General features: G+C 41.9%; 54 protein-coding genes, 1 tRNA gene and 1 riboswitch (1 of these 56 running past the window's edge). Of the genes, 15 read left to right on the forward strand and 40 right to left on the reverse strand.

From position 1 onward, the window contains the following. Positions 1-311: phosphoribosylaminoimidazolesuccinocarboxamide synthase (locus tag Q0A12_RS07835; RefSeq protein ID WP_291292097.1), on the reverse strand; the 311-nt coding region annotated here is incomplete at its 3' end. Between the two features lie 264 nt (positions 312-575). On the opposite strand from Q0A12_RS07835, the gene Q0A12_RS07840 reads away from it, so the two are divergent. The 3 genes from Q0A12_RS07840 to Q0A12_RS07850 all read left to right on the forward strand — a co-directional run bounded on the left by Q0A12_RS07840 (position 576) and on the right by Q0A12_RS07850 (position 3,720). After that, the gene (locus Q0A12_RS07840) at positions 576-962 is read left to right on the forward strand and encodes a hypothetical protein (protein ID WP_291292098.1); all 387 of its coding nucleotides are present in this window, start codon (positions 576-578) and stop codon (positions 960-962) included. Between the two features lie 89 nt (positions 963-1,051). Beyond that, the gene (locus Q0A12_RS07845; RefSeq protein WP_291292099.1) at positions 1,052-1,639 is read left to right on the forward strand and encodes a DUF1054 domain-containing protein; all 588 of its coding nucleotides are present in this window, start codon (positions 1,052-1,054) and stop codon (positions 1,637-1,639) included. 32 nt (positions 1,640-1,671) lie between these two features. Further along, positions 1,672-3,720, forward strand: a complete 2,049-nt coding sequence (locus Q0A12_RS07850) for a penicillin-binding transpeptidase domain-containing protein (protein WP_291292100.1) — start codon at positions 1,672-1,674, stop codon at positions 3,718-3,720. A 62-nt stretch (positions 3,721-3,782) separates the two neighbouring features. Here Q0A12_RS07850 and purB read toward each other — a convergent pair whose 3' ends face one another. The 9 genes from purB to Q0A12_RS07895 all read right to left on the reverse strand — a co-directional run bounded on the left by purB (position 3,783) and on the right by Q0A12_RS07895 (position 11,631). Continuing rightward, positions 3,783-5,081, reverse strand: a complete 1,299-nt coding sequence (purB, locus tag Q0A12_RS07855) for an adenylosuccinate lyase (protein ID WP_291292101.1) — start codon at positions 5,079-5,081, stop codon at positions 3,783-3,785. 14 nt (positions 5,082-5,095) lie between these two features. Next, on the reverse strand, positions 5,096-6,214 hold the full coding sequence (gene purK / locus Q0A12_RS07860; protein WP_291292150.1) for a 5-(carboxyamino)imidazole ribonucleotide synthase: 1,119 nt from the start codon (positions 6,212-6,214) through the stop codon (positions 5,096-5,098). After that, complete coding sequence (gene purE / locus Q0A12_RS07865) at positions 6,207-6,692, reverse strand: 5-(carboxyamino)imidazole ribonucleotide mutase (protein ID WP_291292102.1); 486 nt, start codon at positions 6,690-6,692, stop codon at positions 6,207-6,209. Before purE ends, purK begins: the two co-directional genes overlap by 8 nt. 159 nt (positions 6,693-6,851) lie before the next feature. After that, positions 6,852-8,156, reverse strand: a complete 1,305-nt coding sequence (locus Q0A12_RS07870; RefSeq protein ID WP_291292103.1) for a nucleobase:cation symporter-2 family protein — start codon at positions 8,154-8,156, stop codon at positions 6,852-6,854. Further along, entirely contained in the window at positions 8,156-8,737 is a 582-nt protein-coding gene (locus Q0A12_RS07875) for a xanthine phosphoribosyltransferase (protein ID WP_291292104.1), read from the reverse strand. Before Q0A12_RS07875 ends, Q0A12_RS07870 begins: the two co-directional genes overlap by 1 nt. A gap of 74 nt (positions 8,738-8,811) precedes the next feature. Further along, positions 8,812-8,909: riboswitch (purine riboswitch) on the reverse strand. A gap of 87 nt (positions 8,910-8,996) precedes the next feature. After that, positions 8,997-9,677 (reverse strand): hydrolase, encoded by a 681-nt coding sequence (locus tag Q0A12_RS07880; RefSeq protein WP_291292105.1) that lies wholly within the window; start codon positions 9,675-9,677, stop codon positions 8,997-8,999. Between the two features lie 20 nt (positions 9,678-9,697). Beyond that, positions 9,698-10,300 carry a glycoside hydrolase family 73 protein gene (locus Q0A12_RS07885; RefSeq protein ID WP_291292106.1) on the reverse strand — a complete coding sequence of 201 codons (603 nt, stop codon included), beginning with the start codon at positions 10,298-10,300 and terminating at the stop codon, positions 9,698-9,700. Beyond that, the gene (locus Q0A12_RS07890) at positions 10,293-11,114 is read right to left on the reverse strand and encodes a M15 family metallopeptidase (protein ID WP_291292107.1); all 822 of its coding nucleotides are present in this window, start codon (positions 11,112-11,114) and stop codon (positions 10,293-10,295) included. Before Q0A12_RS07890 ends, Q0A12_RS07885 begins: the two co-directional genes overlap by 8 nt. Positions 11,115-11,127: 13 nt before the next feature. Next, a complete protein-coding gene (locus Q0A12_RS07895) occupies positions 11,128-11,631 on the reverse strand; it encodes a hypothetical protein (protein ID WP_291292108.1) in 504 nt (167 codons plus the stop codon). Between the two features lie 125 nt (positions 11,632-11,756). Here Q0A12_RS07895 and Q0A12_RS07900 point away from each other — a divergent pair, with 125 nt between their 5' ends. Next, positions 11,757-12,713 carry a Gfo/Idh/MocA family oxidoreductase gene (locus Q0A12_RS07900; RefSeq protein ID WP_291292109.1) on the forward strand — a complete coding sequence of 319 codons (957 nt, stop codon included), beginning with the start codon at positions 11,757-11,759 and terminating at the stop codon, positions 12,711-12,713. Between the two features lie 49 nt (positions 12,714-12,762). Here Q0A12_RS07900 and Q0A12_RS07905 read toward each other — a convergent pair whose 3' ends face one another. Further along, positions 12,763-13,713 (reverse strand): aromatic acid exporter family protein, encoded by a 951-nt coding sequence (locus Q0A12_RS07905; protein WP_291292110.1) that lies wholly within the window; start codon positions 13,711-13,713, stop codon positions 12,763-12,765. Between the two features lie 96 nt (positions 13,714-13,809). On the opposite strand from Q0A12_RS07905, the gene Q0A12_RS07910 reads away from it, so the two are divergent. Next, positions 13,810-14,406: an aromatic acid exporter family protein gene (locus Q0A12_RS07910; protein WP_291292111.1), complete on the forward strand. Its 597-nt coding sequence runs from the start codon at positions 13,810-13,812 to the stop codon at positions 14,404-14,406. Between the two features lie 180 nt (positions 14,407-14,586). Here Q0A12_RS07910 and nagA read toward each other — a convergent pair whose 3' ends face one another. Together nagA and Q0A12_RS07920 are read right to left on the reverse strand one after the other, a co-directional pair. Then, positions 14,587-15,732: an N-acetylglucosamine-6-phosphate deacetylase gene (gene nagA / locus Q0A12_RS07915; RefSeq protein WP_291292112.1), complete on the reverse strand. Its 1,146-nt coding sequence runs from the start codon at positions 15,730-15,732 to the stop codon at positions 14,587-14,589. Between the two features lie 56 nt (positions 15,733-15,788). Beyond that, positions 15,789-16,646, reverse strand: coding sequence for a helix-turn-helix transcriptional regulator (locus Q0A12_RS07920; protein ID WP_291292113.1), 858 nt, complete (start codon positions 16,644-16,646; stop codon positions 15,789-15,791). Positions 16,647-16,785: 139 nt separating this feature from the next. Between Q0A12_RS07920 and Q0A12_RS07925 the strand changes: the two genes are divergently transcribed. After that, a complete protein-coding gene (locus tag Q0A12_RS07925; RefSeq protein WP_291292114.1) occupies positions 16,786-16,965 on the forward strand; it encodes a DUF2187 domain-containing protein in 180 nt (59 codons plus the stop codon). Positions 16,966-17,123: 158 nt separating this feature from the next. Here the strand turns inward: Q0A12_RS07925 and Q0A12_RS07930 are convergent, their stop codons facing one another. From Q0A12_RS07930 to Q0A12_RS07945, 4 genes are all read right to left on the reverse strand, one after another. Further along, complete coding sequence (locus tag Q0A12_RS07930; protein ID WP_291292115.1) at positions 17,124-18,341, reverse strand: pyridoxal phosphate-dependent aminotransferase; 1,218 nt, start codon at positions 18,339-18,341, stop codon at positions 17,124-17,126. A gap of 203 nt (positions 18,342-18,544) precedes the next feature. Then, positions 18,545-19,420 carry an ABC transporter ATP-binding protein gene (locus Q0A12_RS07935; protein ID WP_291292116.1) on the reverse strand — a complete coding sequence of 292 codons (876 nt, stop codon included), beginning with the start codon at positions 19,418-19,420 and terminating at the stop codon, positions 18,545-18,547. Positions 19,421-19,431: 11 nt separating this feature from the next. After that, on the reverse strand, positions 19,432-20,646 hold the full coding sequence (locus tag Q0A12_RS07940) for an ABC transporter permease subunit (RefSeq protein ID WP_291292117.1): 1,215 nt from the start codon (positions 20,644-20,646) through the stop codon (positions 19,432-19,434). Further along, the gene (locus tag Q0A12_RS07945; RefSeq protein ID WP_291292118.1) at positions 20,643-21,755 is read right to left on the reverse strand and encodes a hypothetical protein; all 1,113 of its coding nucleotides are present in this window, start codon (positions 21,753-21,755) and stop codon (positions 20,643-20,645) included. The genes Q0A12_RS07940 and Q0A12_RS07945 overlap by 4 nt, the downstream gene beginning before the upstream one ends. Positions 21,756-21,948: 193 nt before the next feature. Here Q0A12_RS07945 and Q0A12_RS07950 point away from each other — a divergent pair. Then, positions 21,949-22,030 (forward strand) — tRNA-Leu (locus tag Q0A12_RS07950). Between the two features lie 229 nt (positions 22,031-22,259). After that, the gene (locus Q0A12_RS07955; protein ID WP_291292119.1) at positions 22,260-22,484 is read left to right on the forward strand and encodes a hypothetical protein; all 225 of its coding nucleotides are present in this window, start codon (positions 22,260-22,262) and stop codon (positions 22,482-22,484) included. A 245-nt stretch (positions 22,485-22,729) separates the two neighbouring features. Here Q0A12_RS07955 and Q0A12_RS07960 read toward each other — a convergent pair whose 3' ends face one another. From Q0A12_RS07960 to Q0A12_RS08020, 13 genes are all read right to left on the reverse strand, one after another. Beyond that, positions 22,730-23,899 carry a hypothetical protein gene (locus Q0A12_RS07960; protein ID WP_291292120.1) on the reverse strand — a complete coding sequence of 390 codons (1,170 nt, stop codon included), beginning with the start codon at positions 23,897-23,899 and terminating at the stop codon, positions 22,730-22,732. Then, positions 23,889-24,527 (reverse strand): ATP-binding cassette domain-containing protein, encoded by a 639-nt coding sequence (locus tag Q0A12_RS07965; protein WP_291292121.1) that lies wholly within the window; start codon positions 24,525-24,527, stop codon positions 23,889-23,891. The genes Q0A12_RS07960 and Q0A12_RS07965 overlap by 11 nt, the downstream gene beginning before the upstream one ends. A 271-nt stretch (positions 24,528-24,798) precedes the next feature. Then, entirely contained in the window at positions 24,799-25,017 is a 219-nt protein-coding gene (locus Q0A12_RS07970; RefSeq protein WP_291292122.1) for a hypothetical protein, read from the reverse strand. A 102-nt stretch (positions 25,018-25,119) separates the two neighbouring features. Beyond that, positions 25,120-25,989 carry a VOC family protein gene (locus Q0A12_RS07975; RefSeq protein ID WP_291292123.1) on the reverse strand — a complete coding sequence of 290 codons (870 nt, stop codon included), beginning with the start codon at positions 25,987-25,989 and terminating at the stop codon, positions 25,120-25,122. 511 nt (positions 25,990-26,500) lie between these two features. Next, positions 26,501-28,000: an extracellular solute-binding protein gene (locus tag Q0A12_RS07980; RefSeq protein ID WP_291292124.1), complete on the reverse strand. Its 1,500-nt coding sequence runs from the start codon at positions 27,998-28,000 to the stop codon at positions 26,501-26,503. Positions 28,001-28,138: 138 nt separating this feature from the next. Then, positions 28,139-29,692: a glycoside hydrolase family 43 protein gene (locus tag Q0A12_RS07985; RefSeq protein WP_291292125.1), complete on the reverse strand. Its 1,554-nt coding sequence runs from the start codon at positions 29,690-29,692 to the stop codon at positions 28,139-28,141. 14 nt (positions 29,693-29,706) lie between these two features. Next, a complete protein-coding gene (locus Q0A12_RS07990) occupies positions 29,707-30,132 on the reverse strand; it encodes a DUF4064 domain-containing protein (protein ID WP_291292126.1) in 426 nt (141 codons plus the stop codon). Then, the gene (locus tag Q0A12_RS07995) at positions 30,116-31,042 is read right to left on the reverse strand and encodes a pectinesterase family protein (protein WP_291292127.1); all 927 of its coding nucleotides are present in this window, start codon (positions 31,040-31,042) and stop codon (positions 30,116-30,118) included. Before Q0A12_RS07995 ends, Q0A12_RS07990 begins: the two co-directional genes overlap by 17 nt. Then, a complete protein-coding gene (locus Q0A12_RS08000) occupies positions 30,994-31,896 on the reverse strand; it encodes an alpha/beta fold hydrolase (protein WP_291292128.1) in 903 nt (300 codons plus the stop codon). Before Q0A12_RS08000 ends, Q0A12_RS07995 begins: the two co-directional genes overlap by 49 nt. Beyond that, positions 31,893-33,161, reverse strand: coding sequence for a glycoside hydrolase family 28 protein (locus Q0A12_RS08005; protein WP_291292151.1), 1,269 nt, complete (start codon positions 33,159-33,161; stop codon positions 31,893-31,895). The genes Q0A12_RS08000 and Q0A12_RS08005 overlap by 4 nt, the downstream gene beginning before the upstream one ends. A 28-nt stretch (positions 33,162-33,189) precedes the next feature. Then, positions 33,190-34,323, reverse strand: a complete 1,134-nt coding sequence (locus Q0A12_RS08010) for a glycoside hydrolase family 88 protein (RefSeq protein WP_291292129.1) — start codon at positions 34,321-34,323, stop codon at positions 33,190-33,192. Between the two features lie 16 nt (positions 34,324-34,339). After that, positions 34,340-34,975, reverse strand: a complete 636-nt coding sequence (locus tag Q0A12_RS08015; protein WP_291292130.1) for a YesL family protein — start codon at positions 34,973-34,975, stop codon at positions 34,340-34,342. Positions 34,976-34,987: 12 nt separating this feature from the next. After that, positions 34,988-35,947, reverse strand: coding sequence for a sugar ABC transporter permease (locus tag Q0A12_RS08020; RefSeq protein ID WP_291292152.1), 960 nt, complete (start codon positions 35,945-35,947; stop codon positions 34,988-34,990). Positions 35,948-36,221: 274 nt separating this feature from the next. On the opposite strand from Q0A12_RS08020, the gene Q0A12_RS08025 reads away from it, so the two are divergent. Beyond that, positions 36,222-37,109, forward strand: coding sequence for a carbohydrate ABC transporter permease (locus Q0A12_RS08025; RefSeq protein ID WP_291292131.1), 888 nt, complete (start codon positions 36,222-36,224; stop codon positions 37,107-37,109). Positions 37,110-37,203: 94 nt separating this feature from the next. Here the strand turns inward: Q0A12_RS08025 and Q0A12_RS08030 are convergent, their stop codons facing one another. Further along, a complete protein-coding gene (locus tag Q0A12_RS08030; protein ID WP_291292132.1) occupies positions 37,204-39,417 on the reverse strand; it encodes a helix-turn-helix domain-containing protein in 2,214 nt (737 codons plus the stop codon). 177 nt (positions 39,418-39,594) lie between these two features. Here Q0A12_RS08030 and Q0A12_RS08035 point away from each other — a divergent pair, with 177 nt between their 5' ends. The 5 genes from Q0A12_RS08035 (at position 39,595) to Q0A12_RS08055 (ending at position 45,678) form a co-directional block, all read left to right on the forward strand. Next, complete coding sequence (locus Q0A12_RS08035) at positions 39,595-40,575, forward strand: LacI family DNA-binding transcriptional regulator (RefSeq protein ID WP_291292133.1); 981 nt, start codon at positions 39,595-39,597, stop codon at positions 40,573-40,575. 94 nt (positions 40,576-40,669) lie between these two features. Further along, entirely contained in the window at positions 40,670-42,085 is a 1,416-nt protein-coding gene (locus Q0A12_RS08040) for a tagaturonate reductase (RefSeq protein WP_291292134.1), read from the forward strand. Positions 42,086-42,087: 2 nt separating this feature from the next. Continuing rightward, positions 42,088-43,593, forward strand: a complete 1,506-nt coding sequence (locus Q0A12_RS08045; RefSeq protein ID WP_291292135.1) for an altronate dehydratase family protein — start codon at positions 42,088-42,090, stop codon at positions 43,591-43,593. A gap of 18 nt (positions 43,594-43,611) precedes the next feature. Further along, the gene (uxaC, locus tag Q0A12_RS08050; RefSeq protein ID WP_291292136.1) at positions 43,612-44,997 is read left to right on the forward strand and encodes a glucuronate isomerase; all 1,386 of its coding nucleotides are present in this window, start codon (positions 43,612-43,614) and stop codon (positions 44,995-44,997) included. Between the two features lie 9 nt (positions 44,998-45,006). Then, the gene (locus Q0A12_RS08055) at positions 45,007-45,678 is read left to right on the forward strand and encodes a rhamnogalacturonan acetylesterase (RefSeq protein ID WP_291292137.1); all 672 of its coding nucleotides are present in this window, start codon (positions 45,007-45,009) and stop codon (positions 45,676-45,678) included. 223 nt (positions 45,679-45,901) lie between these two features. Here the strand turns inward: Q0A12_RS08055 and Q0A12_RS08060 are convergent, their stop codons facing one another. The 6 genes from Q0A12_RS08060 to Q0A12_RS08085 all read right to left on the reverse strand — a co-directional run bounded on the left by Q0A12_RS08060 (position 45,902) and on the right by Q0A12_RS08085 (position 52,568). Next, positions 45,902-47,995 carry a hypothetical protein gene (locus Q0A12_RS08060; RefSeq protein WP_291292138.1) on the reverse strand — a complete coding sequence of 698 codons (2,094 nt, stop codon included), beginning with the start codon at positions 47,993-47,995 and terminating at the stop codon, positions 45,902-45,904. A gap of 380 nt (positions 47,996-48,375) precedes the next feature. Next, positions 48,376-49,182, reverse strand: coding sequence for a gluconate 5-dehydrogenase (locus Q0A12_RS08065; protein ID WP_291292139.1), 807 nt, complete (start codon positions 49,180-49,182; stop codon positions 48,376-48,378). Between the two features lie 21 nt (positions 49,183-49,203). Beyond that, positions 49,204-50,046, reverse strand: a complete 843-nt coding sequence (gene kduI, locus Q0A12_RS08070) for a 5-dehydro-4-deoxy-D-glucuronate isomerase (RefSeq protein WP_291292140.1) — start codon at positions 50,044-50,046, stop codon at positions 49,204-49,206. A gap of 11 nt (positions 50,047-50,057) precedes the next feature. After that, positions 50,058-51,059: a sugar kinase gene (locus Q0A12_RS08075; RefSeq protein WP_291292141.1), complete on the reverse strand. Its 1,002-nt coding sequence runs from the start codon at positions 51,057-51,059 to the stop codon at positions 50,058-50,060. Between the two features lies 1 nt (position 51,060). Continuing rightward, positions 51,061-51,708, reverse strand: a complete 648-nt coding sequence (locus Q0A12_RS08080; protein WP_291292142.1) for a bifunctional 4-hydroxy-2-oxoglutarate aldolase/2-dehydro-3-deoxy-phosphogluconate aldolase — start codon at positions 51,706-51,708, stop codon at positions 51,061-51,063. A 110-nt stretch (positions 51,709-51,818) separates the two neighbouring features. After that, entirely contained in the window at positions 51,819-52,568 is a 750-nt protein-coding gene (locus Q0A12_RS08085) for an IclR family transcriptional regulator (RefSeq protein ID WP_291292143.1), read from the reverse strand. A gap of 153 nt (positions 52,569-52,721) precedes the next feature. On the opposite strand from Q0A12_RS08085, the gene Q0A12_RS08090 reads away from it, so the two are divergent. Further along, the gene (locus Q0A12_RS08090; RefSeq protein WP_291292144.1) at positions 52,722-53,450 is read left to right on the forward strand and encodes a MurR/RpiR family transcriptional regulator; all 729 of its coding nucleotides are present in this window, start codon (positions 52,722-52,724) and stop codon (positions 53,448-53,450) included. A gap of 787 nt (positions 53,451-54,237) precedes the next feature. On the opposite strand, the gene Q0A12_RS08095 is transcribed toward Q0A12_RS08090, so the two are convergent. From Q0A12_RS08095 to Q0A12_RS08105, 3 genes are all read right to left on the reverse strand, one after another. Next, on the reverse strand, positions 54,238-55,620 hold the full coding sequence (locus Q0A12_RS08095) for an FGGY family carbohydrate kinase (protein WP_291292145.1): 1,383 nt from the start codon (positions 55,618-55,620) through the stop codon (positions 54,238-54,240). A 332-nt stretch (positions 55,621-55,952) separates the two neighbouring features. Continuing rightward, a complete protein-coding gene (locus tag Q0A12_RS08100) occupies positions 55,953-57,284 on the reverse strand; it encodes a 6-phospho-alpha-glucosidase (RefSeq protein WP_291292146.1) in 1,332 nt (443 codons plus the stop codon). After that, positions 57,284-57,671, reverse strand: the end of a protein-coding gene (locus tag Q0A12_RS08105) for a PTS transporter subunit EIIC (RefSeq protein ID WP_291292147.1). The gene runs 1,223 nt beyond the window's last position; the window shows 388 of its 1,611 coding nt (coding positions 1,224-1,611); the start codon falls outside the window, past its right edge — the gene reads right to left on this strand; its stop codon occupies positions 57,284-57,286. Before Q0A12_RS08105 ends, Q0A12_RS08100 begins: the two co-directional genes overlap by 1 nt.

Here is a 57,671-nt window from a genome sequence, read left to right on the forward strand (position 1 = left end):
CGCTTAGAAAAACTACCGGCAGCCGTATTGCGAACCACCACTTCCAATGGAATCATCTCAACTTCCCAAACTAATTGTTCGTGTTTAGACAACATTTTGATAAAATGACTGGAAATCCCCTGTTTCTTCAATTCTTGAAAAATTAGACTGGTTATTTGATTATTTAGAGCCCCTTTTCCCAAAACCGCATCTTTCTTCAATCCATTCAATGCTGTCGCCTGATCCAGATATTCTACCCGAAGTTCTTTATCTTTACCGGTTTTGAATAGTTTCTTTGCTTTTCCTTCGTAAATCAATTGTTCTTGCACCACCGAGCACCTCACTAAAGTTTGTTTTTTCACATATACATTTAAGCTCTTCTTGTTGGTTCCTATTCTAGCAATGCCAAGAAGAAGGGTCAATAAAATTATGGACATTATCTATAAACTTTCTTATCAACGTTCGTGTTTGACCCGAATATGTTCTTTAGATTCCTCAAGTTAGAATTTCCACTACCGCATAAAGCGTTTACATTTTTTTTTTTTCATGTTATAGTGTTTTTGTGAATATTGGTATCTCCAAGGAGGAATTGATTCATGGGGTCACTGACTAATCAAGCGCAACGCTTTATCGCTCATTTATCGGACACTGACAAAAAGCAGCTACACAACGAATTACTTGCCGTTCAACAAGTGTTGACAGTAAACCAAATGACATCTTTTTATTCATTCGGCCTCTTCAAAAAAAATACTCGCCCTCACTATTCAGAACACCGAAAGCGGGTACTCCAATATAAAAACGGATTAAACGAGGAATTGATCATTCATCAGATCCATCAGCAAACCTTCTTTAAACACACCTATTGCTTCCGGATCTATTTTAATATGGAAGAAATGCAAACTACTTTTTTGGATACATTGCTGAACTTGTTGAATGAAGAAAAAACCTTTTCACCTTTAAAACCACATTTTGTCAATAGTTAAACACACTCTTAAAAAACGCCTAAATTGCGTATTTAAGGGTGTTTTTTTGTTATACTATCTTTTAGAATACAAGAAAGGAAATTTTCTCTATGCTATTTTCTGATAAAAGTTTTGATGTCTTTCAAGCCGCTGGCTTAGAAGAGCGGATGCAAGCGATCCGAACAGAGATTCAACCGATTTTTCAGCAAGTTGGCGAAACGATCTGCCCTTTTTTTACCGAAGCGTTCGCTTCTCCTTATTACCTGCATGTCGCGCAGCATCGGCGACGCAGTGTCCACCCACCGGAAGAAACTTGGGCGGCCTTCGGACCCAACAAACGAGGCTACAAAATGGACGCTCATTTTCAAATTGGTATCAATCGCGAGTATGTCTTTGTCTGGTTAAGTGTGATTGATCAGCCGAAAAATCAACAGCAGATCGCTCGCTGTTGGTCAAAGCGCCCGGCATTGTTTGAAGATCTTCCACAAGATTTTGTCCTCTCTCTCGACCATACACACTATGGCTATCAACCAATCCAAGAATGGCCTGCTGCTTTGGAGCGGCTGTCTACAGTTAAAAAAAGCGAATTACAGATTGGTAGGATCTACCTCAAACAACAAATAGCTGATTTGACAATGGAGCAGCTATTAGCTGATTACCAATTATTGCTACCACTTTATCGTCATCGCGAAGAGTGACCAATACCTAATCAAGAAGGGAATTAAGAAAAATGGAACGACAACAGCGCCGCTCTCAAAAGCCAACACCGAAAAAAAATAAACCATTACTGATTATTCTTCCACTGCTTTTATTACTTGTGGTAGGCGGCTTTTTCGGCTATCGCTATTATGACAAACAGCAACGACAAAATCAGGCAGAAAAAGTCGTCCACTCTTTTATTGAGAATCTCTCAAAAAGTAAATTCGACCAATTGCCCGCATTGATCCTTTCTGACAGTGCAGAAAGAAATGGCTACACCAATGATCAAGTAGCCGAAAAATATCAAACAATTTTTAGCGGAATTGATGCCGCCAATATTAAGAGTTCCAAAATCACTTTAAGCGATGATGCAAAAGACGCAGATTACAAGTTTTCCTATCAGTTATCGCTCACGACTAGCTTGGGAGAAATCAAAGATCTGAAGTATTCTGGAACCATCAAATTTGAAAAAGATCAGCCAAAAATCGATTGGGCACCTGACTTGATTTTTCCAGACATGGCTGGACAAGACAAGGTAAGTATTTCTGTTGATGAAGCCACTCGTGGTGAAATCGTAGATCGCAACAAAACACCACTAGCTGCTAATGGGACGCTTTACCAACTTGGAGTGATTCCCGGAAAATTAGGAACTGGCGATGAAAAAGAGTCAAGAATCAAAGCGATCGCCAAAGAATTCGATTTGACCGAAAAAGCGATTCAACAAGCATTGGATCAATCTTGGGTGCAAGACGATTACTTTGTTCCTTTGAAAATCTTGGAACCCACAGCGGATCTCCCTACCGGTGCCAGCATTCAAGAAACTACTGGCAGAACCTATCCATTGGGTGAAGCCGCTGCCCAATTGATTGGCTACGTAGGAAACATTACGGCTGAAGACATTGAAAAAGATGATACTTTAGCCAGCAATGGAAAAATCGGCCGTTCCGGACTTGAAGCAACATTTGACAAAGATCTTCGAGGAAAAAACGGTGGTAAAATCGCCATTACCGATGAAAACGGTACGGAAAAAAAAGCCCTGATCGAAACCAAAAAATCCGATGGCAAAACGATTCAGCTAACGATTGACGCCAAAGCACAGAAAATCGCTTTTGATTCCCTAAAAGATCAAGCTGGGTCTACCGTTGTTACTGAACCAACTACCGGCGATCTGTTAGTTTTAGCAAGTTCACCAAGTTTTGATCCCAACAAAATGACCAATGGAATTTCGCAAAAAGACTATGATGCCTACCAAAACAACAAAGCTTTGCCCTTTATCAGCCGCTTTGCAACAGGTTACGCGCCGGGTTCAACCTTTAAGACAGTCACAGCAGCGATTGGCTTAGACAATGGGACGATCGATCCGGAAACGGTCCTTTCAATCAATGGCTTGAAATGGCAAAAAGATAGCTCTTGGGGCGATTACTTTGTGACTCGAGTCAGCGATGTGGCATCCGTTAACTTGCGTAACGCCCTTGTCTATTCGGATAATATCTATATGGCGCAACAAACATTGGCGATGGGGGAAGACAAATTCCGTGCTGGTTTGGATAAATTCATATTCGGTGAGGAATTGGACTTGCCAATTGCCATGAATCCTGCACAAATCAGCAATGACAAATCTTTCAATTCTGAGATTTTACTAGCAGACACAGGTTATGGTCAGGGAGAATTGTTGATCAATCCGATTCAACAAGCAGCCATGTACTCTATTTTTGCCAATCAGGGCACGCTGGTTTATCCACGATTACTAATAGATGCAGAAACAAAGACGAAAAAAGAGGTCATTTCGTCAGAGACGATTTCACAGATCAATGAGGATTTGAAAGCGGTGGTGACCGATGAGAACGGAACAGCCCATTCTCTAGCCACGCTTGGTTTGCCTTTAGCGGCCAAAACTGGTACTGCGGAAATCAAAGAAAAACAAGATGAAAAAGGCCAAGAAAATAGTTTCTTGTTTGCTTTCGATGCCCAAAATCAAAAGTATTTGATGGTGTCCATGCTTGAAGATCGGCAAGAAGATTCTTCTGCTACTGCGTTGGCTCCAGATCTTTTGACTTACCTTTCCGAAAATTACAACTAAACAAAATAACCTAAAAAGACACGCTGCTTCAACAAACAGCGTGCCTTTTTGGATTTCTTGACTTATTCCCCTAATCCTACCCGTGTAAAAATCGTATCCACTTGCTTCAAATGATGATGATAATCAAAGGCATCATCTAATTCTGCTTCACTCAATGTAGACATGATGGTTTCGTCAGCTTCTAACAATGGACGAAAATCTCGTTGTTCATCCCACGCTTGAGCCGTTTTCGGTTGAACAAGATCATAGGCTTGTTCCCGTGTCATGCCATGGTCGATCAGTTTCAACATGACCCGTTGACTATAAATCAAGCCAAAAGTAGCATTCATGTTGCGTTTCATATTTTCTGGAAAGACCGTCAGATTTTTGACGATGTTTCCGAAGCGATTGAGCATATAATCAAGCAAAATCGTCGTATCCGGGATAATGATCCGTTCAGCAGAAGAATGGGAGATGTCCCGTTCATGCCATAGGGAAACATTCTCATAGGCGGTTAACATATGACCGCGAATCACCCGTGCCAATCCTGCCATATTTTCCGAACCAATCGGATTGCGTTTATGCGGCATGGCAGAGGAGCCTTTTTGACCTTTCGCAAAGAATTCCTCCACTTCTCTCGTTTCTGATTTTTGCAAACCGCGAATTTCTGTCGCAAACTTTTCAATGCTGGTGGCAATCAATGCCATGGCAGCAAAATATTCGGCGTGGAGGTCTCTTGGCAACACTTGCGTCGAGATTTCTTGGGGACGAATCCCCAACTTGTTGCATACATACTCTTCAACAAATGGCGGAATATTGGCGAAGGTACCTACTGCACCGCTGATTTTTCCCGCTTCAACGCCAGCTGCTGCTCGTTCAAATCGCTCCATGTTGCGTTTCATTTCAGAGTACCACAATGCTAGTTTCAGACCAAATGTCGTTGGCTCCGCATGTACGCCATGGGTCCGCCCCATCATAACTGTATATTTGTGTTCTTTGGCTTTTTCGCCAATGATGGCTGTGAATGTTTCTAGATCTTTACGGATCAAGTCATTGGCTTGCTTCATCAAGTAGCCATAAGCGGTATCTACCACATCCGTTGAAGTCAACCCGTAATGGACCCACTTGCTTTCCTCACCAAGGGATTCAGAGACAGCCCGTGTGAATGCGACCACATCATGACGGGTCTGTGCTTCGATCTCTAAAATACGATCGATATCGAAAGTTGCTTTTTCTCTAATTTTTTGGACATCTTCTTTAGGAATCTCACCAAGTTCGGCCCATGCCTCATCGGCTAAGATTTCTACTTCTAACCATGCCTGATAACGATTTTGATCGGTCCAAATGTTGCCCATCTCTGGTCTTGTATAACGCTCTAACATGCTTTTAATCTCCTTTAATCCCAAATGTTCGTCTGATAGATTTCTTCCAACGTGTCAGATAAATCTTCAGTCAGTATTGTAATATGGCCCATTTTGCGGCCCTTCTTCGCTTCTTCTTTACCGTAATAATGGAATTGCCAGTCTGACTTATGGGCAATCAAATCATAGGTCTCAACGAGTTCATCGCCTAAAATATTCACCATAACGGCATCACTTAATAAGCTAACTTCTGCTAACGGCCAACCGCAAATGCCCCGGACATGGGCATCAAATTGACTCATCGAACAGGCTTCAATCGAGTAATGACCTGAATTATGTGGCCGAGGTGCCAATTCATTGACGTAAAGACCGCCACTTTTTGTTAGGAACAGCTCGATCGCCAAAACGCCACGTAGATCAAGAGCTTCCGCAATTACACGAGCAATCCGTTCAGCCTCTTGAGCCACATCAGAGTCAATGCGTGCCGGGGCAATTGTTTGATGCAAGATATTGTTGCGATGAACATTCTCCACCACAGGGAATGTCGTGATTTCCCGACCATTTCCTGCCACTAGGATCGAGAGTTCTTTATCGTAAGGGATCCATGCTTCTAGCTCACAGGTTCCTTCCCGCAAAAGATTCATCGAAGGGGCTAAGTCCGCCGTACTATACAATACATATTGTCCTTTGCCATCATACCCGCCACGAGTTGTTTTCAACACACAAGGATAGCCGATACTCTCGATGGCATCTTGAATATCGGTAGGACTAATAATCGTTGCATAAGGGGCGATCACAATATTATTGGCTTCTAAAAAAGATTTTTCTAACAAACGATCTTGAGTAATTGCCAGTAAATCCGTTCCTTGAGGGATATTGGCATAAGGTAAAATCGAATTCAGCGCCTCCACACTGACATTCTCAAATTCATACGTAATCACATCGGAACGCCGTGCCATTTCTTCAAGAGCAAAGACATCGTCATAAGCAGCGACAATATGCCAGTCAGCTACTTGTGCAGTCGGGCAATTGGCTGTTGGATCCAGCACACCGACACGAAACCCCATTTTTTTGGCACTCATTGCCATCATACGCCCCAATTGTCCGCCGCCAACGATTCCGATCGTTGCATTGGGCATCAAAGGTTTAATCAAGTTGATCACTACTTTCCACTACTTTTTCTTTCAACGTCTTTCTTCGTTGATCCAACTTTTCCGCTATTCCTAAATCATACATGGAAAGCATCTGAGCTGCAAGTAGTCCAGCGTTGATTGCACCAGCTTTTCCGATAGCCGTGGTGGCAACTGGAACCCCTCCAGGCATCTGTACGATGGAAAGCAGTGAATCCAAGCCATTCAATGTTCGTGATTGGACCGGCACCCCAATCACAGGCAATGTCGTTTTGGCAGCGACCATCCCCGGTAGATGAGCGGCACCCCCAGCGCCAGCAATAATGACTTTCAGTCCTTCTGCTCGTGCATTTTCGGCAAAAGAAAACATCAAATCTGGTGTCCGGTGAGCAGAGACAACCTTCTTGATATAAGGAATCTCCAGCTCCTCCAAAATCTCACAGCTGTGTTTCATCGTCTCCCAGTCAGATGTACTGCCCATAATGACTGCTACTTGTTCCATAAGACAACCTCCTTCGATTATTCATTTAAATACTAGCAAGTCGCCTCGGCAAAGTCAAAGAAAAATCGAACTATATCAAAATAAATTACTCTATCGTTCGCTTTTTATCGATTGCTTTTTAAATAAAAAAAAGCATCCTGCTCAGAATGCTTTCAGATATCAAACTTCGTTAAATTCTCCTGATTCGACTGCTTCTTTTTTGGGAAAGCCATTGAATAAAAGGTTTAAAATGATGGCCGTCATACTACTCATCACGATTCCGTTACCGGTAAACATTTGCAGGGTTTCAGGCAGACGGCTAAAGAGTGTAGGCATGATATTGAAGCCCAAGCCGAAGCCAAGAGAAATAGCGATGATCAGCAAGTTTTTATCATTTGTATAATCGACTTTCGACAACATTCTCATTCCTTGAACCGCCACCATACCAAACATCACTAACATCCCACCGCCTAGTACAGCTTCAGGGATGATTTGTGCCAGCGCGCCGACTTTCGGAAACAAACCTAAAATAATCAAAAAGATCGCAGAAAAATAAATCGGTTTACGGGTTTTGATCCCAGATAACTGAACCAGCCCCACGTTTTGAGAAAAGCCTGTATAAGGGAATGTATTGAAGATCCCGCCTAAGATCACGGCTAGCCCTTCTGCTCGATAACCTTTTTTGAGTGATTCTGCGGAAATCGGTTTTCCTGTGATATCCCCCAGTGCAAAATAGACACCCGTGGACTCCACCATACTAACGATTGAAATAATGATCATCAATAAAATCGACCAAATATCAAAGGTAGGTAATCCAAAATAAAAAGGCTGTGGCAGATGAAAGACTGGTGCGTGAGAAATCGCTGATAAATCAACTAAGCCTAAGACAGCTGCTAACAAAGTTCCCCCGATCAAACCGATCAAAACAGCAATTGATCGTAGAAATCCTTTAGCAAAAATCTGAATACCGATAATTAATGCAATCGTCACAAAGCCTAAAAGTAAATTGTCCGTTGCGCCAAAGGAAGCTGCGGCAGCATCTCCGCCACCGATTTTCGTGATGGCTACAGGAATCAACGTTAAGCCGATTACTGTGATGACAGTCCCTGTTACTAAAGGAGGAAACAAAACTTTGATTTTTGAAAAGAAACCGGAGATCAATACCACAAAAATACCTGAAGCAATAATAGCCCCATAAATGGCACCGATCCCTGATTTGGTTCCAATCAAAATCAATGGGGAAACGGCTTGGATGGCACAGCCTAAGACAACAGGTAATCCGATCCCAAAGAACCGAGTGACGGTCAATTGCAGCAATGTGGCTACCCCACACATAAAAATATCGATAGAAATCAAATAAGTCATTTGGGCTTCGTTAAATCCTAGACCAGTCCCAATCAATAACGGCACTGCCACAGCGCCGGCGTACATCGCTAATAAATGCTGTAATCCTAAAACAGCAGAACGTCCATTTTGTTCCTTCATCAAGCGTCACCCTCCAAGAAAGTTGCCTTGCCTTCAGATAAGGAAGCGATTCGAGCTAACGACACAACAGGAATCGACATTTCTTCAAGCAATGCCCGACCAGATTGGAAAGATTTTTCAATAACGATCCCGATACCAGCAACGGTTGCCCCTGCTTGCTGACACAATTCGATCAATCCTTTTGCCGCTTGGCCATTTGCTAAAAAGTCGTCAATGATCAATACATTGTCTTCCGCAGATAAAAATTTTCGAGAAATCGATACTTGACTCGTGACTTGCTTGGTAAAGGAATATACCGAAGCGGTCAATAATTCTTCATCCATCGTCAAGCTTTTGGCTTTACGGGCAAAGATCATTGGCACACCGAGGGTTTGCGCCGTAAACATCGCTGGTGCAATCCCTGAAGCCTCGATGGTGACAACTTTAGTGATATGCTCTGCTTGAAATCGTTTGGCGAATGTCATGCCGATTTCCTGCATCAATTCTGGATCCACTTGGTGAGTTAAAAAACTATCAACTTTCAGAACGCCATCACCTAAAACATTCCCATCTTTTTCGATCCGTTCGATCAACTTTTTCATCCTGTACCTCTTTCCTTTCCATTTAGGCCTATCGACAAAAAACACCTTTTTTGCTAAAGCAAAAAAGGTGCATCAACGGCACTTTTCTTACTTATAGTCCGATATTTACGGTATCGGGTAGAGACTGTCGACCATATTACGACGATATACAAGTGAATTTTTTATGAATGATAGGTTCGATTATGCCGAAAATTAATTAAAAAGGCAAGCTTAGAAAGCTCTTCCAAAATAAGAAAATTCTCATTTACTGGTTTAGGAATCACTCGTCCGCTTTTTCTATTTCGCGATAGTGCTGCATCTTTTTACTAAACAGCTCACCGTTGGAAGGAGGCGTATAGGTGATCGCATTGGCACCGGCTTCGATGGTCTCTATGATGCTTTCATCCGTTGGCCCCCCAGTAGCGATGATCGGCAACTCAGGGTAGCGTTCACGAAAATAGGCGACCGTCTCAGCTGTTTTTTTGCCAGCACTGATATTGATCACTTTTACACCTAATTTCAATTTCTCATCGATTTTAGTATATTTGCTGGTTACGGTACTGACCACCGGAATATCGATGACCTTACATACCTGCTCCACCGTTTTCAATGGTGTCGGGCCATTCAGCACGACACCGATGGATCCTTGCGCTTCTGCAAACATACTCATATAAGAAGAACGGAAACCTTGTGTCAAGCCGCCGCCTACCCCTGAAAATACGGGGATATCAGCTGCTTCGATAATTGCTTTCGTAATTGCTGGGTGCGGGGTGAAAGGATAGACAGCAATCACCGCATCCGCATTGGTGTTGCGAATGATCGCGATATCTGTGGTAAAAATGATTGAGCGGATTTGTTTGCCAAAAATTTGGATCCCGCTGGCTTGTCTGATCACTTTAGGAACTTTCACGATATCTTTTCGCAGTTCCGTTGTGATCTTTGGCATGTATTTTTCTTCCATAAGCACCCACTTCTTTCCGTCTATTGGTCGTATTGATTTAAATGATAGGTTTCGATCACTCGAATGATCTTGTCCGCATAATCGGGGTCTGTGGCATAGCCAGCCTCTTGTAATGCTTTGGCAGCTGTTTTGTAGTCGGTTGCCGACAAGACATTCACGTACAGCGCGGGATTCCAGTCTACTCCATTAACAAAGAGCATCGTATGGTCATCCATAGACTCTTCCCAGGAGTCATAAACGCGAAAATCCCCTTGAATCGTCACCCATTGTTCATTATAAAACTCTTGGGTGTCCAATGTCACTTTTTTACTATGACCAAATGCTTTGATGCCAAAAAGATTATTGTATTCACTTGCTAAAGTGCTTTTACCCCAGTCAGACTCCAAGATGGCTTGGCCTAAAATAATGCTAGGTAAAATTCCGTAGCCAGCTTGCAGCTCCTTCGCATGAGGCGCGATGCGATCAATAAACTCCTGCTGGGTCATTTCCTCACTTGTATCCTCTTGTTTGGGCAGCGGGTCAGCTAAACTCTTCATTGAAAAAATAAAAGCAAGTCCAATCAGGAGGATGCCCAAAAAGACAAAAGGCAATCGAGTATTGTTTTTTTTGCGTCGTTTACTCATTTTCTCTCTCCTGTTCTTTTACTTGCTCTAGAAATTCTTCCAGAGTCAGTTGATGTTTTTCGATATATGTAGCAGTTTCAACCCCAACATAGCGTAGATGCCAAGGTTCATAATCAATCTTGGTAATGGCCTGTTTTCCTTCGGGATAACGAATGATAAATCCATATTCCCGAGCGTGTTCTTGCAGCCATTTGCCGCCATCCGTCTCACCAAATTGATGATCTAATACGGTGTCCGGATACGAATTGTACCATTGTCGATCCACTACATCCAATGCTAGGCCCGTATGGTGTTCGCTGTAACCGGGTTCTGTCATGGTCCGCTTCGTTGTTTCGATGGCCTTTTCTTTGCTTTGTCCTTGATTCATCAGCATCGTGACATTCTGATCAAAAACAGCCTTTTGCGAAGCAATCGAACGAAAAGCAGAGATCATCACTAATGGATGACCCGCTTTTTCAGCGGCGGCTTTAAGTTTTTCATAGTCCGAAACGATTCGCTTGTCCACAAGATACCCGTTTGAAAGTTTGGCCAATCCCCCCGTCTCGATTTCGGATCCTTTATTCAAAGGGCCAACTAAAACCAGTGACCAATCCTCGGCGGTTACCTTAGGAAAATCCTTGATCTTGTGGGTAATTTGTTTTGGCTTGTTACTATGACTTGATCCTTCTGTTTGACTGCTTGTGGTTTCAGTCTTGGCGATTGTTTTACTAGTTTTTGTATTTATTGCGCTTTCTGCATGTTCCTGCTGCAAAGCGACTGCCAAAGTTATAAGCAGAAAGCCTGCAGCAGCAATGATCCCAAAATATTTATTCAAAAAAACCCTACCTTTAATTATATGTTTCTTCTAAATTCTCTTTGACCCAGGCCAACAACTCAATTTTTTCATTCTTGATTTGTTGTTGGACAAAAGCTGGCAGACGAAAATTTAAAATGTCGTCGTAGCCCCATTCATCATACGTAATGCTGACTCTTAAATCAAGGTATTGGGTACTTTCTTCAGATTGTGTTAATAATTCTACTTTTGCCAAATCATTAGCTAGCCATGTACGGGCAATCTGGGTCTTCATTTTCTTGAATTCAGCCACTGCGCTGGTTCTCTTTTCAGGATAGATCACTGTTTGACGAACGATTTTTTGAATCAGCATCCATTCGTAGTCAGAGAATAGCAATTTGATTTTCTGATTTTCCGCAGGAGACAGACTGGCTGTGCCGTTTTTCCAAGCCTCCCACTGTTCTTGATTGATTCCAAGCTGTGTTTCATAAAAACGAGCTTCTGTTGAATATTGCTCAATCACTGTACTTAAAATAATTGCAATAGACACGTTATGCATCCTACATCCCTCCTATTTCTATTTTACTGAAAGCTGGGCATAAATGGAACTTTTAACTTTGGCTTTGCAATATTTTTAAGATTCACAGAGATTTGCTATACTAAAGACGAAGGAGATGATCGAAAATGAACACCTATCGTTGGGGCATGATTGGCCTCGGAGATATCGCCACCCATTTTGCTGCTGGGTTTGCTAGCGATGCTAGCGAATTGTATGGAGTCAGCGCCCGTCGTTACCCAAAAGTTCAAGCATTTGCCAAACGTTTTTCGATTCCTCAGGCTTATGAATCCCCCGAGGCAATGTTGGCGGATCCCAAGATCGACATCGTCTATATTGCCGTCCCTAATCATATTCACTATCACTATATCATGGCCGCATTGCAAGCTGGAAAACACGTTCTCTGCGAAAAAGCGATCACTACAAGTAAAGATGAACTGGCTGACGCTCTGGCTTTAGCTAAAGAAAAAGAATTGATTTTAGAAGAAGCGATGACCATCTTCAACTTGCCCCTTTATCAGCAACTAAAAGAAATCATTGCTTCTGGTAAATTAGGAAAATTGAAAATGATCCAAGCGCCCTTTGGTAGTTACAAAGAACCTGATCCTGAAAACCGCTTTTTCAATCCTGATTTAGGCGGTGGTGCCTTATTGGATATTGGCACCTACGCTGTCTCTTTTGCCCGCTTTTTCATGAGTGAGGCACCCGAGGTTATATTCAGCAGCATGAAGCCTTTCGAGACCGGCGTAGATGAACAATCCGTGACGATTTTACGTAATCGTGCCGATGAGATGGCCAGTGTGACTTTGACTTTTCAAGCAACAATGCCCCAAACAGGAATCGTAGCTTTTGAAGAGGGCTATATTACAATTGATGACTATAATCGAGGGGACAAAGCGACAATCCACTACCGTGATGGCTCCCATGAGTTCATTGAAACTGGAGATACCAGCCAATCCTTAAATTATGAAGTCGCTAATATGATCAAAACCATCGAGGGTACCTCAACAGGTTCAATCCAGCTAACCAGTGATGTCATTGATGTCTTAGACCAGATGCAGCACTTTTGGCGGCAAGCAAACTAAAAAGAAACGACTGCTTAAGGCGATGCTTCCCTTGGCAGTCGTTTTTTTCTTAGCGGTACCTTTCCGCAAATTCGGCTTTGATTTCAATAAATCGTTTAAAGGACTGCAAAAATTGAAAGAGTTGCGCCCGATTTTCAAATTCTTCCCTTGACCGAGGTAAAGGCTTTTGTCGATAATCTTGATACAATTCTTCGATCCTTGCTAGAAGCTCCTCCCCGTCATTTGTTTCATCAAGTGTTTCTGCTGTATACAACAACAGAGCCCGAAATTTTTCCGTGTAAACTTCTTCCACCCAAATGACACGCAACAAATCAATCATTTCCGTTAGCAGACGAACCTGTGCGCGACGCATCGAAAAGTAGGCTTCGTAATAGCTGTTTTTCTGATTCCATTGGTTTTCTTGGTGAAGACGAGCTTTTTCTTGCCCTAAACGAATCTTTGTCAGCAATTCCTGACATTGCCCTTGCAAGGTCAATCGGGAAGGCTGGTTCAAATGTTCAGACATATCTTTTAAAAGTCTTTTAAAAGTCTTTTCCGTTTCCTGTTGCAACTTTTTGAGTTCTTTTTCTCCATCCGGCATATACAGATTAAAGACTAATGCGAATCCCACGCCCAAAATCATCAGCAAGAATTCATTGACGATCAAGCGCCAAGCAAAGGAAGCTTCCATTAAATAATGGGTTACTAGCACAGAGTTGACCACGATGCCATCGGTCAAAGAAAAACGGACAGCCATAGGGATGAACAAAAACAAAAAGAGCACAAAACCTAGTGGATGGTACCCCACCAACGTAAAGCTGATAAACGCCAAAAAGGTAGCCAGTGCCAATGAGACCAAGCGGCCAATCCCTGTATAAAGGGATGTTTTCTTTGTGTTGCCGACGCTCAAAATCGCAATGATCCCGGCAGCCGGCGCATATAATAACCCAATCGCCTGAGCTACTGCCATCGATAATCCCGACGCAATCGCGGTCTTGACTGTTCTCATACCAATTTTCATTCTGCACCTCCTTTCAAAGTATACTAAACAAAAAGGGATTTCACTAGAATTTATCGGTTAGTTTGGTTATGATTAAAGGAAAGGAGGAGAAGGATCATGCAATTTGGCCGCTTTCGATTAGGCATGCGAACGATAAAAACTGCACTGGCTGTCATGCTGTGTATCTTACTGTTTCGATTTTTGAATCGGGGACAGCCCTTGATCGCCGCCCTTTCCGCCGTTTTCTCATTACGACAAGATTTGACAACTACTCTTTCTTTTGGAAAGTCCCGTGTCTTAGGAAATTCGATTGGCGGTGCTACCGCCATCCTCTATTTCTTCCTAAAGCAGTATTTCCATAACGATTTTTTAATTGAATTACTGGTGTTGCCCGCTTTAGTCGCTTTTATTATCGTCCTTTCAGACGGCATCAATAACAATTCCGGTATTATTTCCGGTATTGCTACGATGCTGTTGATCACCCTCAGTGTTCCTCAAGGGGAATCGTTTATTTTTGCATTAGATCGTGTGTTGGACACGTTCATTGGAACATTGATCGCCATCTTCATCAACTTTGTTTTAAGACCTCCTGAAAAAGAAAAACAAGAAGAAATCAAAGAAGATCTCGTTGTGCTGCAGGAAAAAGAATCCGAATTAAAACATCTGCTGGAAGATGTACAAGAAGAAATCTCGAAACAGCAAGCCCCAAAATAGTCGTACTTCACAATGGCTTCTGATAGTCTTCACTAGTTGAAATGCGTGGGACTTCCCATGGTAATTGTTACTTTAAAAAAGAGTTCGTTTAAGCGGATGCCACGTCTTTGACCAAGGCAAGACTTTTAAACGTTTTTGCAAAAAAACACAGACCGCCGAAAGGTGATCTGTGTTTTTTCGTTAAGCTTCGTATCGGCAAACACCATCTAAATAGGTCGCCTGTAAATTCATTTCAGGGTCTAAAACGATGAAATCAGCTGCCCGACCTTTTTTGATCATGCCGCATTTGTCATCGATTTTACAGCTGATTGCTGGCACAAGACTCGCCATCATGATGGCTTCTTGTGGGGTTGCGATCTCCCATTCAACGACATTTTTGATTGCTTCTTTTAATTTTAAAATACTTCCAGCTAAATTGCCTTCTTTTAGACGGGCTGTGCCATCTTTTACAACGACAGGAAACTCGCCAAGAATATAATCACCATCCGGCATACCGCCAGCCATCATACAGTCAGTGATCAAAGCAACATGGTCATGGCCGGCTTTGTCCATTAGGATTTCCGCTGCTTGCGGATGCACATGATGACCATCGCAAATCAATTCGGAAAAGACTTCTTTTAAGGAAAGTAAAGCCCCGACCATCCCCGGTTCACGGTGATTCAATCCTCTCATGCCGTTATAGGCATGAACAAACACACTCGCCCCTGCTTCAACAGCAGCTTCAGCTTCCTGTAAAGTCCCATTGCTATGACCTAGTGCAACCACGACACCTTCTTCTGTTACTTGGGAAACAAAATCAGCAACCCCTTGTCGCTCTGGTGCTAAGGCAATTTTCTTGATGATGCCCCCAGAAGCTTCTTGCCATTCATGGAAGGTATCAATGTCTGGATCACCAAAGTAGATAGGGTTTTGGGCTCCTTTGTGTTCTTCCGTAAAGAAAGGTCCTTCAAAATAGATTCCTTGGATTTTCGCACCAGTTACAGAATCTTTGACTTGTCCGACGGTTTCGGCTACATCTCTTAGACGTTCTTTGCTGGAAGTTAATGTCGTGGGCAAGAAAGAAGTTACACCACAAGACAATAATCCTTCTGACATCGCTTTGATTCCTTCTGCATCATTGTCCATGACATCGTGGTTCATGAAACCATGGATATGGGTATCAACCAGTCCTGGTGCTATCCATTGGCCAGAGTAATCCTTTATTTCCGCATTTTCAGGCACTTCATTGACAATGTCGCCAAATTTGCCATCAATGATTTCTAAGTAACCTGCCCCATGCACAGCTGACTTCAAAAAGAATTTGTCCGCATAAATGTATGTTTTCATCTTGATCGCTCCTTATTTCTTTTCTTCCTTAAAATTACTCTTATTTGGGTAAGAAGTCAAGAAAGGTCTACACCATTTCTAGAAGATTTCCGAATATTGACCACTGCTTGGTAGAGTGCGAAACTTTCATCGGCTGCTTGCTGGTTGTCCAATGACTCGAAAACATGCCCTTTCAACTCAAATAATTCTTCTAAAAAATAGAAACTGTTTTTTTCCCTTGCAAGATCAATGCCCTCTTCGATAATTTGCAATGCGGCAGTAAATTCCTTCTGTTTTGCCAAAAAAATAGCATAATTATAGAACACCTTCGCGAGGGTCGTGATCATTCGTTCTGCTGGCAAAATATGCAGCCCATGGTAACTTTTTTCCAAATAAAACCGCGCTTCTTCCAGTTGCTGCATATCGCTATAGACGCGACCCATACAGCTTAGCAGGCGAATCTCCATGACAGAAATATTGGTTTTATCTTGCTGATACGAATAGGACAATCCTTTTTTAAGGTCTTCCAAAGCAGTTTCATAATCTTGAAATAAAAAGTATTCGCAACTGCCAAGATAATAGTAATACATTTGCATATCTGCATCTAGATAGAGATAGTCCATAATTGATTTATCTTGCAGCTTGGTCAATAACTCTTGGTATTCTTTATGAACAAAATGGTTTTCCATTTGTGCGAATACTTGGTTGGTACGATTGATCTCCTCTGAATGGAGCATCATTACTTGATCCAATGTAACACCTAGCCGCTGGCAGATTTGGTGCATGACTAATACATTTGGCAACTCTTCATTGTTTTCGATCCGACTCAGTACACTTTGCGAACAAATATCTTCTGCCAGCATCTTTTGTGTCATCTTACGCTTTTTACGAAACGTACGAATGATTTGTCCAAAGGATTCTTGTGAATTTGCCATGAGTTCCCTCCAACTTTCCCGACTTAAAAAATGCGAATTCGCATTTTTAATTTTCTTTATTTTAGCACATAATAGCAAAAAGGAAAGCAATTCCAACAATATGTTGGTATTTTTTAACATTTTAAAACGAGGTGATTCTATGACGATCAACAGCACCGTCACCTTCACTTGGGAAGGCAAAGTTTATGCCGGCAAGATCGAACGGGAATATGAAAATTCCGTTCTTGTGCAAGTGACAGACCCCAGCGAAGAAATGCTGGAAAAATTCAATGATCGAATGATCATCAGTAAAAAACAATGTCAGCAGACTGCTGAGTAAAGCATATGCCACAAAGTACATTGACTCAGAGAGACTCGATCAATCAAAAAAACATCGGTTCCTGCTCCTCCAAAAACCTATTTGCAAGGTTTCGGGAAAAGAGCGAACCGGTGTTTTTTGCGCTGCATCGTCTCACTTGTTTTTGTTATGACTTATTTCTACTTTTGTTGATAGGTCGCTAAAAATTCTCGCATCTTCTCTGTTGTTGCTTTCAAGTCGTCCATATTCGGCAAGTAAACGATCCGGAAATGATCTGGTTCTTGCCAATTAAATCCGCCTCCGTGCACTAATAACACGTGGTGCTTATGCAAGAAATCCAAGACAAATTGTTCATCATTGGTAATATTGAAACGCTTGGCATCAATTTTAGGAAAAATATAAAATGCCGCTTTAGGTTTCACAGCTGACAATCCTGGAATATCATTCAACGCTTGATAGATATATTCTCGTTGCTCATAGATCCTTCCTCCCGGAAGCAAGAGTTCATCAGAACTTTGATACCCCCCTAATGCCGTTTGAATAATTTGCTGAGAAAGAACGTTGGAACAAAGGCGCATCGAGGAAAGCATATTTAAGCCCTCAATATAATCTTTAACGTTTCTCTTATCCCCGCTGAGAACCATCCAGCCAACACGGAATCCGGCTACACGATGTGATTTAGACAATCCACCTAGGGTCACAACGAAACGGTCCGGAGCTAATGTAGCGATTGGCACATGAACATAGTCATCCATTACTAAGCGATCATAGATTTCATCAGAAAAGATGATCAAATCATGCTCGCGAGCCACATCAACGATTTGTTGCAATACTTCTTTGGGATAAACAGCCCCTGTAGGATTATTGGGATTGATAATCACGATGGCTTTCGTTTTACTAGTGATTTTTGAACGAATATCTTCAATGTCTGGATTCCAGTCGGATTGCTCATCGCAAATGTAATGGACTGGCTTTCCACCGGCTAAGGAGATGGATGCGGTCCATAGAGGGTAATCCGGCATTGGTACTAACACTTCGTCGCCGTTATTGCACAATCCTTGCATACACATCGTAATCAATTCCGACACGCCATTTCCTGTATAAATATCATTGATGGTCACGTTCGGAAATTTTTGTAGTTGATAATATTGCTCAATGGCTTTGCGGGCGGAAAAGATCCCTTTAGAATCAGAGTAACCCTCAGACTCCCGCACATTCATGATCAAGTCCCGGACAATCTCATTTGGGGCTTCAAAACCAAATGGAGCCGGATTCCCGGTATTAAGCTTCAAGATGCTAATGCCTTCTTCTTGCATCCGTTCTGCTTCTTCTAGAACTGGTCCTCGGACATCATAACTTACGCCTTCTAGCTTTGATGACTTTTCAAATTTTCTCATTCGAATTCTCCTTTGACAGTAGAATCAATGCAAATTACCTTGGTTCTAATGATATTCTTTTTTTAAAAGATTGCATTTATTATAGCAAAAAGTTAGAAAAAAAACTGGTCAAATTGACAGAACTTTACGACTTTTAAAAAAAGTCTCCACTAAAAGAAAAAGAACGAACGCGATTTTACCTTCTGCGTTCATTCTTCTTTGTTTTATCCCTTCTCTGGAAAATATTGCAAATAACGCTCCGCTAAGGCTAAATGGCCAATGGAAAATTCCGTAAAACCGGCTTCCATAAAGCGTTGCGGCAGTTTAGGATCAGTGAGTTCAATAAGATAGAGCTGTTCTTGAAGATCAATGGTCAATGTCGTTAACTCTGGAAAAGAAACCAAAAATTCCGAATTCCGAACTTTTAAATAGAGCGGCTCCGCTGCTAACGATTTTCTTCCCAGATACTCGTGGATGATTTTCCCTTCTTTCAAAAATAGGACGCGATCTGCATAACTATCCAAATTAGTCAAAATATGCGAAGCAATCAAGATTGCTTTCTCCTGTCCTCGCAATCCTTTTAAGACCTTTGAAATCAACTCAACATTGGTTGGATCCAGACCATTCATCACTTCATCCATCAACATATAAGGAGTGTCCGTCACGATCTGCATCGCAAAACACAATCGCTGCCGCATCCCCAACGAATAGGTCCCCACCGGTCGCTTGATATAGTCGGTCATTCGCAATTGATTGATGGTCTGATCAATCAACGCTTCCTCCGATTGCCACATTCGTTGATAAAGCTTTAAATGTTCCAATCCGCTGAGATCATTATACAAATCATTTTGATCAGGGAAAAAGGAAATTTTTTGATGGGCAGCCATCTCTGATTTTTTTGAGGTATAAAGCAGCGTTTGATCCAGAAAAATCTCGCCACTAGTAGGCTGAACAAAATTCATCAGCACATTGAGCAATGTTGATTTACCAGTACCATTGGGGGCAACTAAACCAACGATTTCCCCAGGACGGAGAGTCAATGATAAATCATCTAAAATTTTCTTCTTAAATGTCACTGTCACCTGTTTCATTTCTAACATTTCCAACCCTCCTAAACAAGCTTAAATTGCTTGGTCTGCACACGAACAAAGAGTCCGATCTCAATCAAAAGCCAAACGATACCAAAAAGCAGCAGCCCTTTAGAAAGCTCAAACTTAGCAGACCCAAAATAAAAACGACTGTACCCCGAAAGAATCTGACCGTAATTCTGGTAGAGATAAACATTTGCGGATTTATCCAAAAATGCACTAAACCAGCGTCGTTGAAAAATCAAGGGACTAATCACGCCAAACCCAGCAATCAAAAGATTGGCTAGTTCAGATCGCCAAAGTGTACTCAATAACAGGATGCCGCGAATGTAGATCAATTGCAGAAACAACCCTACGCCCAGACATTGCAATAAGAAACTACCTATTGGCTGGGTATAAAAAGCATCGATGGCATCAATGGGGTAACGGGCATCAAAAGCAGAGGATAAAATACTCACTGGCAGATCCAATGAACCAAACCCAAATTGACAGCCGACACCAAACCAGATCAAAACCAGCGTGCTACTCATCATTAACGTCGATACCAGAAACAACGCGGCAGTTTTTGCCCAGAGAACATCATCAACGGTAACTGGTAACGATAAAAAGAGACTTTTGTGCCGGCGATCCTTGGTCAGACTATCGATTGCCAAAAAAAGTGTCACCCCGAGAAACACGAACGGCAGAAAGCTCACAAAAGCCCGTTGAACAGACTGGATCCCTGTTTTTTGTTCCAACACATTCTTAGAAAGCTTTTTATTTGGTAATTTGCTGGCACTTTCCATCCATTTTGCGGTGGAGGCGTAGCCATATTTCCCGTCATAAGCCGCATAATAATTCTGATAAGTATAATAATCAGGTGTAAAAAAGATTATTTCATTATCGGTGTAGGCCAGACTCAATTGGTACCACTGACTAGTTGCCTCAGCATATTTTTGCCAATCCTTAGCATCCAGTGCAGCCAATCGTTGACCTTCTGCTTGATTCCAAGGTTCAAACATTCCAACTGCCATCGTGGCGGACCAATGATCCGATGGATTTTCTGCTTGTTCTTCTAAAAAGGATTGTCTCGTCAAGTAACGTTGTTCCATCTCATTCTTATCGATTCGCTCAATTGGACGGTATTGACGATCGTGAAAGCTATAGACCCCTGCTAAGATCACCAGCAAACACCAGAGACCGATGGTTTTCTTGCTTTTGATCAATTGCTGCAGCTCAAAGAGAAAATAATTCTTCATTGAAATACTCCTTTCTGCAGCCAATTTTTCTTGTCCGCAAAGATTAGAAAAAGGATTGCTCCCATACCCCATAACAGGAATAAGAGTAATGCCCCTCCTAATCCGAGGGTCCCCTGGGAAGTCACCGCAAATTCTCCTGTGATGATCTTTTGTAAATCAAAAACAGCAAAAGGTGAATACTTGCTGAATGGCAGACTGGACAATGTTCCGATCCCATAGCAAAGACACAGAATAAAGAAAGAAACATAACGATTCGGAATCAAAACATTGACCACAAACCCCAACAATTCGGTCACAAAAAGCAATGCGGTCAAAAGCACCATTGCTAAAAGGAAATACAGCCAAAACGGCCATGCATGCCACGTTTGCCGATAATAGACTGCCGTCGGATAACTCCAGTCACCTAATTGGCCAATCACTGCCATTGTCAAAAAAATGCCCACTATCAGTACACCGATCGCAGCTAAATGACCAATCACCTTCACCCCTACTTTACTGATCATCCGAATCGGAAAAATTTGTGGATAAGCGTGGATTAATGTGAAATGGCGCTTTTCTTCCAACAAATTGTCACTTGCAAAAAAGGCCATCAACAAAAAGCCGAACCCCAACATTAGCTGGATCACTAAAGCAACTGCCGTTTGCGTATTATCCGCCGTCAAGACTGGTGACTTCTCTTCTTCTACCAGCTGTGAGGATACCACTTGATTTTGCTGCAATTGCCAAATAGGTTGCAAACTAGCTTTGTCAGGAAACCTGGTGTTCCACAATTTCAACTGAACCGCTGCAAGCTCTTCACTGGTTCGATTAAACCGAGGGAATTCTTCCATAATCAAATTTGAAACTTGACGACTAGCCAGTGTGCTGTTTTCTAAAAGCAACTGGTAAGTAGCCTTCTTCTCAGCTGATTCATTAGGATAATTCTGATAGCTATCCACAAGGCGCAGTGCTTGTGCTTTTTGCATCGTGATTTCTGCCTGAACATTGATCGGCTCCATCACTTTAAGATAAACAGCACTGCCGACACCGATAAAAAATGCAGCAATCAGTGTGACGACAAAACTACGCTGTCGCAAGGATTTAGCCAGCAGATTTTTGAAATAGTTCATTTTTTAATCTCCTTAAAAGCCCTAAAGTTATTTTCTCATTATAGCAGATTTGCTAACTTTTGATATTTGTTTCAAGTAAAAAGGCTGCCAAACATCCTTTTACAAATCCAAAAATTAGCATTGACAAACGTGACGATAATCGGTAACATACTTTTTAGACGTAGCTGAATCAGTTGGCTATCTCTACGTATAGGCAGATGTGGTGGAACGGCAGACACGCACGCTTGAGGGGCGTGTGAGCTTAGCTCGTGTGGGTTCAAATCCCATCGTCTGCATCAAAATGAGCAAATTACTTCGGTAGTTTGCTTTTTTCGTTTTTTTCTAAAGGAGGAAGTTGCATTTGTTATTTTTAGAATAATCTGAAAATAGATGAAATGACGCTTCATTGCTGCGACTTTGTTGTTTGAAACTCCTGAATAATTTCCATGGGTGACTCTTCTCTACTGCCAAGAGAATAAAAAGGGCAAGCAAATCCAGCTTACTTTCGTTAAAGGAGCTCAATAAATGTCTGATGAACAGTGGTTACAACTAAGAAGACGGCGCAAAATCGAATTGTATCTTTGCTTGATCGTGGTCGCTCCGATGGTCTACGGATTATGGTGCAATCAAGTTTTTCTTATCAGATATATGACACTGCTCTTTTGTGTTGCAGTCATCACCGCAATCTATGAATGCTTTAGACTACTCTATGATCATCTGAAGGATAAAGAAAAAAACAAGAAAGGATAATTTCCCTAACATCCCGCTAGTAACCTGTTACTTCTCTTGCTTTTTTTCGATCCCTTCTTAGAACGCCTTTCTTGATAAACGAAGCGATTCTTACTTGGAGCCATGCTCCCGAGTAACTCGTTTACTCGCGCCTAGAGAACTAAATCGCTCTTTGATTTGTCACTCAATAGCGGATTAGTTCCCCTTGGAAAAATCTTTTTTGTGTAATCTGTCGCTTTTCCTAAGACTAGGATTTTTTTAGCCTGCTAATTCATAAGCATTTCTTGTCTGCGTGACTGCACCTTAATGGCTAAGATCATAAAGATAACCAATAGACTAGCGAGCAATAATACCCACACTCCATTGCTGAAGGTAATTGAGGGGTTATTATTCTCAAAAGCTAATTGGTTGTTCACAACACGAATGGCGTTCACGTAGGTGGTTGGTAGAAAATGCAGATACTTCGCCATAGGAGCAATTTGACCCGTTAAAAGAACAGCCCCTAATAGAACCACGGTCGAAACAAATAATGTGATAAGACCATTTTTAGCCAGTAGCGATACAAAATAGACACAACTAATCACAAAGAACAAAGAAAGGCACTGTAAGATACCAGCTTTTAGCACTACATTGATTAATGGTTTCGTCTGGTCAAAGACACCATCGTAAATATTAATCGGATACTGAAAGGTTCCAACACCGTTAAGTGCAGAAGACAATGCGAATGTCCCTGCCAAAAAAAGAACGTAGAAGAAGAGACCAAACAGTGTTAAAACCATGATTTTTCTCAGTTGAAATTTGATCGGACTTTCAGGGAATAATTTCTCTATGTCGATTCCTTCGATTATCGACGCATTGACCATATTGCTAATCAATGCCACCAAACATATCATAAAAACAACTGGAAAGATTGAATCCATCATTCGATAGACATAGTTGGCACCCTTCATTTCCAGTCCATCCTGCTGAGGTTCGGCGTTTAGTCGTGAAAGTTCTTTATAGGAAGCATAGTTCATATAAAGGTATTTCTTAAAATCTTCTGAAGCCGGAATATTGGCTTCTACATGGCGCAGTTCGTTTTGTTCCATTAAATTCAATTGAATCGTTAACGCCTCTGTCCATTTCCCGGCTTCCGCAAAACTGATCGCTTGTTCATTCAATCGGATATTGTTAGCCAAAATACTATTGGATTCTGTTATCACTTGTTCATCTTCTTTGGATAGTGACGAATCCGTCGCTAGAATATCCGTTTGATTTCCAACTGCAGTATGCATTATCTGAATATCTTGGTTTAAATTCGCTACAAAGCTAGCATTTTTCATTGCCTGAGTATTCATCATCATTAAAAAGAGCATAATTATCATTGGCAATAGTAATGGGATGAAATTAAGTTTATTCTTCAATCCGATTTTTAACATATACTTGCTATAAATCATCGCTATTCTCCCTTCTCACCTTGAATACTCCATAATCAATCGTGTAGCGATGATCACAAATTTGATAAAAATCCTCACTTTCATGTGCCGAAAAGAGGATACACTTCCCCTTATTTTTCTGTTCCATTAAATGATTCCCCAGAATCGTAACACTTGCTTTATCAAGAGCTATTGTCGGTTCATCCATTATCCAGTAGCTCGCATCTGAAACATAATATAAAGACAAGAGTAATTTTTGTTTCATTCCAAGTGAATAGTTTTTAATACATTCATTTATATATTTCTGCATTCCCCAGAGATGAATCGCCTCATTTATCAATCTCTTGTCGGATTCCCACTGACTACTATACAGGCGTAAATAATCCATGCCCGATAAGGAGGAATGAAACCAATTAGATGTTTCAAAGTAAAAAATCTGCTTTTTTCGTTCTTTCTCTGGTAACTCACCGGTAATTTTTATAGATCCTTTTCTTTCTCGTCTTAACCCACTGATTGTTCGGAATAGGGTAGACTTGCCACTACCGTTCGGCGCAGAGATGCCATGTATCTGCTTTTTATCAAAGGTTGCATTCATACATTCAATCAAAAGGGTATTGGTTTGGATATCAAGATTTTTTATTTCAATCAACTCGTTTCAACCTCCCATTTACTTTTTAAATATCGCTTACTCGTTATTTTTAAACCTTGAAAGTAGTTAATTGCTATTTAAATCATTGTAAACGATATAGTTACTGAATGAAAGGAAAAATACAAGTCTCCACAATACGCCACCTATCAACTATATTTTCAATAGCGGTCCATGGTTTGGTTCTGATAAAACCTAGCTGAGATACTTCCAAATCTCTCACTCCTCAAAAATCTGCCCCAACAAAAAAAGGACCCCTTACAGGGCCCTTCACTTATTTTTTTGTCATTGCTACTTTTAATAATTGGCGTTTCCAGATTGATTGAACACCGTACAAGCCAATTGCCAGAATGCCGATCAATGCCAGATAAGCCAACTTGGCCATTGGATCAATTCCATAGTCAGACATTAATGTATCTTGAACAAATAGGACCATCAAACAGGTTATAATCAACGAAACCCAAATCGTATTCATTGCATGCCACCATTTCATTTTCTTGCGCTCCTTTTTTGATGTTCCAAGTATCTCATAAAGATCAAGATTGACCATCCGTCTTGGGACTGAAAGCGCAAAAAAGTTTTAGAAAAAAATCAATTAACTTGGATAAGTAATTTTCAATTGAATGCCGTTAGGATCAATCAAAGCCAAACGAGAACTTGTTTCAAGGGTAAACGCCACCGCTTCATGCTCTAAATGGCTGATTAAGTCATCGAAAGCTTCTTTGGTTGGAACAACAAAAGTATAATAAGCCAATCCTAGATCATTGGCCTGCATCGAAGAGACCCCTCTTCCCATCCAAGTATTGGAGCCAATATGGTGATGATATTCTCCTGCTGCAAAAAACTTGGCTTGATTTCCAAAGTTGCTCTTTAAGCTTAATCCCAACGTTTGGGTATAAAACGTTTCTGTTTGATCCAAATCAGCCACTTTTAAATGGACATGGCCGACAATGGTCTCTTGAGGAAAATTGGTCTGCTGGCGGTCTGCGGCTGCAACGACCCCTTCTGCATCCATTTCTTCGGTGATTCCTACGATTTCACCATCTTCTCGAATATCCCATTCAGATTTTGGTTTGTCTCGATAGACTTCAATGCCGTTTCCTTCGGGATCGGTTAGATACAATGCTTCGCTGTAGCCGTGATCACTGGCACCATCGATTGGCGCATTGCTCTGTAAATAGTGGATCAATGAATTGCCTAAATCTTTACGGGTTGGTAAAAGAAATGCGACATGAAACAATCCGGTTCGTCTGGTCAGAGGTAACGGATTTTCAATTTTGATCAATTCAAGCAATGTTTGCTGGGAAGTACCCAATTTCGCTGTCTGTTGATTTTTTTCGATCAATGATAAGCCAATCACTTGCGTATAAAATGCGGTCATTTTTTCTAAGTTGGCTACTTTCAAGACAACTTTTCCGATTTTAGTTTTTTCATGTAGTTGAAATTCTGGAATGATTACGTTCATTGTTTTTGCCCCTTTTCTCATCTTAACAGGATGACTTGTTACTTTTATAATAACACTAACTTAAAGTAAGTAAAGAAATATGCTTTTCTGGCAAACACAACAAACGATAACTCCTGATCTATAGTATTTGATTACAACAATTATTCCCAGTGCTTAGTGGAAAGTGGCTGCCATCCTTCTCCTCCGATAGTTTCTATTTGGCTTTTTCGTCTCTTCCTTGTAGAAGCTGGCATTTTCCTTTCTGATTTCCCGAAAACACTAAGCAGGATCACTATTTAAAAAGTATTAGCTACCCTCATTATTCCCATAGCTTCTAGTTGATCTTTTTGTCGCTTAGTTTAGTCAACAATTATCGAAACGCTTTAGCCTCCTCTCCTTGATCGCAAATGAAATGATCTCAGTTTACCAACTCCACAAAAAAACTATTTGCCGGATTATTAACCAGCAAATAGTTTTTTTAAAGTCTTTTAGCTTTTGGGAAAAAGCATCAGCACCTGTTAAAGACGCTTACTTAATTTTTTGATTGATAATCGGCAGTAAACTCTTCGATGATTTTGTCGCCGCCATTTTTACGGAAAGTTTCCACTGCTGCATCAAACCCATCCATCTCGATTTCACCAGTCATGTATTGGTAGTATGCATCAGATACCCCTTCCAATAAACTTGACCATGATTTATCATAGGTTTCTGAAGTAAGAGATTGCGCCGGATTGATCACCGCATACGCTTCATTTTCAGAAATCTTTTCGTTCGCTAAATTGACATACGGATTGCTTGATGGGAAAACTGTCACTAACTCAGATGGTCGTGAAGATGCATAAGGCTGCACTTCTTGCTGCCATTTTGTGTCGTCTAAACGGACGTATACGCCATCGTCATCTACTTCATAGTGAACCCCTTCAATCCCCTGAGTCATCAACGTAAAGGCTTCTTCATCCATTAAATCATTGATAAATTTCAATACAACTTTTAAATCATCTTCCGTTTTGACATTTTCTTTTGGAATAGCTAGCCAACCACCCATTCCGCCATTAGTATCCGATAAGATTCGTCGTTCGACATCGCCATAGGTGATATCATTGATCAATGCCCATTCCATATGCTCTTCGTCTGTCCCAACTGCATCATCCACATAATTGCGGACTTCTTGCAAACCACTGATCACAATACCGCCTTTTCCTTGCACAATATAATTACGTTGATCATTCTTTGCCATAACGGCAAAATCTGAATTCATCCAACCATTTGCGTATATATTGCGGAACCATTCCATCGCTTCTTTGTACTCAGGTTGCATAAAGGATGGAATCACTTCATTTTCAGCAGTGACCGAGAATAGATTATCGGCACCAAAGTAACCGGATAATGATCGGAAGCCAACATTAAAGGATTCTTCCCGTTCCACAAAACCAACCGTATCTTTGACACCATTTCCATCTGGATCATCTTCCGTAAAGGCTTGCGCCACTTTTTCCAACTCTTCTAATGTAGAAGGCACTTCCAAGCCAAGGTTATCTAACCAATCTTTACGTACTAGAACCCCATAGCGGGCAATCGGTTTTTGATAAGGAACACCATAAATGTGTCCGTCGATTCGTGAAGATTCTAATCGCTCTTCTGAGATTGCCGCTAAATTAGGGAAATCTTTTAAATAGGGTTCAACATCCCAAAACATTCCCGAAGCTAATGAACTACGGACTGTCGTATTCGTGATTTCTGTAAGACTAACGATATCTGCTAATGATTGGGAAGCTAACGCTGCATTCAAGCGCTCTGTTTTGGATGCATCGGGAATCCAGGTAAAGTCGATATCCATTCCGGTAAAATCTTCCAATTTTTCAATGACCTCTCCTGAAGGCGGTGCTGCCGTATGAAGCATCGTCATCCAAGAGATACTTGTTCTTTCATCACTTTCTTTCCCACTGGTACTGCCTTCGTTCTCTTTGTTTCCACATGCTGACAATAAAATCCCGGCACAGATAAATAGACTTGCAATTTTACTTTTTTTCATTTGTTCGTCCTCTTCTCATTTTTAATTGTCGGATCGCATTGATTGTGATGCGCTCCGCAAACCTAGTCCCCTCTCCGAATGGATGCTAGGTCTTCCTCATGGATCTAGTAGCTAGCTTGAGGGATCCCTATTTCACGATCAAGCGTTTCCAATTTTCTTGGGTTGATACTGAAAATAGCGGAAATCCGCAAAGGTGCCTTTAAAAACACCTAAGTCTTGTACAGTGATACCAACAAAGTTTCCCGTAAATCCGCCAGCTAAAAACAGTATATGTTGCCTTTGACCAAATTTTTGCCAATCACTCCCTTGTTTATAATAAAACTGCGCGCTTTCATGATCCACGACCACTTTCAAAGAAATTGCTTGATTTTCGATCGCTACTTGCTCTTCTAACAAACAAAATTCTCCTTTGGTACAGCGCATCATCCGCAGAACAATCCCTAATGTTTCATCATACGTGACACATTGATACAAATAGTTTTCTTCATTTAAATATAAGCACATCCCTGCCATTTGGTTGAATGTTTTTGGTTCAAAACGCAACTCTGTTTGCGCCGAAAACTGAAAGTCTTTTTGACGGATGGCAAGTAAATGTTTTTGGAAAGTGGATTGCAGCGATTCTCCAGATAGCATCCGCAAAAAACCTGGCCGGGAAGATAGATCGCACCATGAGGCTTCTGGTAAAATTCTGCGACCATTCCACTCTTTCTTTAATGAATCCGTAAACGGATCATAAAAATCGGTCTCCTTGGCTTGAACAGTAGCCGCTTTGATTTGAATGGCCTGATCGGGAATTTTTTTCCCATTGGCCAATGCAAGCCAATTATCCTCTGTCCAATAAACTTCTTGGAGAGCTGTTTCTCTTCCTAAAATTGCTGCGCCCTCAATAGGCCGCGTCATTAGATAACTCATAAACCATTGTCCAGCTGGCGTCTCCACAAGGCTTCCGTGCCCAGTACATTTGAATGGTGTATCCGGACTTTCTTTGGCAGTCATCATTGGATAATTAGGATCTGTCTCATAGGGTCCAGTGATCTCTTTGCTGCGACAAACTGTAACCGCATGATCTTTCCCAGTACCGCCTTCTGCCGTTAGTAAATAATAATAGCCATTGCGATGGTATAAATGAGGCGCTTCGGTTTTGGCTAACTGGGTGCCAGAAAAGATTTTGTAGATCGGACCTGTCAACTTTTCTTCTTTTAAATCCAGTTCTTGCAGCACAATCCCTGCAGATTTATTTGGTGTCTCATACCGATAGTCCCAAATTTCATTCAGCAGCCATTTTCTGCCGTTGCGATCATGGAATAAGGAGGGATCAAATCCACTGGAATTAAGATACAGCGGCTCACTCCACGGTCCGTGGATACTATCTGCCGTGATCAGATAGTTGTGGCAATCCTTAAAAGGTCGAGTGGTATTTTTGACATTGGTGTACACGCAATAGAATTTTCCTGCATCATAACTGATTTGAGGCGCCCAAATACTACAGTTAGAGGGGTTGCCTTTTAGATCTGCTTGGTCTGTCAGAAGATCTGTTTCGTGAAACCAATTCACTAAATCATTTGAAGTGTAGATACGAATACCTGGAAGCCATTCAAATGAAGAAACAGCAATATAATAAGTATTTTCCACTCTTAAAATACAAGGATCGGGGTTAAATCCCGGTAAAATCGGATTTATAATCGTTGTCACTTTTTTCTTCCTTTCTAGGTTTGAGGAAAAGCTGCTTTTTCTGATGGGCGGCGAAAGAAGCACAGCCCTCCAGCAATCAAGAAGAAAAAGGCAATCGGGAATGCGAGCAATTGACTTCCTATCAGACAGCAAATTCCAGCAATCAAATATAATGTACCAGCTTTTTTACGATAATTACGGTAAGTAAGCAAGAGGCTGGCTGCAGCAATGAGGACTAGCACGAGTAAAAGGGTAAAACCGAACCAGGCACCCAAAGATTTGAATAATTCCAGTGCTTCTGTTAGCGGCATACCAGTCATGATGCTAGGAAAGACTGGGGTAAACAGTTGTTTGAAATCGGCTAGAGAGATTTGATTGATGATTAACGTATATCCGCCAAGAAAGACAACCGCTAAAGCCCCGCCGATCCAGCCGAATAAAAGCTCAATGTTCCTCTTCATAATCCTTCGCTCCTTTAATAGTTAGCCACGAGTCCCTCACGGGTAATTTTGTATAATAACAATTTTCTTCACGGTAGTGGACCGTGGATCGATCGGTCAACTGCCAATCATGCCAACCAGCATCAACTAATTGGGCATCGAAGCGGCAACCAGTAAACAATGTTTTGGCATATTTCCGCCATGGACGCCCTAAGTAGTAGGGTTTATCTCCTGAGATCACACAATCGCTAAAGATCAATCCTTTCTGATTCAATGGAGTTGACGCAGCAGTGAGATAATTGGTTTGCGGACTGTTTTTACAGTGAATCCGACACTGGTAGAAACAAGCACTGCCTCCACCGAAAATAAAGTCTACCGTACCGCTAATGTCACATTGATAGAACATACTCTCTTGAACCGGATAACTTTTTTTGACCCAAGGGCTTTCTAATGGGAGCCCAGTTTTGTTTTTTGCGGGTAAAGGGCCTAAACAGAGCGTGTCCTGATAGGCATCCAATAGACAGGAGACAAAGGATAGATTGGTGCCCTCTAGGTAGACAGCAACTGCTTGTCCTACTTGATTGCCCATGCCCGCCTGATTTGCCACGCGAATATTTTCCATATAGATGTCCTCTCCATTGATGAAGAGGGTTGCCGTTTGGAAGGTTCCTCGCACTTTTCCCTGTTCGTCCTTTTCAAAAGCCCCACAGCTTGCCACAATCTCCACCGAACCTTTACCCACCAATGACAGCTGATTGCGATAGATTTTGATGGTTTCCGCATAGATGCCTTCATCAATCACAATCTCGCAGCTTCCCGCTAGTTTATCGGCAAAATCAATTGCGGACTGAATTTGTTTAAACTGACAGTCTTCACTTGATCCTACCGTGAGTCTATGCTGTCTAAATGGCGGTTTAGGAACGCACGCCATGTCCGTCTCATCTCCTTTGTCTCCTCATGGGCTCCCTTGAAGATTTTTGCTTGCCAATGCTCCGGTTGGCCTAAAGAACTATAGTATGCCTGTAATTCTTGATTGATTTTTTCTACACCAGCAATGGGACATAACGGATCAGACTGCCCAACTAAGCTTAAACGGGGGCGAGGGGCGATCATTTTTTGGATATCTGCGGTGGAAAAAGCAGTCAGCACACCGGGAACGTAATAATAATACCCATGTTTATCCAGACGGTTTTCATCGATCAATGTCTGATAATCGACTTGTGCGGCAAGATCTACCACTAGAGCGATTCGTTCATCGACTGCAGCCAGCCACCAGCTCATCAGTCCACCCATAGACATTCCGATGGTAGCGATTTGATGGCTATCGACTTCTGTTCTGGATAAGATATAACTTAAAAATTGCTGGTTGTCGTAGATTCGTTGTCCCCAAAGGGTTTGGCCGTAGAGACTAAATTTCTTGAAAAGAGCACTTTCCCCCTGTTCCCTTTCTCCAAAGCCCCACATATCGATTGCACCAACAGCATAGCCATCTTCGATCAATGCCTCCAGAAAACTTTCCGGCTGCAAATAGGAGCTGCTGCTGCGCAATTCTTCTTTGCCACTGGTAAAATCACCGCCGTGGGAGTGGTTGAACAGGACAAAAGGCACCGGCTGGTTGCCATAGGGGTAGGCAAAATAAGCAGGAACAGGTTCTTGTTGATTGAGATCAAGCAACAGTTTTTCTAAACAGTAGCTTTCGGTATAAATCAGTTCCTTTTCTAAGAGAACGGGTTCCTGTTGAGGGAAAGTTCCCAGAAAATGTTGCAATCTTTGTTGCTGATTCACGTGAAATCTCCTTGAACCACGAGAGGGCGGCCATTTTCCAGCGAGCGGTCTACCGTGATTCCTTGACTGTTTTCGACATGGAAAGGATTTTCTACATCTACTAATTCCAAACGATCAAACTGAATGTTTTTGGCGCAACCAATATAGAAACCTTGCTTGCTCATTTCATTCATTCCGGTCATCATCGCTGGTTTCCCGGGCAGGGGATTTTTTGCCATGGAGATCGAAACATCTTGAAAGGAAACATCAGAGATAAATTGTTCGGATAAGCCATAGATAAATCCAGCAGCTGCATGGACATTTCGGGCGGAGATATTGGCAAAGTGAATGCGCCTAAATTGAGGCGTTTCTTCTGTAATTGGGTACGGATTTTTATCCCAGACATACTTTTCCTTGCCTTTTGGCCCACAGAAATAATACAGATTCAATGTAAAGGGGCAAATCACATTGTCCATAATCAGGTTATTGACCCGAATATCTTCAATGATCCCGCCTCTTCCTCTGCGGGATTTCAAACGAATACCGCGATCGGTATCTTGAAAAATACAGTTTGTGATGGTCACATGACGAATATCTCCGCTCATTTCACTTCCTAGCACCACACCACCATGACCATGCAGCATTTGACAGTTGGTGATGGTGATATTCTCGCAAGAAACTCGGTCTTTTGTCTCTTCTGTTCCTGATTTGATGGCAATACAGTCATCCCCCACATCGATCAAACAATTGCTGATACGAACATTTTTACAGGACTCCGGATCAATCCCATCGGTATTTGGTGAATCTGCGGGATTGTTGATTTTGACATTATCCACGGTTACGTCTTGGCACAAGATGGGGTTAACTGTCCAACTAGGAGAATTGATCAAGCGAATATCCCGCAATGTGATCTGCTGACAGGAATCAAAACTAATCAGCTTTGGACGAGGATATGCCAACTGTTCTGGATGTTCACGGAAAACCTGCCACCATTTCTGCCCTTGGCCATCTAATGTACCAAAACCAGTGATGGCAATATTCTCGGCGTCTTCCGCATAAATACAAGAGGCATGGACTTCCCTTTTCACTCCCTCCCAGCGAGAAACGACCACCGGATATTCTTTCGGATCATCTGAAAAGCGGAGAATCGCTCCCGGTTGTAAGTGCAGCTCGACATGACTTTTCAGCACTAGCGAGCCGGTGGGATAGATACCTGAAGCAAAAATCAAGCGTCCGCCTCCTGCCTGATGCAGCTGGTCGATCTGTGCTTGAATCGTCGCTGTCATGGATCCTTCTGCTGTAAATTCTTTCGCGTCAATGTGTCTTTCCATTTTTATCTCCTTCCATACTGAGGGGTTCCAATAAAAGACTTGCCTGCAAGAAAGCACCGTAGCCTTTAAAATCATTGGTAATAATTGGTTCGCTGATGTAATAGACAAAGGAGCCATCCCGCTTGTCTGCTCCTCCAAGGCCGGCTACTTGACAGTTTCTTGTCAAATTTAGCCATCCATTTGCTGTAATAAATACAAACTCATCAATGATCCCTTGATACGTCTCTTGGATAAAAAGATCCCAACTCTCGTCAAGAACGCCAATGTTGCGGGCTTTCGCAGCTGCATAACAGATCATAGAAGATGCTGAGGCTTCCAGATAATTCCCGTGTTGCTGACCTTTATCCAGCACTTGGTACCACACTTTCTTTTCTTTGTCCCGAACTTTTGCTAATGCTTGCAAACAACGATGAAACATGGTCTGCAATTCTTCTGTAAGCGCCGGAGACTCAATCAAAGCGATGGTATCGATGAGGGCCATCATAAACCAACCCATTGAGCGGCCCCAGAAATTTGCGGAACAGCCGGTTTGAGGATCGGACCAAAATTGCACTTTTTTCTCATCCCAAGCATGGTAAAGCAACCCGCTTTGCGCATCTACCGTATGCTGGTAGCAAAGTCTGAATTGTTTGATCACTTCCGTCAGTCCTTGGCCATCAGCAAAGGTCAGCAAATACTCTGCCAAAAATGGTGCTCCCATATAAAGACCATCCAGCCACATCTGATGCGGATAGATCTTTTTGTGCCAAAAACCCCCTTCCGAAGTACGAGGCATCTTTTCTAGCTGCAAATACAAAAGATCCAATGCTTGCCGGTATTTTTCTTCACCAGTTTCTTGATACAGTAGAAACAACAGTTTGCCATTATTGATATGATCGATATTCATTGCATCAAAGTCATAATTTTTGATAGTGCCATCTTCTTGAATGTAGAAATCAAGGGTTTCTTTCAGATAGTTCACATACTTCTTCTCATTGGTTTGAAGGTAGGCTTCTTTGACCCCTTGAAGTACCACTCCAATATCATAGGACCACTTCCCATGATAAACGCGTTCATTTGGTAAAAGCTGGTATCGCTCAAATAATGTGTTCAATGCAACTTCGGATAATTTTGTCAACGCTCATTCGTCCTTTCTAAATTGAAGCTTCTTTCAGAATCGGCTCCGGTTCCTTTTTAGGCGTCATCTCTTGTAAAATCAATTTACCGGGGATCGCCAAAACAAAACCTGCAAAACCAATTCCAAAGAAAAATAAACTAGCGGGTAAATAGAGGGAAGCTAGAATATAACAGCCGATAAGTACAGTCCAACTAATGATGGAATAATGAAGGTACCCTAATCCTAGCAATGCACTTCCTCGCAGGATTTCTTTAATCGTGGCAAATTTTGTAGCCGCCATCACTGTATACACATGGGTAAACATAAATTGACTAACGATCAAAACGAGTACATTTGCCACTTGGAAATACCAGCGAAGCGGTGAAAAAATATTGGTGATCAAAATCAGCATCACTCCCCCATAAAGCCAGCTCACTAGTAGCGACTGGCGGTAGCGTTCTTTGAAAAAATGAAAGAAGCTTTTGGTTATAGGGGGATGCTCTTTTAATCTCAACCAACGATCGTAGTATTTCATCATGGCATAGGTTGCTGGTCCTGCACCAAAAATCACCAAGCCAAAGAGGGTGAATAACAGCCATAATACGTGTAAGTAGGCAATCGTCAAAAAACCGATCATGACTGTATTGATGCGATTTATTTTTTCGATAGTCATTGAAACGCCTCCTTAATAAATCCCATCTTCTCCTACTTTCTTTGCTAAACGGTTAGCAAAGACAACTAAGATCAACCCAACAACGCCCTTGAATAATCCGACTGCTGTTGAATAACTTAATTGGCCATTTTGAATCCCCGCTGTAAATACATAGGTATCAAAAATTTGGGCAACGTCGCGATTCATTGAGTTCATCAATAAGAACATATGCTCAAATCCCATATCTAGGATCGAACCAATTTTTAATATCAGCAATGTCACGATCGTTGGTCGAATACAAGGGAGTGTGATATGCCACATTTTACGCAGTTTCCCAGCGCCATCCATATCCGCTGCTTCATACAACTGTTCATCGACGTTGGTAATTGCCGCTAAATAAACGATCGTCCCCCAACCTGCGCCTTTCCACAGATCTTGGAAAATATACATCGGACGAAGCCAAGCTTTGCTGGTCAGAAATGAAATTCGCTGGCCGCCGAACTGTTCGATCAAATTATTGATGACACCGCCTTCTGTTGTAAGCAGCACATAGAAAATCGATACCACGATTACCCATGACATGAAGTGCGGCAAATATATAATCGTTTGAATGCCCTTTTTCAATCGCTGGCTACGGACCTCATTGAGCATTAATGCCAAAATGATTGGGAAGGGAAAAGAAATCGTCAGATTCAATAAAAACATGATCAGCGTATTCTTCATTAACATCATGAATGTATCTTCCGTAAATAAACGAATAAAGTGTGTCAATCCTACAAACGGACTATCGAGAATCCCGATAAAGGGCTGATAATCTTGAAAGGCGATAACAAGTCCGCCCATCGGAAGATACTTAAATAAGAGGAAATAGACAATTCCTGGCAGCAACATCAAATAAAGCGCTCGGTTCTTTTTGATCTGTGCCCATTTTTTCTTTTTTAATTTTATTCGCTGTTCTTTTTCACTCAGTGGCGAAAAATAGTTTTGTTCCATATTGTTTTCCAATCGTACAACCTCCGTTTCAATTTCTTTACTGAATCCATGTTATCTTGGAATAGAAATAACGTATATAATCATTTTCCACTATTTGAAAACGCATACAAAATTTCTTGGGCATTTTTCTGTAGGATATTGTATAAAATGCTTATGTACCAATGGTTAGACCGTGATTGTGATTTTTTTAACATGGGAAGATGATTATATACGTTGCAGTGATTCCGTGATAAATTCAAACTATTCATAAACAAAAAAAACGGAGGGATGTTTCATGCAACAACTTTTAAAGAAAAAAAGGCAATCCGGAAGCGAGGGAGTCATTCAAGGGTTTATTATCGCTTTTCTTTTGCTCTTTACATTGATGTGTTTACTGCCCTTTCTGAATATCTTAGGTAGCTCATTTGCTACACCTTCAGAAATCGCCACGAGAACGTTTATTATTATTCCTAGAGAGTTTACTCTAAATGCTTATCGGTATATCTTGTCTACACCGACTATCTTTCAGAGTATCGGTGTTTCGATCCTGGTAACCGTATTAGGAACCTTTCTTTCTATGGTAGTAACTTCATTGATGGCCTATGCATTGTCTCGAAAATATTTACACGGCAGAGGGATTTTTAATTTTATCGTCGTCTTCACTATGCTTTTTAGCGGAGGCATGATCCCTACCTTTATTTTGGTACAAAGTTTAGGGTTGATCGATTCGATCTGGTCCTTGATTTTGCCCGGAGTCGTCAGTGCCTATAATATGATCATCATGCGGAATTTCTTCCAAGGCATTCCTGATAGCTTAGAAGAATCGGCGAAAATGGATGGTTGCTCTGACTGGGGTGTCTTTTTCCGCATCATTTTACCATTGTCCTTGCCTTCCATTGCGACGATATCCTTGTTTTATGCCGTTGCCTATTGGAATACCTTTCAGTCAGCAATTCTTTATATCAATGATTCCTCCAAATGGCCGATCCAAGTCTTGTTGCGCCAAATCGTGATCGTTTCCAGCGGAATGAATGCTGATGCTTCCAGCGTGGATGTCGTGCCTCCTGCACAGTCCGTCAAAATGGCCGTAATCACCATCGCAACTCTGCCTATGTTGATTGCTTATCCGTTTGTTCAAAAGTATTTTGTGAAAGGAGCTATGGTCGGCTCTGTCAAAGGCTAACTATCGATCGTAAAAAAAGAACCTTCAATGTAGCTGTCTGAAATGGCTGACTCCCCTTCAGACAATGCATTGAAGTTTTTTTTTGAAATAATGCCTAAATACGGTGATTTTTCCGATACTCTCCCGGTGTCATTTGTTCTTTTTTCTTGAAAAAGCGAATGAAGTTTTGCGGATTCGTATACTTTAAGCGTTCAGAAATTTCTTTGATCGTATAATTGGATTCTTTCAACCAAGTTTTTGCCACTTGCAAACGATAGTTTTGGAGATAGTCGGCAAAATTGATTCCCATTTCCTTTTTGAAGACGTTACTCAGATAATTCGCGTTGTAGTGAAGTTGAGCAGCAATGAGATCCAATGAGATTTCCTGATCGTATTGCTGATGCACCAGCACAACTATTTTATCTGATAAGGTACGCATTTCACGGTCTGTTTTCGTTTGAATATTATCCACGATCGCCGTTATCAACTCATGATAGATTTGTTTTTCTATTTTATCAGGGTGATTTTGATTCAAGACTTCCATATAGATTTTACGACTTTTTTGTAATACCGTATAGTCCGCACCTAACAACTGACCTAACTGGACCACATTATTCACTAGTCGAAACAACGCATTTTCGATGGTGATAGGATTTTGATTTTCTTGAAAAATTTCTCTGATGATCTGTCGAAACGCGCCTTGGACCTCTGTGGTATCTCCGCCCCTCATGGCATCAAACAGCAAGCGTTCTGTCTCTTTAGGGTATTGCACCACGGCACTTTCATCCAGTTGGGCTGAAATATCATCAAAGAAAATGATTACTTCCTCTCCTAAATGAATGCGATAGTGTAATGCTTCTTTGGCATTGTCAACTGCTAGCTTGCTGTCACTCAATGTTGGATAGCTATTTGAGATTCCCACACTGATTTTGATTCGTAAATAGTCTCTTGCCGCTTTTTGTATTTTCTTGCAGTAGCTCGTGATCAGTTTTTGATTCATTCCTTTAGACAACCTTAAAATCGTCCCTTGGGTATCTTGACTTGAAACGATGGGTCGAAAGCGATGATTTTCCGGAATAATTTCCGAGACGAGATTTTCAATGGCCAACAGAAATAAATCGGTGGTGGCGGCATCTCTGCCACAAAGATCATCGATCTGTATCAGCATCACCGCAAAACTTTCTTTACTGGAAAGCGTATACTCAAACTGCGCCAGCTTTGATGGCACTTCTTCTGGTGCAATACAGCCGCGAAATAAATTGAGAAAAAAGAGCGTGGCCAATTCAGGTTTTTGGTACTCAACGGTTCTTGCCAAGTCGTGATTTTGGACTAAGATCGTATCGATTTCAGAAATCAGTTGATTGACCTCCAGCTTTTCTTTGGTTTTTCTTGGTTTGACCAAGTCATTTATCCGATTGATTGGATAAGTCGCAATCCGTGCCATGCGATAAGCAAATAAAATAAAGAGCAGCAACAGTGTGCCGCAAATCAGCACTAATCCCCAGCGAAGCCCTCGAATGGCAGAAAACACTGTTTGGTGGGACAAACGCGTCACATAGACCCATTGATTATAATCCGACTTAACATAAATATAGGTATCTCCAGAATCATTGACCACTAATCCTTGCTTTTTTTGGTCCCCATGAATTTTTTCCCATAGCGACTCCTCGACTGCCGGTTGATGGGCATAGAGCAACTCTCCGTCTTTACTGAAAATCGTAAAAAAAGGATCCTCTTGTCCAGTGACCAACTGATCGATGGTTCGATAATCGATTTCCGCTACACCAAGTGCTAAGACTTCTGGACGATAAATGGGTAGCGTAATGATCATCGAGAGATAATCTTTTTGCGGAACCCATTGAATGGCATGATCATTGTTAGCTACTTGTGTCATTTCCCTTACTTCTGCGTCCGTCATTTGTTTTAAGGAACCATTATGTATTTTCCAATGATTGGCTACATTGATCAACTGATACTCTGCATTGTCGATCCCCATGACACTAATGTATGCTAGCTGAGAATTGATCTCTTTAACTTGTCGGTGGTCCTTGATGGATAGCTTTTGATTCATCACCTCTTCAAAACCAGCCGTATTGCTGTAGGTGGAAAAAGCATACTCCACCATTTGGATTTTTTGATCAAGATTTCCTCTTACTTGGTCAACAAAACTCTGCTGGTTTTGGATCAATGTATCTTGAATACTATTAAATGTACGATGATAAATGAAACTACCGAACCCCAGTATTAAAACGCTTCCAATCAATGAAACTGGAATGAAGATGTTATAAAAAAAAGTTGAATGTCTTCGCAGTTTCCCTAACCCTCTCATTTGATCCCTCCTAAAATTATGAAGACAGTCTTTTCAAAAGACATTTCTATTCTAGCACAAAAGTTTACTTGTGAGTACCGGAACAAACAAAAAAAGTTAACGTGTGCATCATTGGTATATTGACATTCTTCTTAATAGGATATATGCTAAAATCAATGAGAAAGTGGAGGGAGATATATGGTCACAATCAAAGATATTGCAAAAATCGCAGGCGTTTCGCATACCACTGTTTCCAGAGCGCTCAACGATAGTCCACTGATCAAACCAGCGACCAAACAGAAAATTGGCGAAATCGCGCGTTCTTTAAATTATACACCAAATGTCAATGCAAAAAGTCTCGTCAATCAAAAATCTTATATTATCGGCCTTTACTTTTCTAATTTATCGGCCGGCACCTCGGATCGCTTTTTAGTGGAAGTCATCAAAGGGATCAATACGACATTGCCCTCAGAATATCGGTTAGCGGTTCATGATATGACCACCCTCTCTCATCCGGCAGAAGAATTACCCCGGATGGACGGAATCATCGTTATGAGTCAGAGTGACCAGGATGATGCATTCATCGAGGGATTGAGTCAGATCGATTTGCCTGTGGTTGTACTCAATCGGCAAATTGATAAACCCTCATTGCTTAATGTCACAAGCAATGATGCCCAAGGTGTTTACCAAGCCATCGATTATGCCATTCAGCTAGGCTATCAGAAGTTTTCGATCATTGAAGGGAAACCGACATTCCGCTCCAGCATTGAACGCAAGAAAGGCTTCTTGCAAGCCCTTGCAGATCATCAGATTGCTTTTCCAAAAGAGTATGCGGTGATTGGCGACTACTCCATCGAAAGTGGTCGAACTTGTGCCAAACAATTGCTGGAACTTGCTGATCCACCAGAAGTGATCTTTTGTTCCAATGATGATATGGCCATTGGTGCCACCAATACATGTCTTGAAAAAGGACTTGCGATTCCAGCTGACATTGGCATCATCGGGTTTGATAATATTCCCTTTTCCAAGTACACAAACCCACCGTTGACCACCATCAGCAAGCCGGTCTTTGAAATGAGTCAACTAGGTGCACAGCTTCTTCTTGATTCCCTTGCCGGCACGGTATCAAAAAAACAATATCTCTTAGACACAGAATTAACCATTAGGCAGTCGCTTTAGCATTCGTTTCTAGAATGCTTTTGCCTATTACCAGAAAATGTTAACGTGTGCAAAAAGCAGACGTTCATTATAAATCACTCATTTGGAGGTTACAATGAAAAAGATAACAGAAATTGAAAAACCCACCAATGCAGCAGAAAAAGTCATCCAATTTGGTGAAGGCAACTTTATGCGCGGCTTTTTTGACTGGCAACTGCAACAGATGAACACCCAAGGAAAATTCAACGGTAGTGCCGTGGTGGTCCAACCCATCCAACAAGGCCTAGCAAAGATGTTGGCGGAACAAGACAATTTGTATACCGTGATCTTAGAAGGCTTAGTGGAAGGACAACCTGTCCAGACTTCAGAAGTCATCACCACCATCAGCCGTGTGTTGAATCCTTATGAGCAGTGGCAAGATTATCTGGCTTTAGCTGAAATTGATGCATTGGACATCATTGTGTCCAATACGACGGAAGCAGGAATCGTTTTTGATCCGCAAGACAAGCCGACAGATGCGCCGCCTAAAAGTTTTCCTGCAAAGCTAACGGCACTTCTTTACCAGCGCTACCGCAGTAAAAAATCAGGTTATACCATTATTCCTTGTGAATTGATCGATCGGAACGGCGAAAAGTTAAAAGCTTGTGTTCAGCAATATAGCACCCTTTGGCAATTAGAGGATTCTTTTACTACCTGGCTGGAAAATGAAAACGTGTTCTGTTGCAGTTTGGTTGATCGGATCGTTCCCGGCTATCCAAAAGCAAAAGCCGCTGAATTCAATCAGCTGCATGGGTATGAAGACCGGTTAATGGTCACAGCTGAACCTTTCATGCTCTGGGTGATCGAAGATCCTTCCCAGACTGTCGCACAGAAGCTTCCCCTACCGGACGCGGGATTGAATGTGATTTTCACAGATGATCTTACGCCTTACCGTGAACGAAAAGTGCATCTGTTGAACGGACCGCATACAGCCATGGTGCCCCTCGCTCGTTTAGCCGGACTGGAAACCGTTGAAGAAGTGATGCTAGACTCGGATTTTGGCCCTTTCATTGATCAGTTATTCAGTGAAGAATTGATTCCTATGCTGGACCTGCCGCAAGAGGAATTGAACCAGTATGCAGAACAAATCAAAGAACGCTTTAAAAATCCTTATGTGCACCATCAGTTGCAGTCGATCGCATTAAATAGTGTCTCGAAATTCAACGCACGCCTTTTGCCGATTCTGCTTCGCCACCAACAGCAACAAGTGGTGCCATCAAGAATCCTAGCATCACTTGCCGGATTGATTAAGCTGTATTTAACCACCGACTGCCAAGATGATGCAGCCGTTTTAACTTGTTTTGCAGAAGCCCGCTTGTTGCCTGCTTCTGAACAGGTCAGCTTTATTTTGGCGCAAGAGCTGTTATGGGGAATGGATTTATCCGGTTACCAACAAGAAGTCACCGAAATGGTCACCACCCTTTCAGAGCAAGGCCCGCGTCAGCTCATTCGTTCACTAAAAAATCAGCAATCTCAAAAAAAGGCGGAATGACGATGACAACAATAAAAACTAAAACCGATCTGCTGAAGCTGCATCCTAAAGACAATGTGGCAGTGGCGCTCCACCCCATTGCCAAAGACAGTCAACTTGTGTTTGAAGACCAAGTCTATTTCTTTGAAGAAGACATACCCCAAGGACATAAGATCGCACTCATTGATTTGAATCAAGGGGCTCACGTCATCAAATATGGTTACCCTATTGGTCATCTTTTATCAGATGTAAAAGCCGGACAATGGCTGCATACCCACAATGTCAAAACCAATCTTTCCGGTACACTGTCTTATACGTATGAACCAGATTTGCATCCGGTGGTTTATCCGAAACGTTCGTTGACCTTTAAAGGTTACCGACGCAAAAACGGCAAAGTCGGGATTCGGAATGATTTATATATCGTGCCAACAGTGGGTTGTATCAATGGTATCGCCGAAATCATTGTTGAAAACTTCAAACAAAGCCACCCGGATCTGGGGACCTTTGATTCGATCACGATTCTTAAACATCCCTACGGTTGTTCCCAATTAGGACAGGATCACCAAAATACCCGGCAAATTTTGATCGATGCAGTTCAACACCCAAATGCCGGCGGTGTGCTGGTTTTTGGTCTTGGCTGCGAAAATAATACCGTCGCTGAATTTAAAGAAAAGCTAGGCGATTATGACACGGATCGAGTCAAATTCTTAGTTGCGCAAGAAAGCCAAGATGAAATCGAAGCCGGTGAAGCATTGCTTCTGGAATTGCTGCAAGCTGCCAAACATGACCGGCGGGAAGATGTGCCTTTAAGTGAATTAAAAGTCGGCTTAAAATGCGGTGGTTCAGATGGATTTTCCGGGATTACTGCCAACCCGTTATTAGGGGCGTTTTCCGATTTCTTAGTCTCTCAAGGAGGCAGCACTGTGTTGACAGAAGTACCGGAAATGTTTGGTGCCGAGCAAGTCTTGATGGCTCGCGCCAAGGATCAAGCAACTTTTGAAAAAATCCTTCATCTAATCAATGACTTTAAAGATTATTTTCTTTCTTATGGTGAGCCTGTCTACGAGAATCCTTCTCCCGGAAATAAAGCAGGCGGGATCACAACATTGGAAGATAAATCTTTGGGCTGTACCCAAAAATCCGGCACTTCTGCTGTGGTCGATGTGTTGAAATACGGAGATAAAATAAGAGAAAGCGGTCTGAGTCTTCTTGAAGGACCAGGCAATGATTTAGTGGCAGCTTCTGCCCTTGCATCGGCCGATTGCCAGTTGGTTTTGTTTACTACAGGCCGGGGAACCCCCTTTGGCGCCTTCGTTCCTACGATGAAAGTTGCCACCAACCAAGAATTATTCGAGAAGAAACCCCATTGGATGGATTTCAATGCGGGTCGATTGCTGCATGAACCAATGGAAGCAGTCCTTTCTGATTTTATTCAAGCGATCATTGCAGTCGCTAGCGGGACCAAAACCCGTAATGAAGCGAACAATGTTCGAGAAATCGCCATCTTCAAGACTGGTGTAACATTATAAAAAGAAAAGAGGAAGCATATGTTTTTAAACGACGATTTTTTATTAACGAATGATTTTGCCAAAGCGTTATATCATCAATACGCCAAGAATGCCCCCATCATTGACTATCATTGCCATTTGGATCCTAAAGAGATTTACGACAATCAACCCTTCCGCAACATTACTGAGGCTTGGCTTGGCGGGGATCACTACAAATGGCGGCTGATGCGGGCATGCGGAGTAGATGAATCGTTGATCACTGGCGATGCAGCGGATTATGACAAATTTATCGCTTGGTGCCAGACGGTTCCAAAAATCATCGGCAATCCCCTTTACGTCTGGACCCACTTGGAGTTAAAACGTTTCTTTGGGGTCGATTTATTGATCAATGAAGAAAATGCACCAGAAATCTGGCAGACAGTCAATAAAAAGCTACAATCACCTGCCTTTCGCAGAAGAGAGATCATCGCAAACAGCAATGTAAAAGTCATCTGTACCACCGATGATCCGACGGACTCTTTGGCAGAGCATCGCAAATTGGCAGCTGAAGAAGATCGCTTTCGTGTATTGCCAACATTTCGGCCAGATAAAGCGTTGAATATTCAACAGAATGGGTTTAAAGAATATATCGATCGCTTAGGCACTGTTGTAGGACAAGCAATTACCAGCTATGACTCGCTGCTTGCCGCATTAAACGATCGGATCGCCTTTTTCCATCAAATGAATTGCCGCTTATCGGATCATGCACTGGATCATGTGCAGTACCAAGAGAGCAGCGAGTCCCCACAAATCATTTTTGAAAAAGCACTCAATCAAGAACCGATCACTGTAGAAGAAGCAGCCATCTACCGCTCTTCCTTGTTACTTCATTTGTTTGAACAATATCGGCTGCATGGTTGGACGATGCAATTACATCTCCACGCTTATAGAAATGCGAATACGAAGATGCTGGAACAATTAGGACCTGATACAGGGTATGACGGCATCAACGATCAACCAATGGCGGCGAACCTCCAAGCGTTGTTAGATGCAGCTGAAAGCAAAGATGCTCTGCCACAAACAATTTTGTATTCATTGAATCCAAATGATTATGACGTACTGGTGGCATTGATGGGCTGCTATCAAAAAGAAGGCAACAACAAACTGCAACTTGGTTCTGGCTGGTGGTATAATGACACCCGTGCCGGTATGCGTCAACAGTTGACCAAATTTGCAGATGGCAGTGTATTAGCCAATTTCGTGGGGATGCTTACAGACTCCCGCAGTTTTCTTTCCTACACGAGACATGAGTATTTCCGACGAGTCTTTTGCGAGTGGCTAGGAGAAATCGTTCTTCGGGGAGAAGCGCCGAGTGATCTCAGCCAATTGAAGGCACTGGTTGAAGGAGTCTGTTACCAAAATGCTGCCGATTACTTTCATTTTTAGAGGTGGCAGATGGTGAAACTAATTATTGCCGGCGATTCCACTGCCGCCAACAAAACTGCAGACAAACGACCCGAAACAGGCTGGGGAGAAAAAATCCAGAGCTTTCTTTCCACCGACTTTTCGGTGATTAATTTGGCGATGAACGGTCGTTCAACCAAAAGCTTCATTCAAGAAAAACGCCTTTTGACAGCCGAAGCGCTGCTTGCTCCAGGCGATTATTTCTTGATTCAGTTTGGCCACAACGATCAGAAAACAGATCCTGAACGAGGAACGACACCTGAAGAATACCAGCGAAACCTAGCCCAGTTTGTGGCAACTGCACAAAACAAGCAAGCGATTCCAATCCTACTGACCTCCATCACGCGCTTGAAATTTAACGCGCAGCAATTGGACCCTCTAGCCGTAGGCCCTTATCCCGAAGCAATGAAAGATTTTGCTCGGACGCATAACATTGATTGTCTGGATATTTTTACGAGTACCCAGAACTTTTTTTCTAAGCTGACACCTGAGGAAGCCCGTACGTATTTTTTGCACCTTTCAAAAAATGAACACCCGAATTATCCCGAAGGTATTCAGGACAATACTCACTTGAACGACCAAGGGGCTTTGACGGTCGCTCGCTTGATTTGTCAAGCAATCAAAGAAGCGAATCTTTCTCTCAGCAGTAAGATAGTGCTGTAAGTCGGTTAGAATTTTCTGTTTACCAATCACAAGCAATGTGTTTTGAAGCGACCCCAAAAAGATCGTTTTTTTGAAGGATCTTTTTGGGATCGCTCTATTTGGATTTCCTGCAGTCGGTCGCTCTATTATTTTAGATAGCCGATGGCATCGTCTTAATAAAAAGACGCGGGTTTCCTTTTGTCTTATTACGAAAAAAGGATCTAACTTTTCGGAGAGGAATTTTTTACTGAGGCGCATCTTCAAGGGTCCAGACCAGCGAGCCGCTATACTTCCCGACATGATCCGTCGGCCGTAGTAATAGCTTCAACCGATTCTTCGCTAATGTAGCAGATCCGCTACCTTCCCATACCGGCTGCTCTTGCTCAGATAAGAGGACATCCCCTGTTTTTTCCGCAAAAACCAGCGCATCTCGCAACTCTTGTTGCTGGTTGTTTTTCAGAGGGGTTTCAATCTTTACTTTCACGGTCCATTTGCTTTGTTCCAATCGACTATTGTCTTCCACTTTGATTGGCTGACTTTCAGCAAAAAGATACTGATTAAAAGCAGGAATTGAGTGGGTTCCAAAAGATAAGACTGCCGGTAGTTGCAGCCTTGGTCCCGATTCTGGAACAAATACGCGGGTTTCTGCTGCCGATTTTTCCCCTTCTTCATTCTCTAGATATAAATTTACTTCTTTGTTAAGCCAATCTTCTGGTAGGTTGAAAGCAACCGTGTCTTCCGTTTGTATATTGCCCAAATCATATTTTTTTAGCACCTGTTTTTTCTCCCCATGTTGCGCAACAACTTGGATCTTTTGCTGGCGATCATGAGAAAAGTCATAAGACAAGTTCACCGTTTTGGAAAAGCGAGGAATCACGATTTTTTGTTGCCGATCTTTTAATGTAAAGAGTAGCGGGACTCCTTTTTTGTAATGATGGAACACCTCTTGGGCACCTGGCATGACAAGGATGCGGTTTTTTTCTGCTGGGATTGGATAGTACCCGTTAATAGTCGGATAGAAGGACGATAGATCAACAGAATCGGTGATTCGCCCTTTGATTGTTCCTGGATTTAAGAGGGGCTGATTGTTTTCATCAACGAAATTGATTTTAACTTCATTGTAGTAGTAGATGGTGGCTGCCAGATTCCCAATTAACCGCTCCCCGTCGCCAACATCTTCGTAAAGTACCGGTTGGAGTAAAAAGCAATCGTCTATGATCGCATCAGGATCAACTGGACGATCGGCTCCGCCAATAAAGGTATGGTAGAGAGTAAATTGATAACTATTGTCGTAAAAGGCCCGGTTTTTTAGTGTAGAAGCTTTTGCTTGAATAAACAGATTGCCTTGCTCATCAATCTTTTGATCAAACCAACTTGTTCGGTCATTGCCATAAAAATCTTTGACCTTGAGTCCTTTGATTTGAAACTGGTTTTGCTTTGGATTTTCGATTTTATAAGAAAGACTGGATCTAAAATTCTTGGGATCCAAATAAGGAACTGTTTGCTGAAAACAAGTGATGACTTCATTGTTTTCAATGTTCTGGGTAGCTACTGGTTGTGGATAGGCATAAGGAAACTCGACTGCCGGGAAAAAATTCGATAAATACTGTAATTCCGATATTCCAGCAATAGAAGTTCTTGAATCATTATTTTTGACAATAAACTGGAATTTCGAGATCGCTTTTGTGGTGATTGCCAGTTTACAAGCATCATCTGACCAATTATCTGCGTTTCCTTGTCCTTTTAATGTCAATGTGCCTTGCTCATCTTCGCTGTATTGGATCGTGGAATCAGGTGCAGCAAAGATATGTTCTATGGCAGTAGCAGCCTGAGGAATTCGGATGTCTTTCCATTTGTTCAAACCCATTTCATTAAAAGTCGTCTTTAGTTGAATTGGCTGCATCTTATCGTCTAAAAATTCATAGGTGATTTCTGAGGTACCATTTGCCCATATTTTCAGCCTTAGAAACTCATTTTTCGTGATAAGCATATCTGCACCTGATGGCTGTAACATCTTGACAGTCACCTTGACGTTGACTGGATGCCCTTGATAATACCCAACATTTCGTATCAGCGCAGCACTTTCTTTTACCGAGTCAATCCCAGTAATGATTCTTTCACTGTTCACTACTCCAGATACTTTCTCTATCTTTGTTGATTCTCCATTTCTCATAATAAACGCATGATCAGCAGAGATTTTGTCTGTTAAGGCATTTCGATAATAAGAAGATTCTATGATTGATCCTTCCGTCTGAGCAGTTACCTTTTTGGTACTCATGCAGAAGACACATAATAGCAGCACTACGGAAAGCAGCAGTTCAATACGCTCTTTTTTCATCATGATCCTCCTAACTCATTTCTTGATTTCTAATAAATTATCTAAGCGAAAAGCAATCGGTCTCCTTCCAATATACTCATATCCACTGACAATTGGATAGTCTAAAAAATTTATCAAATAAAGAAAAAAATTAGAGTAGCACCTCAAGGAAAATAACTGTTGAACTTTTTTAACAAAGGGATGAACCCTCGCTTCTTGATGGGACTTAGCTGGAACCAAGATCCGTCTTCTCAGTGTCAGTGAAGAGATTCTGCTCGTTTTTTTACTAAAGAATTCGATAAAAAACTCCTAGCCTTCGCAGAATCCTTTGAGGATGTGCGTCGAATAGGAGTTTTTTGCTTACAAAATTTCTCTGTTAGGAAACAGTCTTTTTGCGATGATTATTCAGGTTGTTTTCCAATATAAGCTAAGATACCACCGTCCACATATAAGACATGACCGTTGACAAAATTAGAGGCATCCGAAGCCAAGAAGACAGCTGGACCTGCCAAGTCCACTGGTTCTCCCCAGCGAGCAGCTGGTGTTTTTGCCACGATAAACTGATCAAAAGGATGACGAGATCCATCTGGCTGGATTTCTCTTAAAGGAGCTGTTTGTGGTGTCGCGATATATCCAGGTCCAATGCCGTTACATTGAATATTGGCAGAACCAAATTCAGAACAAATATTTTTAGTCAGCATTTTCAAGCCGCCTTTGGCAGCCGCATAGCCAGCAACGGTCTCACGACCAAGCTCACTCATCATGGAACAAATATTGATGATTTTGCCATGGCCTTTTTTGATCATAGAAGGCAATACTGCTTTGGCAACGATAAAGGGTGCATTCAAATCGACATCAACCACTTGACGGAAATCAGCGGCAGACATTTCCAACATTGGGATCCGTTTGATGATTCCCGCATTGTTGACTAAAATATCAATGACCCCTACTTCTTCCTCAATGGTTTTGACCATTTCAGTAACTGCTGCTTCATCGGTAACATCACAAACATAGCCGTGGGCATTGATCCCTGCTTCTTTGTAATTTTTTAATCCTTCATCGACTGATTCTTGTGTTAAATTATTAAAGACGATCGTTGCTCCTGCTGCTGCTAAAGATTGCGCGATCGTAAAGCCAATCCCATAGACTGCTCCTGTAACTAACGCAATCTTTCCATCTAAACGAAACTGATCCATTGAAAAATCCATCTTCATCCTTCTTTCTTTTTTTTATTTCAATTCATCCATTGGAACCATGTCCATATCTGTATACGTGATGTTTTCCCCACACATAGCCCAAATAAACGAGTAATTGCTAGTGCCGACGCCTGAATGGATCGACCAGCTTGGGGAGATGACGGCTTGCTCTTCTGCTACGACTAAATGTTTGGTTTCATCTGGTTTGCCCATCATATGGAAAACTTTTGTATCCTCATTGGCAAAATCGAAATAAACATAGGCTTCCATACGACGTTCATGGGTATGACAAGGCATCGTATTCCAAGCGCTACCTGGTTCTAAGATGGTGTATCCCATTTGCAGCTGGCAGCTTTCACAAACATTTGGATGAATGTATTGATAAATCTTCCGTTCATTCAACGTCAAGCCTTCACCGGTTTCCATTGGTTTGATTTGATCAATACTGATTTTCACATTTGGGTATTTATGATGTGCTGGAACACTTGAGATATAAAATTTAGCTGGATTTTGAGGATCTTTTGAAGAAAAGACCACATGTTTTGTTTCTTTTCCGATATAATATCCATCTTGCTTATTCATATCTTCTTGGGTACCGTCGATTTCAATGACACCTGCACCACCGATATTGATCACGCCTAGCTCACGACGTTCCAAAAAGTACTCAACGCCTAACTCTTGGCTTAATTGAATTTCTAATGGTTGATCCGTAGGTGTCACTCCACCAAAGATCATCCGATCATTGTGGGTATAGGTCAATTGGATCTTGCCAGGCACAAAAATTTTCTCTACTAAAAATTCATTGCGCAACTGTTCCGTGCTGTAGTGACGAATATCTTCCGGACTATGTGTGTAGCGTGTTTCCATTTCTTGCATGTTTGTTCCTCCTAGCGAATGATTTTTCCAGAACCGACTGCCAAAAATTCAGTGACTTCCGCTTCTGTAAATTGATTACAATCTCCATGAATAGTGTGCTTTAATGCAGATGCTGCTGTCGCAAAATCAATGATTGCTTGATCTGCTTTATTGGTCAAAAGACCGTGTAAAATCCCGGCGGAAAAGGCATCGCCTCCCCCAACACGATCAACGATCGGATGGATCTCATGGGTGGCAGAAACAACATAATTGCCCTCATGCCACAAACTACCGGTCAGTTGATTGTGACTGGCAGAGAATACCTGCCGATTTGTTGCATAAAAAAGCTTGATATTTGGATATTTGCGATGCATTTCTTGATAATAGTATGAATCATCAGCTTCTTCCTTTTCAGCAGCTGGAATATCCATAAAGACTTGTGCATCCAACTTGCCAGCCGAGCAATAATCCACATAAGGAAGCACTTCTTGTAAATAAACTCGAGCTTCATCAGTGGACCAAAGCTTGCCGCGATAGTTGATGTCAAAACTGATTTTACAACCAGCAGCTTTGGCCTCTTTGATCAATGTCACTAAAAGCTTCCGCCACGTTGATGAAAGCGCCGGTGTGATTCCAGATAAATGAAAAATATCGACACCATCAAACAGCTCCTCAGACCATTCATTGTCTGCCATTTGCGCAAAGCTTGAGCCAGCACGATCATACACTACCCGTGCTGCGCGCTCACCAACCCCAGTTTCAATATAATACGTCCCCAGACGTGAACCGCCTCGCAACAGGTGACGACAATCAACCCCATAACTGCGTAAATGGTGAAGGACTGCATCTCCTAGCGCATTTTCCGGCACTTTGCTGGCAAAGGAAACTTGGTGGCCAAAGTTGGCCAACGAGATCGCTACATTGGCTTCTCCGCCACCATAATGGGCGGCAAAAGCTGAACTGTGAGCGATTCGTTCTCCAACAGGGGTCGATAGACGCAACATGATTTCCCCGAGTGTCAGAATATTTGCCATCTTACTTTCCTCGAATTTCTTTCAATTTTGCTGCATACTGTTTGGCTACTTCTGTTACTTTAGCAAAATCGCCACTTGCTGCTGGAGCCAACAAATTCCCGCCAACTCCAACTGCCACGACACCCGCGGCAAACCACTCTTGCATATTGTCTAAACTCACACCACCTGTAGGCATAATGTTCAATTGTGGTAAAGGTGCTTTGAAAGCGGAAATAATACTTGGGCCATAAGCGCTTCCTGGGAATAATTTAATGATATCTGCCCCTGACTTCAAAGCATCCTTCATTTCAGAAATAGTCATACAACCTGGTAGATAAGGAATTTGATACAAGTTGCATAGTTCAGCCGTTTCTTGATCGAAGGTTGGACTCACAACATATTCTGCACCAGCCATAATTGCCAAACGAGCAGTGACAGCGTCAAGGACTGTTCCAGCACCAACGACTACTTCAGGGTTATCTTTAAATGTTTCGACTAATTCGGCGATCACTTCAGCTGCTTGAGGAACTGTAAAAGTCAGCTCAATCCCTGTGATGCCTCCTGCCACGATGGCTTTACTTGCTTGAATGGCTTCTTCTTTAGACGCCCCCCTCACTACCGCAATGACGCCACTTTCTTTTAGTTTCATTAAATTCGCTACTTTTTTCATGAAGACCCTCCAATAATTTCCTATTTGGAAAATAGTATTTATTATAAAGAAACTTACAGGTTCATTATACCGCTCTTCCTTTTATTTGCAAGTGCTTTCCTCGAAAATTCTTACAAAGCTTGCTCAATTTGCTGTTTTGTTGCAATAATCGCATCGATCAATAGTCTTTGATAGTCTGGCGTTAAGCGGTATTTCGGTAAACTGATCGAAAATGCACCGATAATCTCGTGGTCCTTGACCAATGAAGCCCCGATACAATAAATTTCTTGTTCCATTTCTTCATCATCAAAGGCAACATGGCTCGCTTTGACTTGTTCTAGTTCTTTCTTTAGCTTCAGCTGATTGGTGATGGTATTTTCTGTGTAAGCCGTTAGCGGGGTTGCCGCCAAATACTCATCCACTTGGGTGGTTTCGAACTCTGCCAAAACGGCTTTTCCCATCGCTGAGCTATAGAGGGGCCGGGTGATCCCTACTTTTGAAGACATGCGAATCGTTTGATTTTGCGGTTCCAATTTGTTGACATAAAGAATTTCATTGGCTGTCAGCACCCCTAAGTGGATGGTTTCATCAGCGGTTTTTTGCAATGCTTCTAAGTAAGGCAAACTGATTTCAACTAGATCCAGCTCTTGAATGTTTTGATTGGCATACTTGATCAGCTTAGAACCTAAGCGATAGTTCTTCTCTTTGTCTCGTTTGACATAACCGATCATCTGCAGTGTTTCTAATATTTTCAATGCCGTTGACGGAGTGAGTTTCGTCGCTTCTGCGATTTCTTGCAGGGGTTTATTCGGCGCTTCTGCCAGGTAGTCTAAAATCGTTGCTGCTTTTAATAATACGGTTCCATATGGTTTTTGAGTCATCTTTTCTCCACCTTTATTTTCTATATAAGAAATTATATTCTCTTTTTAAGAAATGTACAATCCTTTTCCCTACTTTCAAAACATCGCTGCTATTCTTATTTTACTTTCTGCACGCTTTCATTGTATGATGAGAATAAGAAGGAGTGCCGACCAATGGATCTAAATGTATTGATTAAAGGAAAAAAATTGACGGACAATGAATTACAGATTCTCGATTACCTGCTGACCAACACCGCTACCATCGATGGACGGCCTTTAAGGGAAATCGCCAAGACTCTTTATACTTCACCAGCAACGATCGTGCGTTTGGCACAAAAATTAGGGTTTTCCGGTTATCTTGAATTACTTTACTTCTTAAAGAACCGCCTAAAGAATCAACGAAGTACCGAAGCCGCTATTGATTATCAAATCGATACCGCTGGTATTGCCGATACGATTGAAGAAATCAAAACGATCTATGGCAAAAACAAAGACAAGTTTATTACCATTTATGCCACCGGCTTTTCGGGTATCGTGGCAGAATACTTGCACAAAAAAATGCTGGTCAACGGCATTAAAACCTTATTAGTCAGTGCTTCTGATTCCGGTGGGATCATCAGTAACAATATTGAAAATATCAGTATGCTGATCACCATTTCAAAATCCGGTGAGACACAAAAAGTGCTGGAGAAAATGGCACTGGCTCATGAGCACCAGATACCGACAGTCTTGTTTTGCGGCAATGGCGAGCATCGCGCCAATCAATTAGCAACTTTTTCATTTGAGGTCACAGATGAACGGCCCTATGACACGCAAAACATTCAGTACACCAGCTTTTTCGGCAAATTACTGTTGCTGATGGAATACATCGTCGACGCCTTCACTGAAAATGAAACACGCTGAGATCAGACAAAAAGCAATCTTTAACGAGGCGTGACACAAGTCGTCTCGAATAACAACAAAAAACGTCTTTCTTGAAAATCTGCTAGAGATATTCAGAGAAGGAGGTTTTTTCTTTCCACATTTCTGCCGCCTCCATCACTTAGGAAGGCAAAAAAAGAGGGACTATGATTTAAGCCATCAGCCAATAAGTTAAACCAAACCTTATTCTATTACTTGGATAGATTCCTGTGACTTTTGCTCTCATTACTAAGCAAAAAGGAGTTGCTTCAACAACTCCTCGACAGTATCGTTTAAAACAGTGGCTATATCATTATTTAAACGAAAATAAGTGTGCTCTGCTAAGGCAAACGGTTATTTCTTGCGATTAATCAATAGGTAAAAAAATTTTTTTCTTAGAATAGTAACAGCCGATCTCCGATTACTATGTTATGCATAAAGGGTCGCCACATTTCCCTGTTCATCTGTCGTAAAAAATCTCGCTGCATTTCTGAAAATAGCAATGTCCAAAATGTTGCCTTCTAGTCACCACAATACCTTCTGCTAATTTCATCCGCTTTCTGTTCTTTCTATTACAATTTCTGCACACTACTAGACAAAAAAAGCAGGTCCTCCCTGAAAAAAGCAAACCTTCCGCTTACAACAAGGCTTCTTTTCTATCCCAGACACTGTTTGACCGCATACCTAGATTTTCTGGTTCAACTAAAGAAATCTTAGTCTGCGGCGGTTCTTTCAATAAAAAAAGAGGGGATCTCTCCCCTCTTAATCCTGTCCCGGTATTATTCGGTTTTTAGTTTCTTTCTGCATCAAAATAATGGATTGCCAATTCTTGGTAGCCTTCCTGACTCTGTGAATCAGGAATAAACTTTTCACTTGGCTGTTCGTTTCCTACAGCAGAATGTCGATACAAGTCATACAAACCAAATATTGGTTCATTTTCTTCGGACAGATAGCAAGTCAAGCCTAATACATCCGCAGTCATCTGCCCTAACAATTTGGTTTGAAAGAAACCGCCGCTTATAGTAACTGCTTCTTCTAATTGAACCATCTCCTTCAATAAACCAATGTTCATCAGCATTCCTTCAATCACAGCCCGCAACATATCTGAACGGTTATGCTTCAACGTTAAGCCGGAAAAGCCTCCCGTAATGTCATTTGACCAAAAGGGTGCGCGCTCGCCGTTTAAATAGGGATAAAACCGTAAGCCTTTGCTGCCAATAGGAGACTCCTCCATTACATGAGGCAGACTGTAGTAAAACGCATCGGGATCTTCGGCCAATGTTTCTTTTGCCCATTCCAGAACGCAACCACCATTGTTGGAAGGCGCACCAACAACAAATAGCTCCTCTTGCAAATAGTAGCAAAAGTTCTGCTTTTGCCGATCGAACACAGCGGTCTCGCTCACCTTACGGACTGCTGCACTGGTTCCAATGGTCAAGCTGTTGCGAATCCCCGTTGAAATATATCCGGCATAGGCCGCCAAACAGCCATCACTAGCCCCACACATGACTTCAATTGTCGGAGACAATCCGCAGCGTTCAGCCATTTCCTTTGCAATCAAAAAGCGATCGGTAGGGGCACATAACGGTGCCAGTTGTGCTTTAGAAAGTGATAAATAGTTTAGGATCTTTTGACTCCACTGCTTTTCTTTTAAAGAAAAAAGTCCTGTTGCCGATGCGGTACTATAATCGATGTATACCTCTCCGGTAAATAGTTCCATCGCCAATTCTTTTAATCCATACCATTTGGTATTTTTGTCAAAAGAATGATTGGACTGGAAATAAGCCAATTTCGCAAAGGGAGACATGGCATGGATCGGTGTGCCGGTCTCTTGATAAAAATCAGCTGCTAACTCGGTTTTACGAAAGGCAGTCATCACTTCGCTGGCCTGATTGTCCGACCAGATATAAACGTCCTCCCCTTCATCACCAACCACTGGCATCAAGCTATGCATAGCTGTGCTTAAACCGATTGCAGTGATTGCTGTTTTCCATTCATCAGGAAGCATTGTGACCCCTGCGATCAGCTGACTTTTGATCTCTGAAGCTGATTGGGTCTGTTTCAGTCCGTGACGATGGGTAGTGATTGGTAACGAATGTGTGTAGATGATTTTTCGCTCTTCAATGATCCCAAACTTAATGGCAGTCGTGCCGATATCAATCCCTAAAAACATCGCTATTCCTCTCCTCCGATTCAATTAGGTTTATTTTACCATAGTTACCTCCTGATTCTAGCAAACCGGTTTTGACTTTCGCAGGCTGGTTAAAAACAATGTCCCCTTTTTTCGCAGGTTGGCAAAATGAATTCAAGAAATACGCCTCAAAGAATTAAGTTTCAAAGAAATAAGCCTCAAAGGAAACCTTCCAGTGAGGCTGACCTAGGCAACAATTGCCCATGGAAGCGGTATTGAAGTATCAAGAAAGCTCCGCCACCATCTTTCAACGGGAAGAGTCGATTGCCCTGTCGTCAACGAGGATGAAAAAAGTTTCGCAAATGTGAAACAAATTAAGACAATTCTGGCCAATAGGCTCGATTTTCTACAATCAAATCATCTAGCAATTCTTTAGCTACTTTCGCGCTAGGAATCGTTTTGGAAAGGCTTAACGCCTGCCACATTTTTTGATAACTCTTTTCCACATATGCTTCCACTACCAACTTTTCCACAGTGATCTGCTGGAACATCAATGCTTGTTGGAAAGAAGGAATTTTTCCTTGTGCCAGTGCTTCTGGTCCATCGGAACCAACAATGCAAGGAACTTCCACCATGGCATCATCAGGAAAATTAGCGATTGCTCCGTTGTTTTCTACGATCATGACCATTCGTTCATGGGTATTGAAAGCAATGGCACGGGCTAGATCCACAATAAAGGTGGCATGGGCATCGATTTCAAATGCGATCCCCTCTGCTGATCCTTGTTCAATGATTTTATTCGCATGATCGAAGACTCGTTTTTCTCGACCTGCCATCACTTCATTGGCGCGGGTATATTCAGGATGTTCTTTCATATGATCATAAACGTAATCTGGGTATAAGTAATATTTTAAATAAGTATTTGGCAGATATTCTGGTGTCAGAGCTAAAAGATCTTTGGCTTTTTTGTGGGTTTCTTGCCAACTGGGATCTGTATGTTGGGTGTCCACTTCAACTTGAGTGAGGTAGCCGTTTTGGGCGACATAGTCTCTGATCTGCTGAATGTATTCATTGCCCTCCTGATCCTTGATGCTGGTCCACCAGCCGAAGTGATTCAAGCCAAAATAGCGCACTTCTAAGTCTGCTGGTTTTTTGCCGATGATTTGCGACATCCGTCGTAAGGTGCCCACTGGCATATCGCAAATATTCAACACTTTTGCTTCAGGCCGCAACACGCGGCAAGCTTCGGCGACAATCGCTGCTGGATTCGAATAATTTAACATCCAGCAATCTGGCGAATAGGTTTCCATATAATCAATGATTTCCAACATTCCGGTGATACTGCGCATACCATAAGCGATACCACCAGGTCCACAAGTTTCTTGACCGAACACACCATGACGTAAAGGAACCTTCTCATCTTTTTCCCGCATGTCATATTTGCCTACTCGAATATGGGCCATACAAAAGTCAGCATCTGTAAAAGCCGCTTGGGGATCCGTCGTATAAGAAAATTCGATCTGTGGTGCCTGTTCTTTTAATAAAATCGTCAATGCTTCACCTAAGGTTCTTTGTCGCGCTTCATCATTGTCATAAAGTGTCAGCTTTCTTAAAGGAAACCGTTGTTGATTATCTAACAGCATCATGACGATTCCCGGGGTGAAGGTGCTTCCTCCACCGGCGATCACTACTGAAAAATTCTTCATTATTCACTCTCTCCTTCTCGTCCTAAGTATTTTTCTAAATCTTCTCGTACTTTTGGTACCGTCAGCCCATAAACCACGTGGACATTCTCACCATTTTTGATAACGCCTTTGGCTTGGGTTTGTTCTTTTAGTAATGTCTCATCTACTAATTCTGGGTCTTTTAGTTTCAATCGTAAGCGGGTATAACAGTTATCGATGGTTTTGATATTGCTATCGCCGCCTAAACCTTTGACCAATGCTGAAATTGAGTCCGTCACCGCAGAGGAATGAATTGCTGCCACCCCTGCTCCTGCACCTGCTTGTCGTTCGTTGTATTCTTTTTTGGAATACAATTTGGTTTCCTGCCCGTCCTCTTCCCGACCAACTGTTTGCAAATTCATTCTGGTG

Origin of the sequence: Enterococcus sp. (assembly GCF_022711995.1) — a bacterium.
Lineage (GTDB): Bacteria > Bacillota > Bacilli > Lactobacillales > Enterococcaceae > Enterococcus_D.

What these genes read in the sequence shown, in the direction of transcription:
- Q0A12_RS07840 (WP_291292098.1), top strand. Translation starts at nt 576, where the DNA reads ATGGGGTCACTGACTAATCAAGCGCAACGCTTTATCGCTCATTTATCG.
- Q0A12_RS07845 (WP_291292099.1), top strand. Translation starts at nt 1,052, where the DNA reads ATGCTATTTTCTGATAAAAGTTTTGATGTCTTTCAAGCCGCTGGCTTA.
- Q0A12_RS07850 (WP_291292100.1), top strand. Translation starts at nt 1,672, where the DNA reads ATGGAACGACAACAGCGCCGCTCTCAAAAGCCAACACCGAAAAAAAAT.
- purB (WP_291292101.1), bottom strand. Translation starts at nt 5,081, where the DNA reads ATGTTAGAGCGTTATACAAGACCAGAGATGGGCAACATTTGGACCGAT.
- purE (WP_291292102.1), bottom strand. Translation starts at nt 6,692, where the DNA reads ATGGAACAAGTAGCAGTCATTATGGGCAGTACATCTGACTGGGAGACG.
- Q0A12_RS07870 (WP_291292103.1), bottom strand. Translation starts at nt 8,156, where the DNA reads ATGAAGGAACAAAATGGACGTTCTGCTGTTTTAGGATTACAGCATTTA.
- Q0A12_RS07875 (WP_291292104.1), bottom strand. Translation starts at nt 8,737, where the DNA reads ATGAAAAAGTTGATCGAACGGATCGAAAAAGATGGGAATGTTTTAGGT.
- Q0A12_RS07880 (WP_291292105.1), bottom strand. Translation starts at nt 9,677, where the DNA reads ATGGAAGAAAAATACATGCCAAAGATCACAACGGAACTGCGAAAAGAT.
- Q0A12_RS07885 (WP_291292106.1), bottom strand. Translation starts at nt 10,300, where the DNA reads ATGAGTAAACGACGCAAAAAAAACAATACTCGATTGCCTTTTGTCTTT.
- Q0A12_RS07895 (WP_291292108.1), bottom strand. Translation starts at nt 11,631, where the DNA reads ATGCATAACGTGTCTATTGCAATTATTTTAAGTACAGTGATTGAGCAA.
- Q0A12_RS07900 (WP_291292109.1), top strand. Translation starts at nt 11,757, where the DNA reads ATGAACACCTATCGTTGGGGCATGATTGGCCTCGGAGATATCGCCACC.
- Q0A12_RS07905 (WP_291292110.1), bottom strand. Translation starts at nt 13,713, where the DNA reads ATGAAAATTGGTATGAGAACAGTCAAGACCGCGATTGCGTCGGGATTA.
- Q0A12_RS07910 (WP_291292111.1), top strand. Translation starts at nt 13,810, where the DNA reads ATGCAATTTGGCCGCTTTCGATTAGGCATGCGAACGATAAAAACTGCA.
- nagA (WP_291292112.1), bottom strand. Translation starts at nt 15,732, where the DNA reads ATGAAAACATACATTTATGCGGACAAATTCTTTTTGAAGTCAGCTGTG.
- Q0A12_RS07920 (WP_291292113.1), bottom strand. Translation starts at nt 16,646, where the DNA reads ATGGCAAATTCACAAGAATCCTTTGGACAAATCATTCGTACGTTTCGT.
- Q0A12_RS07925 (WP_291292114.1), top strand. Translation starts at nt 16,786, where the DNA reads ATGACGATCAACAGCACCGTCACCTTCACTTGGGAAGGCAAAGTTTAT.
- Q0A12_RS07930 (WP_291292115.1), bottom strand. Translation starts at nt 18,341, where the DNA reads ATGAGAAAATTTGAAAAGTCATCAAAGCTAGAAGGCGTAAGTTATGAT.
- Q0A12_RS07935 (WP_291292116.1), bottom strand. Translation starts at nt 19,420, where the DNA reads ATGTTAGAAATGAAACAGGTGACAGTGACATTTAAGAAGAAAATTTTA.
- Q0A12_RS07940 (WP_291292117.1), bottom strand. Translation starts at nt 20,646, where the DNA reads ATGAAGAATTATTTTCTCTTTGAGCTGCAGCAATTGATCAAAAGCAAG.
- Q0A12_RS07945 (WP_291292118.1), bottom strand. Translation starts at nt 21,755, where the DNA reads ATGAACTATTTCAAAAATCTGCTGGCTAAATCCTTGCGACAGCGTAGT.
- Q0A12_RS07955 (WP_291292119.1), top strand. Translation starts at nt 22,260, where the DNA reads ATGTCTGATGAACAGTGGTTACAACTAAGAAGACGGCGCAAAATCGAA.
- Q0A12_RS07960 (WP_291292120.1), bottom strand. Translation starts at nt 23,899, where the DNA reads ATGATTTATAGCAAGTATATGTTAAAAATCGGATTGAAGAATAAACTT.
- Q0A12_RS07970 (WP_291292122.1), bottom strand. Translation starts at nt 25,017, where the DNA reads ATGAAATGGTGGCATGCAATGAATACGATTTGGGTTTCGTTGATTATA.
- Q0A12_RS07975 (WP_291292123.1), bottom strand. Translation starts at nt 25,989, where the DNA reads ATGAACGTAATCATTCCAGAATTTCAACTACATGAAAAAACTAAAATC.
- Q0A12_RS07980 (WP_291292124.1), bottom strand. Translation starts at nt 28,000, where the DNA reads ATGAAAAAAAGTAAAATTGCAAGTCTATTTATCTGTGCCGGGATTTTA.
- Q0A12_RS07990 (WP_291292126.1), bottom strand. Translation starts at nt 30,132, where the DNA reads ATGAAGAGGAACATTGAGCTTTTATTCGGCTGGATCGGCGGGGCTTTA.
- Q0A12_RS07995 (WP_291292127.1), bottom strand. Translation starts at nt 31,042, where the DNA reads ATGGCGTGCGTTCCTAAACCGCCATTTAGACAGCATAGACTCACGGTA.
- Q0A12_RS08005 (WP_291292151.1), bottom strand. Translation starts at nt 33,161, where the DNA reads ATGACAGCGACGATTCAAGCACAGATCGACCAGCTGCATCAGGCAGGA.
- Q0A12_RS08015 (WP_291292130.1), bottom strand. Translation starts at nt 34,975, where the DNA reads ATGACTATCGAAAAAATAAATCGCATCAATACAGTCATGATCGGTTTT.
- Q0A12_RS08020 (WP_291292152.1), bottom strand. Translation starts at nt 35,947, where the DNA reads ATGGAACAAAACTATTTTTCGCCACTGAGTGAAAAAGAACAGCGAATA.
- Q0A12_RS08025 (WP_291292131.1), top strand. Translation starts at nt 36,222, where the DNA reads ATGCAACAACTTTTAAAGAAAAAAAGGCAATCCGGAAGCGAGGGAGTC.
- Q0A12_RS08030 (WP_291292132.1), bottom strand. Translation starts at nt 39,417, where the DNA reads ATGAGAGGGTTAGGGAAACTGCGAAGACATTCAACTTTTTTTTATAAC.
- Q0A12_RS08035 (WP_291292133.1), top strand. Translation starts at nt 39,595, where the DNA reads ATGGTCACAATCAAAGATATTGCAAAAATCGCAGGCGTTTCGCATACC.
- Q0A12_RS08040 (WP_291292134.1), top strand. Translation starts at nt 40,670, where the DNA reads ATGAAAAAGATAACAGAAATTGAAAAACCCACCAATGCAGCAGAAAAA.
- Q0A12_RS08045 (WP_291292135.1), top strand. Translation starts at nt 42,088, where the DNA reads ATGACAACAATAAAAACTAAAACCGATCTGCTGAAGCTGCATCCTAAA.
- uxaC (WP_291292136.1), top strand. Translation starts at nt 43,612, where the DNA reads ATGTTTTTAAACGACGATTTTTTATTAACGAATGATTTTGCCAAAGCG.
- Q0A12_RS08055 (WP_291292137.1), top strand. Translation starts at nt 45,007, where the DNA reads ATGGTGAAACTAATTATTGCCGGCGATTCCACTGCCGCCAACAAAACT.
- Q0A12_RS08060 (WP_291292138.1), bottom strand. Translation starts at nt 47,995, where the DNA reads ATGAAAAAAGAGCGTATTGAACTGCTGCTTTCCGTAGTGCTGCTATTA.
- Q0A12_RS08065 (WP_291292139.1), bottom strand. Translation starts at nt 49,182, where the DNA reads ATGGATTTTTCAATGGATCAGTTTCGTTTAGATGGAAAGATTGCGTTA.
- kduI (WP_291292140.1), bottom strand. Translation starts at nt 50,046, where the DNA reads ATGCAAGAAATGGAAACACGCTACACACATAGTCCGGAAGATATTCGT.
- Q0A12_RS08075 (WP_291292141.1), bottom strand. Translation starts at nt 51,059, where the DNA reads ATGGCAAATATTCTGACACTCGGGGAAATCATGTTGCGTCTATCGACC.
- Q0A12_RS08080 (WP_291292142.1), bottom strand. Translation starts at nt 51,708, where the DNA reads ATGAAAAAAGTAGCGAATTTAATGAAACTAAAAGAAAGTGGCGTCATT.
- Q0A12_RS08085 (WP_291292143.1), bottom strand. Translation starts at nt 52,568, where the DNA reads ATGACTCAAAAACCATATGGAACCGTATTATTAAAAGCAGCAACGATT.
- Q0A12_RS08090 (WP_291292144.1), top strand. Translation starts at nt 52,722, where the DNA reads ATGGATCTAAATGTATTGATTAAAGGAAAAAAATTGACGGACAATGAA.
- Q0A12_RS08095 (WP_291292145.1), bottom strand. Translation starts at nt 55,620, where the DNA reads ATGTTTTTAGGGATTGATATCGGCACGACTGCCATTAAGTTTGGGATC.
- Q0A12_RS08100 (WP_291292146.1), bottom strand. Translation starts at nt 57,284, where the DNA reads ATGAAGAATTTTTCAGTAGTGATCGCCGGTGGAGGAAGCACCTTCACC.